At 69.9% G+C, this 57,671-nt stretch carries 45 protein-coding genes, 1 tRNA gene and 1 pseudogene (1 of these 47 running past the window's edge); 21 read left to right on the forward strand and 26 right to left on the reverse strand.

What is annotated here, in order from left to right:
• Nucleotides 1–129 precede the first annotated feature (129 nt).
• From F4X11_18645 to F4X11_18660, 4 genes are all read left to right on the forward strand, one after another.
• The gene (locus F4X11_18645; protein MYN67023.1) at nt 130–741 is read left to right on the forward strand and encodes a hypothetical protein; all 612 of its coding nucleotides are present in this window, start codon (nt 130–132) and stop codon (nt 739–741) included.
• 50 nt (nt 742–791) lie between these two features.
• A complete protein-coding gene (locus tag F4X11_18650; protein MYN67024.1) occupies nt 792–1,526 on the forward strand; it encodes an ABC transporter ATP-binding protein in 735 nt (244 codons plus the stop codon).
• A 20-nt stretch (nt 1,527–1,546) separates the two neighbouring features.
• On the forward strand, nt 1,547–2,773 hold the full coding sequence (locus F4X11_18655) for an FtsX-like permease family protein (GenBank protein ID MYN67025.1): 1,227 nt from the start codon (nt 1,547–1,549) through the stop codon (nt 2,771–2,773).
• Between the two features lie 107 nt (nt 2,774–2,880).
• The gene (locus F4X11_18660) at nt 2,881–3,276 is read left to right on the forward strand and encodes a DoxX family protein (GenBank protein ID MYN67026.1); all 396 of its coding nucleotides are present in this window, start codon (nt 2,881–2,883) and stop codon (nt 3,274–3,276) included.
• Here F4X11_18660 and folK read toward each other — a convergent pair whose 3' ends face one another.
• From folK to F4X11_18690, 6 genes are all read right to left on the reverse strand, one after another.
• Nucleotides 3,277–3,747, reverse strand: coding sequence for a 2-amino-4-hydroxy-6-hydroxymethyldihydropteridine diphosphokinase (gene folK / locus F4X11_18665; GenBank protein ID MYN67027.1), 471 nt, complete (start codon nt 3,745–3,747; stop codon nt 3,277–3,279).
• A 32-nt stretch (nt 3,748–3,779) separates the two neighbouring features.
• The gene (locus F4X11_18670) at nt 3,780–4,112 is read right to left on the reverse strand and encodes a TraR/DksA family transcriptional regulator (protein MYN67028.1); all 333 of its coding nucleotides are present in this window, start codon (nt 4,110–4,112) and stop codon (nt 3,780–3,782) included.
• Between the two features lie 84 nt (nt 4,113–4,196).
• On the reverse strand, nt 4,197–6,758 hold the full coding sequence (locus tag F4X11_18675; protein ID MYN67029.1) for an FtsX-like permease family protein: 2,562 nt from the start codon (nt 6,756–6,758) through the stop codon (nt 4,197–4,199).
• A 14-nt stretch (nt 6,759–6,772) separates the two neighbouring features.
• Nucleotides 6,773–7,480, reverse strand: coding sequence for an ABC transporter ATP-binding protein (locus tag F4X11_18680; protein MYN67030.1), 708 nt, complete (start codon nt 7,478–7,480; stop codon nt 6,773–6,775).
• A 5-nt stretch (nt 7,481–7,485) separates the two neighbouring features.
• Nucleotides 7,486–8,064, reverse strand: a complete 579-nt coding sequence (locus F4X11_18685; GenBank protein ID MYN67031.1) for an arylesterase — start codon at nt 8,062–8,064, stop codon at nt 7,486–7,488.
• A gap of 224 nt (nt 8,065–8,288) precedes the next feature.
• Nucleotides 8,289–8,681 carry a DUF2784 domain-containing protein gene (locus tag F4X11_18690; GenBank protein ID MYN67032.1) on the reverse strand — a complete coding sequence of 131 codons (393 nt, stop codon included), beginning with the start codon at nt 8,679–8,681 and terminating at the stop codon, nt 8,289–8,291.
• Nucleotides 8,682–8,967: 286 nt separating this feature from the next.
• Between F4X11_18690 and F4X11_18695 the strand changes: the two genes are divergently transcribed.
• The 5 genes from F4X11_18695 to F4X11_18715 all read left to right on the forward strand — a co-directional run bounded on the left by F4X11_18695 (nt 8,968) and on the right by F4X11_18715 (nt 14,615).
• Nucleotides 8,968–9,945 carry a P1 family peptidase gene (locus F4X11_18695; GenBank protein ID MYN67033.1) on the forward strand — a complete coding sequence of 326 codons (978 nt, stop codon included), beginning with the start codon at nt 8,968–8,970 and terminating at the stop codon, nt 9,943–9,945.
• Nucleotides 9,942–11,624, forward strand: a complete 1,683-nt coding sequence (locus F4X11_18700) for a carbon starvation protein A (GenBank protein MYN67034.1) — start codon at nt 9,942–9,944, stop codon at nt 11,622–11,624. The genes F4X11_18695 and F4X11_18700 overlap by 4 nt, the downstream gene beginning before the upstream one ends.
• Before the next feature lie 75 nt (nt 11,625–11,699).
• On the forward strand, nt 11,700–11,927 hold the full coding sequence (locus F4X11_18705) for a DNA helicase (protein ID MYN67035.1): 228 nt from the start codon (nt 11,700–11,702) through the stop codon (nt 11,925–11,927).
• Between the two features lie 4 nt (nt 11,928–11,931).
• Nucleotides 11,932–12,924 carry an AAA family ATPase gene (locus tag F4X11_18710; GenBank protein ID MYN67036.1) on the forward strand — a complete coding sequence of 331 codons (993 nt, stop codon included), beginning with the start codon at nt 11,932–11,934 and terminating at the stop codon, nt 12,922–12,924.
• Between the two features lie 2 nt (nt 12,925–12,926).
• On the forward strand, nt 12,927–14,615 hold the full coding sequence (locus F4X11_18715) for a carbon starvation protein A (protein ID MYN67037.1): 1,689 nt from the start codon (nt 12,927–12,929) through the stop codon (nt 14,613–14,615).
• Between the two features lie 21 nt (nt 14,616–14,636).
• On the opposite strand, the pseudogene F4X11_18720 reads toward F4X11_18715, so the two are convergent.
• From F4X11_18720 to F4X11_18730, 3 genes and pseudogenes are all read right to left on the reverse strand, one after another.
• Nucleotides 14,637–15,294: pseudogene (locus F4X11_18720) on the reverse strand (hypothetical protein).
• Nucleotides 15,291–16,592, reverse strand: coding sequence for an AAA family ATPase (locus F4X11_18725; GenBank protein MYN67038.1), 1,302 nt, complete (start codon nt 16,590–16,592; stop codon nt 15,291–15,293). The pseudogene F4X11_18720 and the gene F4X11_18725 overlap by 4 nt, the downstream one beginning before the upstream one ends.
• A 17-nt stretch (nt 16,593–16,609) precedes the next feature.
• Entirely contained in the window at nt 16,610–17,179 is a 570-nt protein-coding gene (locus F4X11_18730) for a Uma2 family endonuclease (GenBank protein MYN67039.1), read from the reverse strand.
• A 177-nt stretch (nt 17,180–17,356) separates the two neighbouring features.
• Between F4X11_18730 and F4X11_18735 the strand changes: the two genes are divergently transcribed.
• From F4X11_18735 to F4X11_18755, 5 genes are all read left to right on the forward strand, one after another.
• Nucleotides 17,357–18,061, forward strand: coding sequence for a hypothetical protein (locus tag F4X11_18735; protein MYN67040.1), 705 nt, complete (start codon nt 17,357–17,359; stop codon nt 18,059–18,061).
• Between the two features lie 349 nt (nt 18,062–18,410).
• On the forward strand, nt 18,411–19,388 hold the full coding sequence (locus F4X11_18740) for a cytochrome c (protein MYN67041.1): 978 nt from the start codon (nt 18,411–18,413) through the stop codon (nt 19,386–19,388).
• 47 nt (nt 19,389–19,435) lie between these two features.
• Nucleotides 19,436–20,098, forward strand: a complete 663-nt coding sequence (locus F4X11_18745) for a hypothetical protein (protein ID MYN67042.1) — start codon at nt 19,436–19,438, stop codon at nt 20,096–20,098.
• A gap of 19 nt (nt 20,099–20,117) precedes the next feature.
• Nucleotides 20,118–20,513, forward strand: coding sequence for a hypothetical protein (locus F4X11_18750; protein ID MYN67043.1), 396 nt, complete (start codon nt 20,118–20,120; stop codon nt 20,511–20,513).
• A 49-nt stretch (nt 20,514–20,562) separates the two neighbouring features.
• Nucleotides 20,563–21,636: a DUF2272 domain-containing protein gene (locus F4X11_18755; protein MYN67044.1), complete on the forward strand. Its 1,074-nt coding sequence runs from the start codon at nt 20,563–20,565 to the stop codon at nt 21,634–21,636.
• A 34-nt stretch (nt 21,637–21,670) separates the two neighbouring features.
• Here F4X11_18755 and F4X11_18760 read toward each other — a convergent pair whose 3' ends face one another.
• From F4X11_18760 to F4X11_18780, 5 genes are all read right to left on the reverse strand, one after another.
• Nucleotides 21,671–22,891 carry a VWA domain-containing protein gene (locus F4X11_18760; GenBank protein ID MYN67045.1) on the reverse strand — a complete coding sequence of 407 codons (1,221 nt, stop codon included), beginning with the start codon at nt 22,889–22,891 and terminating at the stop codon, nt 21,671–21,673.
• Between the two features lie 543 nt (nt 22,892–23,434).
• Nucleotides 23,435–24,523, reverse strand: coding sequence for a VWA domain-containing protein (locus F4X11_18765; GenBank protein ID MYN67046.1), 1,089 nt, complete (start codon nt 24,521–24,523; stop codon nt 23,435–23,437).
• Complete coding sequence (locus tag F4X11_18770; GenBank protein ID MYN67047.1) at nt 24,520–25,785, reverse strand: hypothetical protein; 1,266 nt, start codon at nt 25,783–25,785, stop codon at nt 24,520–24,522. The genes F4X11_18765 and F4X11_18770 overlap by 4 nt, the downstream gene beginning before the upstream one ends.
• A gap of 80 nt (nt 25,786–25,865) precedes the next feature.
• On the reverse strand, nt 25,866–26,777 hold the full coding sequence (locus F4X11_18775; GenBank protein MYN67048.1) for a DUF58 domain-containing protein: 912 nt from the start codon (nt 26,775–26,777) through the stop codon (nt 25,866–25,868).
• Nucleotides 26,774–27,814 carry a MoxR family ATPase gene (locus tag F4X11_18780; protein ID MYN67049.1) on the reverse strand — a complete coding sequence of 347 codons (1,041 nt, stop codon included), beginning with the start codon at nt 27,812–27,814 and terminating at the stop codon, nt 26,774–26,776. The genes F4X11_18775 and F4X11_18780 overlap by 4 nt, the downstream gene beginning before the upstream one ends.
• A 132-nt stretch (nt 27,815–27,946) precedes the next feature.
• Between F4X11_18780 and F4X11_18785 the strand changes: the two genes are divergently transcribed.
• Nucleotides 27,947–28,022: transfer RNA gene (locus F4X11_18785), tRNA-Glu, on the forward strand.
• Nucleotides 28,023–28,747: 725 nt separating this feature from the next.
• On the opposite strand, the gene F4X11_18790 is transcribed toward F4X11_18785, so the two are convergent.
• Together F4X11_18790 and F4X11_18795 are read right to left on the reverse strand one after the other, a co-directional pair.
• Nucleotides 28,748–29,752, reverse strand: coding sequence for a hypothetical protein (locus F4X11_18790; GenBank protein ID MYN67050.1), 1,005 nt, complete (start codon nt 29,750–29,752; stop codon nt 28,748–28,750).
• Between the two features lie 112 nt (nt 29,753–29,864).
• Nucleotides 29,865–30,755: an acyl-CoA desaturase gene (locus tag F4X11_18795; protein MYN67051.1), complete on the reverse strand. Its 891-nt coding sequence runs from the start codon at nt 30,753–30,755 to the stop codon at nt 29,865–29,867.
• 180 nt (nt 30,756–30,935) lie between these two features.
• Between F4X11_18795 and F4X11_18800 the strand changes: the two genes are divergently transcribed.
• The 4 genes from F4X11_18800 to F4X11_18815 all read left to right on the forward strand — a co-directional run bounded on the left by F4X11_18800 (nt 30,936) and on the right by F4X11_18815 (nt 37,688).
• Nucleotides 30,936–31,139 carry a hypothetical protein gene (locus tag F4X11_18800; GenBank protein MYN67052.1) on the forward strand — a complete coding sequence of 68 codons (204 nt, stop codon included), beginning with the start codon at nt 30,936–30,938 and terminating at the stop codon, nt 31,137–31,139.
• Nucleotides 31,140–31,378: 239 nt separating this feature from the next.
• Nucleotides 31,379–33,034: a TolC family protein gene (locus tag F4X11_18805; protein ID MYN67053.1), complete on the forward strand. Its 1,656-nt coding sequence runs from the start codon at nt 31,379–31,381 to the stop codon at nt 33,032–33,034.
• Entirely contained in the window at nt 33,031–34,563 is a 1,533-nt protein-coding gene (locus F4X11_18810) for an efflux RND transporter periplasmic adaptor subunit (protein ID MYN67054.1), read from the forward strand. The genes F4X11_18805 and F4X11_18810 overlap by 4 nt, the downstream gene beginning before the upstream one ends.
• Before the next feature lie 20 nt (nt 34,564–34,583).
• Complete coding sequence (locus F4X11_18815; GenBank protein ID MYN67055.1) at nt 34,584–37,688, forward strand: efflux RND transporter permease subunit; 3,105 nt, start codon at nt 34,584–34,586, stop codon at nt 37,686–37,688.
• 182 nt (nt 37,689–37,870) lie between these two features.
• Here the strand turns inward: F4X11_18815 and F4X11_18820 are convergent, their stop codons facing one another.
• The 5 genes from F4X11_18820 to F4X11_18840 form a co-directional block, all read right to left on the reverse strand.
• Nucleotides 37,871–39,712 (reverse strand): ParA family protein, encoded by a 1,842-nt coding sequence (locus F4X11_18820; GenBank protein MYN67056.1) that lies wholly within the window; start codon nt 39,710–39,712, stop codon nt 37,871–37,873.
• A gap of 19 nt (nt 39,713–39,731) precedes the next feature.
• Nucleotides 39,732–40,316 (reverse strand): helix-turn-helix domain-containing protein, encoded by a 585-nt coding sequence (locus F4X11_18825; GenBank protein ID MYN67057.1) that lies wholly within the window; start codon nt 40,314–40,316, stop codon nt 39,732–39,734.
• Complete coding sequence (locus tag F4X11_18830; GenBank protein MYN67058.1) at nt 40,309–40,662, reverse strand: hypothetical protein; 354 nt, start codon at nt 40,660–40,662, stop codon at nt 40,309–40,311. Before F4X11_18830 ends, F4X11_18825 begins: the two co-directional genes overlap by 8 nt.
• A 178-nt stretch (nt 40,663–40,840) precedes the next feature.
• On the reverse strand, nt 40,841–44,293 hold the full coding sequence (locus tag F4X11_18835; protein MYN67059.1) for a hypothetical protein: 3,453 nt from the start codon (nt 44,291–44,293) through the stop codon (nt 40,841–40,843).
• A gap of 495 nt (nt 44,294–44,788) precedes the next feature.
• Nucleotides 44,789–44,971 (reverse strand): hypothetical protein, encoded by a 183-nt coding sequence (locus F4X11_18840; protein ID MYN67060.1) that lies wholly within the window; start codon nt 44,969–44,971, stop codon nt 44,789–44,791.
• A 14-nt stretch (nt 44,972–44,985) separates the two neighbouring features.
• Between F4X11_18840 and F4X11_18845 the strand changes: the two genes are divergently transcribed.
• Nucleotides 44,986–45,930 (forward strand): thioredoxin domain-containing protein, encoded by a 945-nt coding sequence (locus tag F4X11_18845; protein MYN67061.1) that lies wholly within the window; start codon nt 44,986–44,988, stop codon nt 45,928–45,930.
• On the opposite strand, the gene F4X11_18850 is transcribed toward F4X11_18845, so the two are convergent.
• From F4X11_18850 to F4X11_18860, 3 genes are all read right to left on the reverse strand, one after another.
• Nucleotides 45,913–47,598 carry a CRTAC1 family protein gene (locus F4X11_18850; protein ID MYN67062.1) on the reverse strand — a complete coding sequence of 562 codons (1,686 nt, stop codon included), beginning with the start codon at nt 47,596–47,598 and terminating at the stop codon, nt 45,913–45,915. The genes F4X11_18845 and F4X11_18850 overlap by 18 nt on opposite strands.
• Before the next feature lie 164 nt (nt 47,599–47,762).
• Nucleotides 47,763–49,526, reverse strand: coding sequence for a tetratricopeptide repeat protein (locus F4X11_18855; protein MYN67063.1), 1,764 nt, complete (start codon nt 49,524–49,526; stop codon nt 47,763–47,765).
• Nucleotides 49,527–49,862: 336 nt separating this feature from the next.
• Nucleotides 49,863–53,066 carry a TonB-dependent receptor gene (locus F4X11_18860; GenBank protein ID MYN67064.1) on the reverse strand — a complete coding sequence of 1,068 codons (3,204 nt, stop codon included), beginning with the start codon at nt 53,064–53,066 and terminating at the stop codon, nt 49,863–49,865.
• A 159-nt stretch (nt 53,067–53,225) separates the two neighbouring features.
• On the opposite strand from F4X11_18860, the gene F4X11_18865 reads away from it, so the two are divergent.
• Nucleotides 53,226–54,545 (forward strand): VWA domain-containing protein, encoded by a 1,320-nt coding sequence (locus F4X11_18865; protein MYN67065.1) that lies wholly within the window; start codon nt 53,226–53,228, stop codon nt 54,543–54,545.
• 19 nt (nt 54,546–54,564) lie between these two features.
• Here the strand turns inward: F4X11_18865 and F4X11_18870 are convergent, their stop codons facing one another.
• Nucleotides 54,565–56,928 (reverse strand): carbohydrate binding family 9 domain-containing protein, encoded by a 2,364-nt coding sequence (locus F4X11_18870; protein ID MYN67066.1) that lies wholly within the window; start codon nt 56,926–56,928, stop codon nt 54,565–54,567.
• Nucleotides 56,925–57,671: the end of a CRTAC1 family protein gene (locus tag F4X11_18875; protein ID MYN67067.1), read on the reverse strand. Its footprint extends 1,020 nt past the window's final position; only the last 747 of its 1,767 coding nucleotides appear in the window; the start codon falls outside the window, past its right edge — the gene reads right to left on this strand; the stop codon is at nt 56,925–56,927. The genes F4X11_18870 and F4X11_18875 overlap by 4 nt, the downstream gene beginning before the upstream one ends.

The following is a 57,671-nucleotide window of genomic DNA, read 5'->3' on the forward strand; positions in this document are numbered from 1 at the left end:
CCCAGATCTACCCCCGTAACCGCCTCGGCTCCGTCAGATGTGTTTAAGAGATACGGAGGAGAAGGGCCCGGCGGCTTCGGCGGGGGCGGCGGGCCGGATCCGGAGAGACGGCAGCGCATGATGGAGCGGATGCAGCAGATGTCTCCCGAAGAGCGCCAGGAGTTCTTTGCCCGCATGCGGGAACGGCGCGCCGCGGGCGGCGGCGGTCCCGGCGGCCCCGGCGGGCCGAGAGCCTCCCGGCGCCGGGCGAACGCGCAACAAGGGTCGAACGTCCCGGCCGTCGAGCGGGGGGCGAGCACGATCGACGCGCTGTTCGCCCCCATCGAGGTGGAAGAGACCGACGGACGGGTCTGGGTGCTGAACGGCGGCCGCCTGTCCAGCCTGAACGTCCGTCTCGGCGTGACCGACGGCACGGCGAGCGAGCTGCTGGCCGTGGATGGCGCATCCGCGCCGAGCGGATCCGTGCCGGCGAATCGCGACGTGGAGTCGCTCCGCGCGCGCCTGGCGACGGTTGCCGACGCAGCGGCGCGCGCCGCGCTCGAGCAGCGGCTGGCGGCCCTGGAAGCCGCAGCCCCGGTGTTGCCGGCAACCACCGTTCAGGCTGCCCCGGGAACGATCGGCGCGGGCGTCCGCCTCGTGACGAACGTCAGCACGCCGGACGCGGGAAGCGGCCCCGCGGCCGGCGGCAGCGGATCTCCGCTGATCCCCCAGTTCCCCTTCGGAAGGCGCGGCCGGCGGTGACTCCCTCGAAACCGGTCATCGCGGTCGAGGACATCACCAAGGTCTACGCCATGGGCGACGTCGAGGTGCGTGCGCTCCGGGGCGTGAGTCTCTCCATCCAGGCCGGCGAGTTCGTCGCGGTCACCGGTCCGTCCGGGTCCGGCAAGTCGACGTTCATGCACATCCTCGGCTGCCTCGACCGGCCGACCCGCGGCCACTACCTGCTCGACGGCCGGGATGTCTCCCGGCTCTCGCGCGACGAACTGGCCGAGGTGCGCAACGGGAAGATCGGCTTCGTGTTCCAGGGCTTCAACCTGCTGGCGCGGACCACCGCCCTCGACAACGTCGAGCTCCCCCTGCTCTACGGCTCCCGCATGAACGGGCCGGCGCGTCACGCGCGGGCTCGCGAGATGCTGCACGCGGTCGGGCTCGACGACCGGATGGATCACTTCCCGAACCAGCTCTCGGGCGGCCAGCAGCAGCGGGTGGCGATTGCCCGCGCCCTGGTCAACCAGCCCGCCATCCTCCTGGCGGACGAGCCGACCGGCAACCTGGACTCGCGCACCAGCGTCGAGGTGATGGACATCTTCCAGCGTCTGAATCAGGAGAGCGGCATCACGGTGCTGCTGATCACGCACGAAGCGGACATCGCCGAGTACGGCAACCGGATCATCCGCTTCCACGACGGCAGGGTCCTCTCCGACCGGCCGAACGCGTCGCGGCGCGTTGCGAGCGACGAATTCGCGGCCCTGCCGCCCGACAACGCCGATGCGGCGTCGGCGGCATCCGTTCCGCAGACGGCATAGCGGGAAACGAGGTCAGAACGATGTCCGTGCTGATGGTGCTCCGCGTCGCGCTCAAGGCGCTCGGCCGCAACAAGATGCGCACCAGCCTGACCATGCTGGGGATGATCATCGGAGTTGCCGCCGTCATCACGATGGTTGCCCTCGGCAGAGGCGCACAGCAGGAGATCGAGACCCAGATCCGGTCCGCCGGCACGAACATGATCATGGTCCGCGCCGGGAACTACCGCCGCGGCGGGATCAGCATGGGCATGGGCCAGTCGCCGCGGTTGAAGGCGGACGACGTCGACGCGATCCGCGAGCGGGTGCCGGAGGCGCAGTACCTGGCCGCCGGCGTCCGGACGCGGGATCAGGTCGTCGCGGCCGGCCAGAACTGGAACACGACCATCCAGGGCACGGACATCGAGTTCCCGCAGATCCGCTTCTGGAACATCCAGCTCGGCACCTTCTTCACCACGACCCACGTCCAGAGCGCGGCGAAGGTCGCGGTGCTGGGATCCGTCGTCCGCGACAACCTGTTCGGCGAGGGCGTGGACCCGGTCGGCGCCCGCATGCGCATCCGCAACCAGTCGTTCCAAGTGCTCGGGGTCATGGCCTCCAAGGGCTCGGGACAGTTCGGCGAGGACCAGGACGACGCCATCTTCGTTCCCTACACCACCGTCAACAAGAAGCTGCGGGGGCGGGACGGGACCAACATCTCCGAGATCACCATCTCGGCCGCGTCGGCCGACCGCATCAACGCCGTGGCCGACGAGATCACGGCGGTGCTGCGCGAGGAGCATGGCCTGGGGCCGGGCGAGGACAACGACTTCATGGTCCGCACGCAGGAGGACATGACGAGCATGCGGACGCAGACGACCCAGACGATGACCGGCCTGCTGGCCAGCATCGCCGGCGTCTCGCTGATCGTCGGCGGCATCGGCATCATGAACATCATGCTGGTGTCGGTGACCGAGCGGACCCGGGAGATCGGCCTGCGCATGGCGGTCGGCGCCAAGGGACGCGACGTCCTGCTGCAGTTCCTGGTCGAAGCGATCGTCCTGAGCCTGGTCGGCGGCCTGGTCGGGGTCGGGCTCGGGTTCAGCCTGTCGGAGGGCTTGACCCAGTTCCTCGCCTGGCCGACCTCGGTCCCGGCGGATGCGGTGGTCGTCGCCGTCGGCTTCGCCGCCGCGACCGGCATCTTCTTCGGCTTCTACCCCGCCCGCAAGGCGGCGCAGCTCGACCCGATCGAATCGCTCCGTTTCGAATAGCGACGGCCGCCGAGCGCCGACGGTCGTACCCTCACGGTACAATCGGTGCGCATGCTACCGTTCGGCGAAATGGCGTCGACGCTCGTCTATCGAAAGGAAGTGCCCCGATGACGCGTTTCCTCGATCCCTACGCGGAGTGCATCCACGACACGCTCCGCATCGTCGCCGGCTACCTCTTCATGCTGCACGGCCTGCAGAAGCTGTTCGGCGTGCTCGGAGGCCAGCAGATGGAGCTGGTCTCGCTGCTCGGCCTCGCCGCGCTCATCGAGGCCGTCGGCGGCGCGCTCATCGCCCTGGGCCTGTTCACCCGGCCGGCGGCGTTCATCGCCAGCGGGGAGATGGCCGCGGCCTACTTCATGGGCCACGTGGCGCGCGAGGGACAGTTCCTGTTCCCGGTCGCCAACCAGGGGGAGCCGGCCGTGCTCTATTGCTTCCTGTTCCTCTACCTCGCGTCGGTCGGACCCGGCGCCTGGAGCCTCGACGCGCGCTTCAGGAAGGCGTGATCAGCCTGCGTCCCAGGCTCCCGGCGGGCCGAGATCGTCCAGCAACTCGCGAACGGTCCGCCGCGTCACCGGGTCCCTGAGGTCGGACGCGATCGCGGCCAGCGGCTCCAGCACGAACCGCCGCTGCCGGAACCGCGGGTGCGGGACGTGCAAGTCGGACCGGCGGACGACGAGCTCGCCCATCAGGATGATGTCGAGGTCGAGAGTCCGCGGCGCCCCGGGGAAGGGTCGTTGCCGCCCGCGCGCGCTCTCGATACGCAGGAGGCCGGCCAGCAGCGCCGCCGGCGCCAGGGCGCAGGCGCCGACCGCCGCGGCGTTGAGGAACGAGGCCTGGGGCGGAACGCCCACCGGCGCGGTCTCGACGAACGGCGACACGCGCATGCCCGCGAGCAGGTTCCCCAGCGCGGCGACGGCGAACGCAAGATGACCGGCCCGGTCGCCCTGGTTGCTGCCGAGGGCGACGGCGGTAATGCGATGAGCGGCCGGGGTGTAGCTCCCCGCCCCTACTGCTGCTTCGCCTTGCAAGTGATGCAAACCCGCGTCCAGGGAATCGCGTTGAGGCGGGCGGGCGCAATCGGTTCGCCGCAGTCGCGGCAGACGCCGTAGATTCCCTGATCGATGCGCAGCAACGCCTCTTCTATCGCCTTCAGGATCTTGGCGTCGGTCTGCTTCAGCTTGAGCTGGATGTGGACCTCGTTGTTGCCGCTGGCCTGGTCGGCCATGTCACCCTGGCGGGTGTTATTGTCCATCGGCGTCGAGAACGACTTGGCGCCGCGCTCGGCGATGATCTCCTTACGCTTCCTTATCAACGCGTCCTTGTAGACGGCCTCTTCCATGACCCGGCTCCTCCTGTTTCGGCGGCTGGCCGGCAGCGTAATCAGGGAGTCTAGCACGCTTCGTTCGGCGCTCGCCGGGCCCGGCTACTCGGTCCGCAGGGTCAGCAGCGGCTTGCGGCGCAGCACGTCCACGCTGGATGCGACGCCGACCACCAGAACGACGACGGCAGTCACCAGCATGCCGCCGATGTTGATCGCCGGGGCCGGCGTCCACGGCACGTCGAGCACCTGTCGGGTGAGCGCCCAGGTCAGGGCGAGCGCGCCGATCGAGCCGACCAGGCCGGCCAGCGTCCCCAGCACGCCGTACTCGAACACGTACATCACGGCGATCAGGCGGGTGTTCGCGCCGAGCGTCTTGAACACCGCGGCGTCGAAGAGCCGCTGGAACTTCGTCATCGCCACCGAGCCGACCAGGATCAGGCCGCCGGCCAGCAGAGCGATGGCTCCGACCACGCTGACGGCCAGCGTGACGTAGTCGAGCACCCGGCGGAACGTCCGGATGATCTCCAGGCCGTCGATGACCGAGACGTTCGGGTAGCTGTCCACGAGGTTCCGCTGAAGCGCACCGCGCGCAACGGGCCCCGCCGGCCCCCGCAAGAAGCTGATGTAGCTGTGCGGGGCGCCGTCGAACGTGCCGGGGCTGAACAGGAACATGAAGCCGCCGCTGCGCGAGTCGTCCCAGTCGACGGCGCGCACGCTCGTCACGCGCGCCTCGATCGCGCGGCCCAGCACGTCGAACCGGACCGTGTCGCCGAGCCGCATGCCCCGCTCCACCAAGCTGTCCTCGATGGAGACCTCCGCCGGACCCGCGGCTGCGGCATCCCAGAACGCGCCGGCGACGATCCTCTCGTTCTCTTCCAGCCGCTCGCGGTAGGTCACGGTGTACTCGCGCCCGAATCCCGCGCGCCGTACCGCGCGGCGCCCCTCGATGGACGTGTCGGGGCCGGTCACGGCCGTCACCCGGGCGCGCAGCACCGGCAACAGGACCGGCCCTCCGCCCTCCCCCTCGCCGCCGACGCCGGCGTCCCGGAGAATGCGCGCCACCCCGTCCGCCTGGTCCTGCTGCACGTCGATGAGAAACATGTCGGGCATGTCGTCCCGCAGCTCGAGCGAGAACGACGCCAACAGGTTCGCCTGCACCGCGTGCACGCCGATGATGAAGAAGCTGCCCAGCCCCACCGCGAGAAGCACCACGCGTGTCTGGTTGCCCGGACGGCGCAGGTTAAGCGCGGCATGCCGCAGGGGGAACCAGCGCGCCGCCTCGAGTGGGCGCGTCATGCGGACCAGGGCCCGGCCGAGCAGATGCAGTGCTCCGGCGACGCCGATGAACCCGCCGGCCACGTACGCGCCGACCTCCAGGGAAGCGGCCTGCCAGGCCGCGACCCCGACCAGCCCCAGGCCCACGAACACCGTGGCGGCCAGGCGCAGCGGGTCGCGGGGCGCCGCCGACGGCGCCTCCCCCTGCCGCAGCAGCAGCAGCGGCTTGGCGTGCCGGGTGTCGAGCAGCGGCACCAGGGCGAAGAGCAGCGAGACGAGCAGTCCCACCGCCAGCCCCTGCAGCATCGCCGAGAACGTCAGGTCGGTCGAGACGATATCGAAGCCCGTCGTCGCCGCCGCCTGCGCCGCCAGGGAATCGGGCACGGACGCCAGCACCCCCCAGGCGACGCCGATACCGAGCAGCGCCCCGCCGAGTCCCAGCAGGGCGACCTGCACGACGTAGACGGCCAGCACGCCGGCCGCCGTGGCGCCCAGGCACTTCAGGATGGCCGCGCTGCGCAGCCGTTGCTGCACGAAGACCCGCGTCACGCTCCAGACGCCGATCCCGCCCAGGATGACGATGACGAAGCCGATCAGGCTGAGGTAGTTCTCGGCGCGCGAGAAGTTCCGCTCTATGCGGTTCTCGGTTCGCCGGTACGAGCCGATGCGGACGAACGCTTCCTGCAGGTCCTCGCGCAGTCCGCGTACCAGCGGCTCGATGGACGCTTCCTCCTGCACGCGCAGCAGGAGCTGCCGTTCGACGCGGCTCCCGAACTCGATCAGGCCGGTCTCGGCCAGCGCATCGTGCGCCACGAGCACGCGCGGCCCGAGGCTGAAACCGCCGAGCTGACGGCCCGGCTCGGTCACGATGGCGTCCCGAATCGTGAACGCCTCGTCGCCGATCAGGATCTCGTCGCCGACCGCGACGCCGAGCTGCGGCAACAGCTCCCGTCCCACGAGCGCGCCGCGGTCCCGAAGCAGGGCCGGCGAGTACGCGGTGCCGCTCTGCAGCGTGAAGCGGCCGTAGAAGGGGAAGGCCGTCTCGACGCCGCGCACCTCCACGATCTTCGTCCGCGTACCGGCCCCGGCCGGCAGTCGCGCCATCGTCACGGTGTCGACCGTCTCGGTGAGCTCGGTCCCCGCGACCTCCGCCGCGCGCGCCTCGATGCGGCCCATCACCTCGTCGGACCACGGCTGGTCCGTGCGGACATAGATGTCCCCGGCGGTCAGGCTCCGCGCCTCGGTGGCCAGCGCGGTGCGAACGTTCTGCACCAGCGAGCGGAGGGCAACGATGCCGCCGACCCCGATGGCGACGCAGCAGAAGAAGAAGATCAACCGGCGCCAGGACGCCCGCAGCTCCCTGTACGCCATGCGCAGGACAAAGCTCATGGTCGGCAACCCGATCAGCCGGCGGCCGCGCCGGCCGGCTCCAGTACGGCTTCCGGGGGGGCGACGCGCTCCGTCCGGCCATCGCGCATCGCCAGCGTGACGTCCGTGCAGCCGGCCAGCTCCCGGTCGTGGGTCACGAGCATGAGCGTCGTGCCGCGCGTCCGGTTGATGTCGACCAGCAGGTCGATGACGTGGCGCCCGTTCGTGCTGTCCAGATTGCCGGTCGGCTCGTCGGCCAGCAGCAGCGGCGGGTCGTTGGCCAGCGCCCGCGCGATGGCGACCCGCTGTTGCTCGCCCCCGGACAGTTGCGACGGGTAGTGATGCCCGCGCTCGGTGAGGCCGACATCGGCCAGCAGCCGGCGCCCCTTCCCGGACGGATTCGCGACGCCGGCGATCTCCAGCGGCACCATCACGTTCTCGAGCGCGGTAAGCGAGGGGATCAGGTGGAAGAACTGGAACACGAAGCCGATCCGCGCGCCGCGGAGCCGCGCGAGCTGATCCTCGTCGAGGGCCGTAATCTCGGTGCCGCCGATCAGGACCTTGCCGGTCGACGGGGTATCCAGCCCCGCGATCAGACCGAGCAACGTCGACTTGCCGCTGCCCGAGGGACCGACGATGGACAGCGACTGCCCCGCCGGCACGGACAGATCCAGCGGATGGAGGATGGTCAGCGCGCGGTCGCCGCTCTGCACCGTCTTCGAGACGCCGCGCAACTCGATCATCGGACTCAAGGGTCGACCTCCTGCTCTGCCGCCACCCGCCGCAGCAGCGGCTCGAGCGCGGGCCAGAGATGCTCGGCGACGCGGGCCGCGCCGGCCTCGTTCGGGTGAATTCCGTCCGCCTGGTTCAGGTCCGGCACGCCGGCCACCCCCTCGAGCAGGAACGGTACGAACGTCACGTCGCGGCTCTCCGCCAACGTCCGGAACACGTCACGAAAGTTGGACGTGTATACGGCGCCGAAGTTCGGCGGCGCCTCCATGCCGGCCAGCACGACCCCGATGCCCCGGTCCAGGGCGCGGTCGATGATTCGCTCCAGGTTGTCCCGCATCTGATCGACGGGCAGCCCCCGCAAAGCGTCGTTGCCCCCCAGCGCCACCACCAGGATCCGCACATCGCCGTCGAGCGCCCAGTCGAGCCGGCGGAGACCGCCCGCCGTCGTGTCTCCCGAGACGCCCATCGCGGCGATCTCGATCGGCCAGCCGGCGCCGTCGACGCGCTCCTGCAACCGCGCCGGATAGGCGTCCTCGGCGCCCAGGCCGAGCCCCGCGGTAAGAGAGTCTCCCAGAATGACCACCCTGGCCCGCAGCGTGAAGTCGTCTCCCCCGGGCAGAGACGCCGCCGCGCCCGCTGCCGCCAACGGTTCGGTCGCGGAAATCCCCTCGCCGGTGGAGATCGGGTCGACATCGGCCGGCGCGCCGCCGCAAGCGGTCGACATCCCCCCGGCCACGCAAAGCGCGACGGCCATGCGAAGACCGCGCGTCACGCCGCTGCCAGAATAGCTCCCCACGACATCACTCCATCCCATCAATTCTACAGCCCGGACTTCGGTGGCCGCGGCCCGCCGAACCGCAGCGTGCGAAGCCACCATCCGTAGGCGGCCACGTTGATTCCGCAAGCGGCGATGCCCAGCACAACCTGCGCCTGGCGGGTAAGTCCGGCCGGGTAGAGCACCGGCAGGAGGTAGCGCGCGATGAAGTCGCCGTCGTAGCCCGACGCTCCCGCCTCCCAGCGCAGCCACTGCTCCAACGGCGTCAGCGGACAGATCGCACCCGTCAACTCGATGCCGACGCCCCACGCGACGGCCGGCAGGTGCAGCCAGGCGAGCCACGGCCAGCGCGGCACCGCGAAGCCGCCGAGCACGACGAACCCGACGAACGCCAGATGCACGCCGACCAGCAGATCGGCCGCGAGTCCGTAGAGCACCCCATCCAGTATGTCCCGAACGCCTTGCACGTCCGTTGGTCACGAACGACGATCGCCCGAACCCCAAGACGTCCACGGGGTTCATTTCATTCCGTGCGATGAAGCGACGCTCCGCATGGTCGAGACCTGCCGCAGCACCCTTTGCCCTTTCCGGACGTGTAGATGCGGCCCGGCGATTTCGGGTACGATTTGACCCCCGATGACGATTGCAGCAGCTCGCGCCGGCGCCGTCATCTGCGTAGCTGTTGCCGCCGCCGGGGCCGGCGCCAGCCTGGAAAACGCCACCATGACGACTCGTGGGCTGACCGCCGTCGCCGGCATCGAGGTCGGCCATCACACGCTCGCCGCACGGCCGACAGGCTGCACGGTCGTTCTCACCCGCGGGGGCGCCACGGCGGCGGTCGACGTGCGGGGAGCCTCGCCCGGAACGCGGGAAACGGCGCTCCTCGATCCGGTCAACTCCATTCAGCAGGTGCACGCCATCGTGCTGTCGGGCGGCAGTGCCTTCGGTCTGGCCGCCGCCGACGGGGTGATGCGCTATCTCGACGAGCAGGGCATCGGTTACCGGACGCGGACGGCGCGCGTGCCGATCGTCCCGGCCGCGATTCTCTACGATCTCGGCGTCGGCGACCCCGCGATCCGCCCCGACGCCGAGTGCGGCTACCGGGCGGCGCGGGCCGCCCGCAGCGACGGCATCCACGAAGGCAGCGTCGGGGCCGGGGCCGGCGCCACGGTGGGCAAGCTGGCCGGTCCGGACCGCGCCATGAAGGGCGGCATCGGGACGGCGCTGATCGAGCTCCCGGACGGCCTGCAGGTCGCCGCGCTGATGGCGGTGAACGCCGTCGGGGACGTGTACGACCCGGCGACGGGCGCCCTGGTCGCCGGCGTGCGGAGCACTGACGGCCTGGGCCTGGCCGGCGCCCGCGCCCTCCTGCGCCAGCCCGCGCCCGAGCCACCGGGCGGCGAGAACACGACGATCGGCGTCGTCGCCACCAACGCCCGGCTCGACAAGGCGCAGCTCGGCGTCGTCGCGCGCATGGCGCACGACGGTCTCGCGCGGGCCGTCCGGCCGGCGCACACCCCGGTGGACGGAGACGCCATCTTCGCCCTGTCGACCGGCAGCCTGGAGAGCCCCGGCAGCCTGCTGCGGATCGGCGCCCTGGCCGCCGACGTCACGGGGGAGGCCATCGTCCGTGGCGTGCGGACCGCCGGCGGGCTGCCGGGCTACCCGGCCGTCCGCGATCTCAAGGAGGGAACACCATGAACGCCGTCGTGCTTGCGGTAGTCGGTTTGATCGCGGTCTTCTCCGGGTACCGGTTCTACTCGAAGTTCATGGCCGAGAAGATCTACCGGCTCGATCCCGACTTCAAGACCCCGGCGCACGCCATGCGCGACGACATCGACTACGTGCCGACGAACCGCGTGGTCCTGTGGGGCCACCACTTCACCGCCGTCGCCGGCGCCGCACCGATCATCGGCCCGAGCATCGCCGTCGTCTGGGGCTGGCTGCCGGCGTTCCTGTGGGTGGTCATCGGCACGATGTTCTTCGCCGGCGTGCACGATTTCGGCGCCATCTGGGCCAGCGTCCGGAACAAGGCGCTGTCGGTCGGCTCGCTGACCGGCGAGGTGGTGAGCCACCGCGCGCGCAACCTGTTCATGATCGTCGTCTTCTTCCTGTTGCTGATGGTCAACGCGGTCTTCGCGGTCGCGATCGCCAGCGAGTTCATCAACACCCCGGCGAGCGTCATTCCCGCCTGGACCGCCGTCATCGTGGCGGTCGGCATCGGCATCCTGCTCTACAAGGTGGGCGTCGGGATCACCTGGCCGACGGTGGTCGGGACGATCATCCTCTACGCGGTCATCTACCTGGGCGAGCTGTTCCCGGTCGCGCTGCCCGAGACGGCCGGCATCGCACCGGCGGCGCAGTGGATCCTGATCCTGTTCGCCTACGCGGCGGTGGCGTCGATGCTGCCGGTCTGGCTGCTGTTGCAGCCGCGCGACTACATCAACGGCATCCAGCTCTTCGTCGGTCTGGGCATCCTGTACGGCGCGGTCTTCATCGCCGCCCCGACGATAGTCGCGCCGCCGATCAACCCCAACGTCCCGCCGGGGACACCGCCAATCATGCCGCTGCTGTTCGTCACCATCGCCTGCGGCGCGATCTCCGGCTTCCACGGCCTCGTCAGCTCCGGCACCACGTCGAAGCAGCTCAACACGGAGACCGACGCGCGCTTCGTCGGCTATCTGGGATCGCTCGGCGAAGGCACGCTGGCGATCGTCGCAATCATCGCGGTCACGGCCGGCTTCTCGATGACCGAGTGGCAGTCCTCCTACGCCGACGCGGAGAGCTTCGGCGCGGTGGGCGGGATCAGCGCCTTCGTCACCGGCGGCGCGCGGATCGCCTCCGAAGGGCTTGGCATACCGCTCAACTTCGCCCGGACGCTGCTCGCCGTCATGGCGGTGCTGTTCGCCGGCACGACCATGGACGCCGGGGTCCGCCTGCAGCGCTACATCGTGCAGGAATGGGGGACGATCTACAACATCCCGGCGCTCCAGAACGGCTACGTCGCGACCGCCGGCGCGGTGGGCGCCTGTCTGGTGCTGGCGTTCGGCGCGGGCGGCGCCGACGGCACCGGCGGCATGATCATCTGGCCGCTGTTCGGCACGACGAACCAGTTGCTGGCCGGACTGACACTGCTCGTCATCAGCGTCATGCTGGTCAAGCTCGGCAGACCGGCGCGCTACACGCTGATTCCGATGGTCTTCGTCACCACGATGGCTCTGCTCGCCGCGCTCTACCAGCTCAGCAGCCTCTACACGGAAGGCAGGTTCGTGCTGGTCGCCATCGACATCGTGATCATCATCACCGCCATCTTCGTCATGCTGGAGGCGGCGTCCGCGCTGATGCGCGAGCGGCGCGCCGCCGCGGCGGGGGTGGGCTAGCCTTCCGTTGTCGGTGCCGTCATGAACCCTTCGCGATTCGATGCCGTACGGGAACGGCTCGCGCAGGCCCGTACCCTGCTGGGCGAGTTCTACACGGCGCCCTACCGGGGCGCGGTGGCCCGCGCGCGCCGCGACGAGGACGACCTGTTCATGCTGTTCGTCTTCGCGGAGCTGATGGGCGTGCCGAACCCGGCCGCGTACTACACGCTGGAGCTCCAGCCGCTCCTGCTCGAGCGCTTCCACGAGTGGCACACCCGGATGGGTTTGGAGCACTCGCCCCTTGACCACTTCCGCTGCTGCTGACGGCCTGCTCGGGCGCGGCATCGTCTTCGTCGGCGGCAAGGGAGGCGTCGGCAAGACCACGACGGCGGCCGCGCTGGCGCTCGCCGCGGCGGAACGCGGCCGGACGTGCCTGGTCGTGTCCACCGACCCCGCACACTCGCTGGGCGATATCTTCGGACGCGCGATCGGCGATGCGGAGACCGCGCTGGCGCCCAACCTGACGGGGCTGGAGATCGATCCCGACCGGGCCGCCACGGCGCACATCGCGAGCGTCAAGGAGCGGATGAAGGCGCTCGTCCATCCGCGGCTGTACGACGAGATCGACCGGCAACTCGACCTGGCCGCCTACACGCCGGGCACCACGGAAGCCGCGCTGATCGAGCGGGTTGCCGAGCTGATGGCGCAGGCGGGATCGCGCTTCGACCTGGTGATCTTCGACACCGCGCCGAGCGGCCACACGGTGCGGCTGCTCTCCCTGCCGGAAGTGATGAGCGCCTGGATGGACGGCCTGCTCCGCCACCGCGAGCGCTCGTCCCGGCTCGGCGCCATGCTCGGACATCTCGAAGGCAAGCCGGGGCGGGGCGACGATCTCTCGCTGATCGACGAACACGCGGATCATGCGCGCGACAGTCGCGAGGCCCGCATCAACGACATCCTGCAGGCGCGCCGCCGCAAGTTCATCGTCGCCCGCGAACGTCTGCTCGACGTGGCCGGCACCGCGTTCCTGCTGGTGGTCAACCCGGATCGCCTGTCGATCCTGGAGAGCCGGCGCGTCGTCGACACGCTGGCCCGATTCGACCTCCCCGTGTCGTCGGTCGTCGTCAACCGCGTCCTGCCGGACACGGCCGACGCCGCCGGTGCGTTCATCGACGCCCGCCGGGCGCAGGAGCGCGCTTATCTGCGAGAGATCGAGGAGGTCTTCCCCGCACTGCCACGCACGATCGTCCCGCTCCGGCCGGACGACGTGCAGGGGTTCGACGCCCTGCGCGCCATCGGCGCCCGGCTCGTCGCCCACTGACCATGTCACCACTGCTCGCCGCCCTCATCTGCATCGCGGCCTACGCGGCCGCCTACCGCTTGTACGCGCGCTTCCTCGCCGAGCGGGTATTCGTGATCGACCCGGCCCGGCCGACCCCGGCGGTCCGCTACCGCGACGAGATCGACTACGTCCCGGCCAACCGCTACGTGCTGTTCGGCCACCAGTACGCGTCCATCACCGGCCTGTCGCCGATGCTCGGCCCCGCGATCGCGGTCATCTGGGGCTGGCTGCCGGCGATGCTGTGGGTCGTCATCGGCGCCATCTTCATCGGCGCCGTGCACGACTTCGGGGCGCTGGTCGTATCCATCCGCGCCCGCGGGATGTCGCTCGGGAAGGTGACCGAGAACCTCGTCGGGCCGCGCGGCAAGACGCTCTTCCACCTCGTCATCTTCTTCCTCATCGCACTGGCGATGGGCGTCTTCGTCCACGTCATCGCGGTGCTCTTCTCACCCGACTTCTATCCACAGGCGGTGCTGCCGAGCGGGGCCCTGGTCTTCGTGGCCGCGGCCATGGGCGTGGCCGTCCACCGCGGCGGGTGGAGCATCCGCAGCCTGACCATCGCCGGACTCGCCATCGCGCTGGGGCTGGCGTTCGTCGGCATCCGGCACCCGGTCGTCGGTCCGTCGCTGGCGCAGTGGAAATGGCTGCTGCTGGCCTACGCCTTCGGGGCGAGCGTCCTGCCCGTGTGGCTGCTGCTGCAACCGCGCGACTACATCAACAGCCTGCTGCTCTATGTCGGCGTGGGCGCGATGTACGTCGGGTTCGTCGCGACGAACCCGTCGTTCGCCGCCCCGGCGGTGGACCTGGCGCCGGCAGGAGCTCCACCGATTGTCCCCTTCGTCTTCGTGGTCATCGCCTGCGGGGCGGCCAGCGGCTTCCACGCGCTGATGTCGTCCGGCTCCACCGCCAAGCAGCTCGCGACAGAAGGGGACGCCCGCTTCATCGGCTACGGCGCGATGATCGGCGAGTCGATGCTCGGGCTGATGGCGGTGCTCGCCTGCACCGCGGGGTTCGTCTCGCGGGAAGCGTGGCTGGAGCGCTACGTGAGCTGGCAGGCCGCGGACAGCCTCGGCAGCAACATCGCCGCCTTCATCAGCGGCACCACGCGCTTCCTGCAGACGCTCGGCATTCCCGAGGCCATCGGCGGCACGCTGGTCGCCGTCATCGTCGTCTCGTTCGCCCTGACCTCGCTCGATTCGGCCACGCGGCTGCTGCGCTACAACGTCTCCGAGATGGGCGACACGCTACGCGTCGAGGCGCTCTCGAACCGCTACGTCGCGTCGGGCATCGCGGTCGTGGCCATCTGGGCCTTCGCCTTCATCCAGGTGGACGGCGAGTTCGCCGGGCTGATTCTGTGGCAGCTCTTCGGCACCACCAACCAGCTCCTCGCCGGCCTCGCCCTGCTGGCCGTCACCCTCTACCTGCTGCGGCGCGGCAAGCCGCTGATCTACACGGCGGCGCCGATGGTGTTCATGCTGCTGTCTACCTTGACGGTCATGAGCGTCAACCTGACCGACTTCTGGACCGCCGGGCAGTGGCTGCTGCTGGCGCCCGCCGCGACCATCTTCACGCTGGCGCTGTGGCTGGTGGTCGAGGCGGCGCTGGCGGTGATCCGCTTCCGGCGGGATCCGGTGCTGGACGGGCTGGAGGTGGTGTTCCGGGAGAAGTGACGCGCTGTCGGGTCGAACGCGTCAAGGCTCACCGTCGCGCAACCTGCCTTGGCGCTGCAACTCCCTGGCCACGAATGGCGCGTGGCGCCTCAGGTGGTCGAGCGAAATGTGGCTCTGCCAGTATTCTTCGGCGAATTTCGAGCGGGCCCTGCAACACTCCAGATCATTCAGGTGCAGACGCTCGATAGTCTCCTCGACCGCCGTCAGAACGTCCGCGGATGGCCCTCTGCCCGGCATGACCTGAAACTCGTACAGGTTCCAGAGCGAACCAACCGTCCTCGATATCGAACGGATCCAGCACGCCTGCGACTGCACCCTTTCGGGCGTTCATCAGTGAGCAGGCCAATCGGTAGTTGCGCCACTCGTAAACCTGATCCCACCGCATGGACTTCGCGACCATATGGTCAACGCTCGGCGCTCCCGTGCCGTCTGGAATGTAGAGGGACAGGTACGAACAGATGCGATTGTAGCTCTCCAGCAGGTCGCCGGGTGCTGCACGCCAATATGGTGGAAACGCTCCCGAGGGGATCTCCTCTCTCGATTGCGCAACCTGCTCGTAACGCCGGCCAGCAGCGCGGGGCGGCATCTCTCCGACGCGTTCGGCGATGGCCCGCAACCCTGGCCGTCTCACATCCGCGTCGAAGTTCGGTGGTTCTTCTGCGGGCCTGACGGGGATCACGGAGTTCCCCCACGGTCCTCCACGAACGCGTTCCAGCGAACCCAGAACTGGTCGACATCCGGAAGGACGCCTCGCAGTTCCTTGTGAACCTCCATCACTTGGTCGAGTGGGGCATTGGTTTGCCTGAGGAGCCTCCGGGCACGCAGGACTGCCCGTTCAGCCTCGATACTGCCCCACTCGGTCGCCAGGTCGAAAGCCTCGCTAGTCAACCACGCGCCGGGGGTACCGCGCGGCGTGTACGGGCGGCGACGGAGCTTTGCCTCCGGCGGGTTGCCGTCGAGATCCAGATCGAACCACGCGTCCTGCTTCGGGTCGAACCACGGTTCGGCGGACGCGAGTACCAACGGCGCATGCGTCGATGCGATCAGCTGCAGGGTCGCGCCATCCAGAAGCTCGGCGCCGACGTCCCGTAACGCTTTGAGAATCGACCGTTGCCACCTCGGATGCAGATGGCTCTCGACCTCGTCGAAGAGCATGGTGACCTGCTGAACCGCGTCCTCACCACGCAAGTCGGCCGCGACCCGATGCTCCGCCCAGGCCCACGTCAATACGTAAGCAAGTGCCACCACACGACGAATGCCGGACGATGCATGCAGGATCGGTACAGCACCCGCGTACGTTGTACGGATGGAAGGAATGTCTCTCGCATCGTCGATAGACAGCCTAATCGGTTTGCCTGGCTCGAGCCGGTCACCTCGCTCCCAATCCGGTGACAGCGCGCTCAGAGCCTGCTCCATGGCTCTTGACTCCGCGTCCCCGCCCTTCATCCAACTCGACCAGTCCTGTATCAGCCCGTTACATGTAGGAACTGAGCGGCCGTTGCCCACTTCTCTCAACCCATCCCATACCTCGGTCTCCGTGAGCACGTACGCCGGCGGTCTCCTGGAGTCCTCAGCCAAACGAAACAGATCGTTGCGAATCACGTCCCACACGGAAAACGAGCCATCGCCATGCACGTACACGACGAGGCCCGGGAACTGCCGGTATAGGCCCACTCTCTTCCAGGTCTCGGCAGCCCGCGAATAGCTCTCGCTGAACGTGACGGCCTCATCACGGAAACGAATACGGGCCTCGATGTTCGCCCTTTCGCCGTGATCTCGTGGTCGAGCCACGAGACCGGAAGTCATGCGGCGGTTGACTTCCGCCGGCCAAGCCCCGGTCAGCGTCCACCACGCGGTATCCAGCAGAAAGCTCTTTCCGAGACCGTTGTCGCCCGTGATGAGGTTCACTCGTGGGGCGAACTCCACCTCCATACGAGGTGCGGGGCCCACGTTCTCGAGCTTGAGGTACTCCAGCATGGGCGTCTTTTCCGGCCTCAGGCGAACGCCTCTCGGACGCGCACGGCGAAGTCGGGGAGCACGGGATCTCCTTCCAGGATGTCCGTGTCGCGGAGCACCTCGGCCGGCTGCCCGTGGCGGTGGACGGTCACTGACCGCGTATCGGGATACGCAACCCACACGGTCCGCGTGCCTGCCTCCAGCCAGTCCCTGATCTTGTCCTGAACCGCGGCCGTCGAATCGCCCGGCGAGACCACTTCTACCGCCAGATCGGGCGCCATCTCGGGGAACCCGGAAGGAGCCTCCTCCGTTCCCAGCCGCTCGCCGGCCACGAAAGCCACGTCCGGCGCTCGCACCGTGTCCGGACTCCGCCGCAGCAGGAAGCCGGTTTCCGCCGCAAAGACCCGACCCAGATCCCGCTCCAGCACATGATTGCCGATGAAGAGCCCGAACTTGTGTGCGACCTGTCCGTGTCGTCCTCCCGCCGGCGCCATGACAACGAGGTCTCCTCTCACGAGCTCCGTTCGCCGGCCCTGGGCCGAGAGGCGCACGGAGATTGCCGGCAAGTCGTCAGCCGTGACCTGGGTCCTTGCGGCGCTCACAACCATGATTCGATTCCTGCATCATTCTACGCTGCCGGTCGGTCTCCTTCCGGGTCGGTCGATGCACGTGCCGGAGGCCGCTCAGGCCTTGAGGGCCTGCCCAGACCACCAGGGCCGCATCAGGTTCGATGTATCGTCTTCTGCGGCCGCATGACCCTCGGCGAAACTTCCGGCCAAGGAAACGTGAGGACCCGCGCCTCCATCGGCGAGCTGCGGGAGCGGTCCCTGCACCGCGCGCTCAAGGAGCGCTACGCAGCCGAGGGCGGCAGCACCGAGACGGCCGTCGACGGTTACGTCGCCGACGTGGTGCTCGGCAACCGGATCATCGAGATACAGACCGGCGACTTCTTCCCGCTCAAGCGGAAGCTGCCCCCGCTGCTCGCGAATCACGAGGTCACGCTGGTGTATCCGGTCGCGAAGGACCGCTACATCATCAAGCGGCGGGACGACCCACACGTGCCGGCGAAGCGGCGCCTGTCGCCCCGGCACGGCTCTCCGTTCGCCGTCTTCGGCGTCCTCCCGAGCATCGCTTCCCTGCTCGAGCATCCCAACCTGACGCTGGACGTCGTGATGGTGATCGAGGAGGAGATCCGCGTGCCGAACGCCGGCCGGCGACGGTGGGGACGGGAGTGGGTGCGCGCGGACCACCGCCTCCTGGAGGTGGTGGAGACGCACACCATCCGGCGCATGGCCGACCTCTTCGCCATGGTCGATCCCGGACTGCCCGACCGGTTCACCACGCGGCACCTGGCCGAGACGATGCAGGCGCCGCGCCGCCTCGCCCAGCAGGCGGCGTTCTGCTTTCGCGAAGCCGGGGTCACCGCGATCTGCGGCAAGGAGGAACGCGCGCTCCTCTATCGGCGTTGCGCGCCGGCCCGGCGCCGATAGTCGGCACGGCTGGGGTCACCGCAAACGCTGCCGATAGCCGGCGCCGCCGCGGTGGCCGCGCACGCGGGGCGGGGATCGATAGCGCGGAATGCGGTGCGGATGGAACCGCGGCGCGGGTGTACCAAGTCCGCGCCGCGCCCCACGGGGACGAGCCCGTCCCCTTCGGCGGAAGACAACGCAGGATGTATCGGCCGCGGTCGCTCCGATCTTTACCCCGGCGTCCGCAATCACCGCCGTGCACGCCGGCCGCGTAGTCCGATCGACCGGCCGGCTCTCGGTGCGTGTCCGCGCGCTGCAGCCGCCGCCTTGCGAGGCAAACCGAGAACGGTTACGGTAGTCTTCATCGACCATGGGAAGCTCGAGAGGATTCCTCATGCGCCTGATTCGACCGGGCCGTACGGCAGCTCGCCGCGTGCGAGCCGCCGCGTCGTGCGCAGGCGCGCTCGCCGCGGCGTTCGCGCTTGCCGGACACACCGTTCAGTCCCAGACTCTGGCGGACGGCGTGTACACGGCCGGGCAGGCGGCACGCGGGCAGCAGGTCTATCAGGCTCAGTGCGCCGTCTGCCACGGCGACGCGCTCGAAGGCAGCGTCGGCCCGCCGCTGGCCGGAGACGGCTTCCTCTCGATCTGGGGCGCGCGACCGCTGGTGGAGCTCGTAGACAAGATCCACTACACCATGCCGCTCGAGGCGCCGGCGCCGCTGTCGCGGCAGGAGTCCATCGACCTGACGGCCTACGTCCTCCGGGCCGGCGATTTCCCCACCGGAGAAGCCGAGCTGACCGACGGCATGCTGGCCGGCATCGTGCTCCCCGCGCCGCCGGCCGCCGCAGGGTCCGCGGCCGGCGGCGACCTAGCCCTCGTCCCGGTGGCCAACCTCGCCCAGTTGATGCGGGCCGTCACCTTTCCCAACTCGAACGCGATTTTTAACGTGCAGCTCAAGGATCCCGGAGACCAGGTGCTGCCGGCGCCGGGGGCCCGGCCCTTCGACTACGTCGAGTGGGGATCGACGGTCTATCCCGGATGGCAGGCGATCGATCTGGCCGCGCTGGCGCTCGTCGAATCCACGCCGCTCTTCCTGGCGCCGGGGCGTCGCTGCGAGAACGGCAGGCCCGTGCCCGTGGATCGGGCCGACTGGAAGCAGTACACCGAAGAGCTCGTGGAAGCAGGGCGGGCCGCCTACCGGGCGTCGCAGTCCCGGAGCGTCGATGCCGTGATCGAGGTCGCCGACCAGCTCAACAACGCCTGCGACAACTGCCACACGATCTATCGTGACGCGGGCGCCGAAGGGAGCGGGCAGGGAGCGGACCGCTGCCCGGAGATTCCCTGACGACGCCGCCGTCGCGGCGGCCGCGGACGGCCGGGAGGAAACGAGCCATGCGCCTGATTCCCGTCGTTGCAACAGCGTCGATCCTGTCGATTGCGGCGCCGGCGTTCGCGCAACAATGGACCGAGTACGCGAGCCGGGAAGATCGCTTCACGTGCAATTTTCCGGGTGAGCCGACCGTCACGGAGACGACCTGGACCTCGGAGTTCGGGGCGGAGCTGCCGGCCCGGGTCTATGCCGCCGAGGTCGGACCGAGCCGGTACACGGTGACGGTGGCCGACTACAACCACGTCGAGAGGATACTCACGGAAAGGGCCGGCAACTGCCCGCCGGGCGCGGAGCGCTGCAGCGGCGGCGGACTGACCGGCGAGGGGTACTGGAGGCACGACCTGCTGGGCGCGATGCTCTATGCGACCTGGACCTTCCTGCAGCGGGACACCGAGCCGACGCACCTGGGCTACAACAACGTCGATCGCGTCGAAGGCTACCAGTTGCACCTGACCAACCCCGACCAGTCGCGCACCTTCGTGTCGATCTACATGCACCAGAACAAGCTCTACGTACTAGAGGGCACCGTCCCGCGCGGCTACCCCGATCCGGCGCTCTTTCAGCAGTCCCTGGGGTGGCTCGACGAGGACGGGAACGGGCTTCGCTACCAGTCCACCTACTCCAACGGATTCCCGGCGCCGCCCCGCGTCCCGGCAGTGTTCTAGGAGCGTGAGGAGGATGAGCATGCGGTTCAAGCTGGCTGTCGCGGTCGTCTGTGCGGCTTCCTTCGCGTTGCCGGCCTGGGGACACCATTCCCACGGCAACTACTCCGATGCGTTCACGGACATCGAGGGGGTGGTCACGGAGCTCCACCTGCTGGTCCCGCACTCGTGGCTCTACCTGGAGGTCGAGGGCCCCGACGGTGAGCCGCAGATCTGGGCTCTCGAGGCCACCAGCCGCAACGGGCTCCTGCGGATCGGCATCACGCGCGACTACATCGGCCCGGGCGACATGGTGAAGGCGCGCTGCCACCCGGTCAGGGACGGCTCCAACGGATGCCTGCTCGGGTTCCTGAAGGCCAGGGACGGATCCGTCAAGGACTGGGACGGCGGCGAGGCGCCTGCTCCCGCCGACTTCTAGCAGGAGCTTGCGCCGTAGAACGTAACCACTCCCTGCGTCAGCGTGCACGATGGCGAATAGACACGTAAACGGCTCGGGTGCGGGTGTGCGTACGCGGGCGGGCGCCTTCGCGCTGGCGCTGGCGACCTGTGTGGGCGCCGCATCCGTCGCGTTCGCGCAGCAGACGCCGTTCGACCGCCTGCCCGCCGCCCTCCTCGACGCCACGCCGCCGTCCGGCCGCGTGCGCGGCGCCCCGGGCAGGATGACGATTCACCGCACGCCCTGCCCCAACCTGCCGCTGGCCGAGGTCCGGCGCCGAATCGTCGACCTTGCCGTCCAGGAATGGGGGTTCTTCGGGTTTCCCGTCGTGGACCGGACGAACGTCGACGCCGCGGACCGCGCAGCCCAGCGCGCCCGGCGGCGCCGGCGGCGCCCGAATCGCACCGAGTCCGCGCGGATAGCCCCGTCCATCGCCGGCTATTGGGCGGTGACGCCGCACGGGGGCTGGATCCTGAACGAGCAGAACACGGCCTGGAAGGGACGGCGCGGGGTCGCCTCCAGATGGCGCTATCCCTGGTCCGCCGCCTTCGTGTCGTGGGTCATGTGCGAGGCCGGCCTCGGCGATGCCAGCCGCTTCGAGCGCGCGGTGGCGCATCACGTCTACATCGACCAGGCCATTCGAGCGAACGCGGCCGACGGGTCACCGGCCGCCTTCGCCGCGCACGACATCGGGAAGGCGACCATCGTGCCGGGCGACCTGCTGTGCAGCGCGCGGCGGCCGGCCTACCGCTCGATTGCCGAACGGCGCCGGCAGATGGGCAACGGCGCGCGGACCCATTGCGACGTCGTCGTCGCGCTCGACCCGTCCCGCGATCGCATCCTGGCCGTCGGGGGCAACGTGCGCGGCACGGTGGCGCTGAAGCTGTTGCCTGCGGCGCGCGGGCCGGACGACCGCCTGCGTCCCGTCGGCGGGGGCCGTCCGATGTTCGCGCACCTGAAGCTGCGCGCCGCGTCGATCGAGGCGAACGCGTTCGACCACACGCCGACGATGCGGATCCTCCGTTGCGCGGAGGGGTTCCGGGCGCGAACCGTGCTCGCCGCCGCACACCTGGTGCCCGCCGAGCCCCGCACCGCTCGATGCTGAGCGCGCCGGCCGTCTACTGCCGCCAATGGTCACGTTACGGCAGCAACGCCGCGCCGAGTGCCGCCGCGGCGACCAGTTGCCACCAGAGTTGCGTCCGCTCCTTCAGCAGCAGCGTGCCCGCGCCCAGCACGACGGCGGCGGCGAGCAGGAAGTACCAGTAGAGATCGGTGAACGACTCCTGCCGCTGGACCACGCCGCGGGCTGAGCGCTGCACGTCGGAGAGGATGCGCAGGGCCACGACGTGATCCGGCTCGGAACCCAGCTCGAAGTACCGGCCGCCGCCCGCCTGCGCGATGGCGCGCAGCGAGCGCCGGTCGAGCACCGAGTGAATGGGCGGCTCCGGCTCCTGGTAGCGCCCGACGGGAAGCTGCGGGATGAAGCCGCCGCCGGTGGTGCCCACACCGATGACGTAGACGCGGATGTTGCGGTCCTGGGCCAGCTTCAGCGAGCGAGCCACCGCCCCGCTCCACGCCTGCCCGTCCGAGAGCACAACGAACGCCCGCGCGCCGAGCCGGGGGCCGTACAGCTCCTCGTCCTTCTCGATCATCCGGACGCCCCACGCGAGCCCGTCCTCGATATTGGTATTCCAGCTCGTGTCGTCGCGCAGCCGGAACGGCGGCTCGTCGGCCAGGTGATCGAGGAAAAAGAAGAGCGCGTTCGGATCGCTGGTCAGCCGCACCTGCGGCGCCGCGCGGTGGGCGAACAGCGCCAGCGCCACCCGCTCGCGGCGCCAGCCGAGCACCGCGGCTAAGGACCGGACCCACCCCACCGAGCGCTGCCAGCGGGCGGGCTCGACGGCGGCCACCCGCATCGACGTCGAGCCGTCCTGCAGGACCACGAAGTCGACGCCCGCCGTCTCGGTCACCGACACCAGGGCCTGCGGCCGGGCCAGCGCCACGATCGCCAACGCCGCCGCTACGTTGACCGCGAGCCAGAACCCCAGGCCCCCGGCAAACCGGTGGCGCTGCGGCACGGGCGCCGTCCGCGACGCCTGCAGCCTGCGCACGTCACGGCGCCGCCGCGCAAGCTGCCAGAGCCATACCGGCAGCAGAATCGCCGGCACGGCCAGCAACCACAGCAGCAGCGGCTCCTCGAAGCGAATCGGCGGCATGCTCCTATCCGCGCCTCCGGATGCGGTCCCCCGCGCCGAGGGTCGGCGACTCGTCCATCTCCGGGTCCACGTCGCGCTGCACCGGCACGTAGATCTCGATCTCTTCCAGCTCGCCGTCCTCCGGCGCTTCCCCTTCGCGGCCATGCTGGCTGCGCGGCGTCGCCGGGATCTCCGCTCCCGAGGCGATGTCCGCGCGGAGTCTGAGCAGGTACTCGTAGTTGTAGGCCGCGTCCAGGTGGCCCGGGCTCTCCTGCAACACGCCCAGGTAGACGTCGATCGCGCCGTCCAGCGCGCGCAGCACCTGCTCGCGGTCGGCCTCCGGATCCAGCGCGGCGCGGGCCGCCGCGTTGGCCAGCACGAACTGCAGCCGCAAGTTCCCGGCCGCGTCCGGCGGCGCGTCGGCGTAGTCGGCCAGCAAGCCGGCGTAGTCGCCCCGCCAGTAGCGCAGCGCCGCGCGGCGCGTCTCCACGTCGGCCCGCGTGCCGCCGAACAGCCACGGCGCCGTTCCCGCGACGTCCAGGGAGCGCTCCAGCTCGGTGTAAGCGGTCTCCGCGCTGTCGAAAGAGAACGTCGCGATCTGCTGCTCGGCCCGCGCCACGCGGCGATCGAGGCGGCCGGCCGCCGCCACCGCGGCCGCGATCCCGCCCAGGATCAGCGCCGTGACCAGGTACTGGAATGCCGCCTTCATCAGGGGAACCTCCGGAAGTGCCGGACACCGAGGGTCAGGGTCGCCGCGGTCAGCCAGAGCAGGACCGCGGCCAGCGCGAACGGACCGAAGCGCGGCTCGTGGGCGGTGTAGCGCCGGACGCGGATGCGCCCCTCGGCCAGCTCGTCGATCTCGTGGATGGCGGCGAGAATGGCGTCCTCGTTCTCCGCCGGAAAGAACTTCCCGCCGGTCCGCTCCACGGCCAGCTTCCACTGCTGGTCGGAGATGACCTCGCCGAGCGCCTGGTCGTAGGCGGTGCGGATGAAGTAGACCGGAATCTGGTTGTCGGCGGCTTCCTGCATGATCGCGTCCAGCGTCAGGTCCTCGAACCGCGCGTGGGTGTCCTGCCCGTCGCTGAAGATCACCATCAGGTTGCCGGCCGCGCCGAGGAAGTCGAACGTCCGGAAGAGCTGCACGCCGCGGCTGATGGCGTTCATCACCAGGGTGCCGTGGTCCGGAAAGCGGCGGTACTCCTCCGGGGTGCCGATCAGGCTGATGCTGAGCAGGATGTTCTCGTAGTCGGTGGTGAACGGGGTGACGATGTACGCCTCGTTGCCGAACTGCACCAGCGACGTCAGGTCGTGGTACGGCCCCTCCATGCGGCGCCGGACGAAGTACTCCGCGGCGGCGACGTTGGCGAGGAAGGTGTTCCCCGCCGCCAGCCGCTGGGTCGCGAAAGCGGTGTTCATGCTGAGTGACGCGTCGATCAGTATCGCGATGCGGTGGCCCGGATACGATTCCTCCTCCTGCACGAGCGCGGTGTGCGGGTCGGCCAGGGCCACGGCGAACAGCGCGAAGCCGGCCAGGAAGATGGCGAACGTGACATGCCGGACCGACGCCAGGTGCGCCCGCGACGCGAGCCGACGCGCCGGCAGGGCGGGCAGGACGATGTTCGCCGCACCCGGGGTCCGCGGCCGCGCATGGCGCCAGAGCAGCATGGCGAGGGCGACGACGGCGAGCCCGCCGGCCACGACGACGGCCGCGTCACGCCGGAGCAGTGAAAGCCCCGCGCCGTCGAGCAACCGGAGCTCGGCCAGCATCTCGCCCAGCCGCGCGAGCATCGCGCTCAAGGTCTCCATCGGTTCGCGGCCCACTGCTTCCAGTTGCGGTACAGGCGACTCGCGCGGCGCACCGGCTCGAACAGCTCGACCTGCAGCGACTGCAACACCTCGATTCCCGCCTCCAGGTGGGCCGCCAGGTCACTCGCCGCCACAGCGGGAGTCGGATTACCGGCCGGCACCTCGGACACGGAGCCGTACCGCGCCCCCGCGAAGCCGGCCAGGCCGACGCGCAACGTCTCGATGGCGGGTGCGCCCTCCGCGGACTCGACACGCACGCGCGGCAGCTCGCCGTCGATGTCCCGCGCGGTGAGCGCCGAGGAGACGAAGACCGTCTCCCGACCGAACAGCCCCCGCCGCACCGGCAGCCGGCCTTCCGGATCGACCGCCTTCCCGGCGACCGCCGCGCCGCCGACCGCCGTGCCGGCGGCCCGCTGCGCCACGGGCCGTCCCAGCGCCAGCGCCGCGGCAATGCGAAGCGCTGCCAGCGCCCGCGCCACCAGGTCGCCGGTCCAGCCTTGCGCCGCCGTCGCGTCCCGCACCGCCCGCAGCTCGCCGAGCGCCGTGCGGGCCACCCGCCAGGCGGGCACGCCGTCCTCGCGCACCGCCGCCACGCCGCGCCACTCGCGCCGCACCCCGACCGCTCCGAGCAGGAGCACCCCGGCGGCCGCCACCCCGATCGCCATGGCTGCGATGCCGATCAGGTTCGCCCGGAACAAGCGCGCCTCGACGTCGCCGAACGTCTCGCCCGGCAGCTCCCGGATATCGACCGCCGTGGCCGGCACGAGCGACAGCACCCGGACCGACTCGGGCGGCAGGACATACGCCAGCTCCCGCCCCTCGGTCGCCGTGCCCCCATCGATCGAGCGCTCGATGCGGTAGCGGAGCTCCAGCGCCGGCAGCTCCACGTCGAGGCCGAAGTAGTCCTCGCCGATGATCCGCAGCGCGTAGCGGTACTGGAAGAAACGGCGCGGCCCGCGCACCACGTCGTCGTAGCGCTCGCCGTCGAGCACCTCGAACGGCGACACGCCGAGCGTCTCCGGCTCGAGCCACGCCAGGTCGGGGACCACGCGCGCCGTCTCCGTATCGACCACGGCGCAGGTCAGCACCATGTCGAAGCGCTCGCCGACGTGGACCGCGTGACTCGCGATGCGCCGCCAGCACTGCATCGCCTCGACCGCCACCATGTCCGGTCCCGGCTGGGCCGCGGCGGGCGCGGGCCAGAGAGCGGCGACCAGCAGCAGGCCTCCGCCCGGAAGTCCGCGATTCCACATCGCGCCACGACGACACGGACGAGCGATCCCGCCATGCACTCCCGATCTCCGACGCCTCTGCAACACGCTGCCTCCCCTCGTCAGCGCTTCCGCAGGCGGCGGTCGGCCAGGAAGTCGACCACCTGGTGATGGAACCGCTCGGCGTCGGCGCCCAGCCGCAGCACCTCAAGGCCGAGGCCCACCGCCTGCGCTTCCACCCCATCCTGCCACGCCGCCACCCGCTCTGCGAGCCGGCGCACGTCCTCCGCCGACAGCAGCCGCGACTCGCCCGTCTCGACGTCGCAGCCCTCGACCCAGCCCGCCGACAGCTCCGGCAGCTCGAAGGCATGGCGGCTGTCGATCAGCACCACGAACACGTCGTGGGTCGCGTTCAGCGCCAGCAGCTCCTCGAGCAACGGCTCCGTGTCCTCGAAGAGAAAGTCCGACACCACCGGCACCATCGACGGCTTGCGCAGCAGGCCGAGAAAGCTGTCGTCGATCCGCCGCGGCTCGTGTGCCGAGCGCTCCAGCACCAGGTCCTGATACGCCTCCAGGCAGTGGATCGCGTGGTTCCGGCCGACCTGCGGCCGCACCAGCAGCCGCCGCGACCGCGCATCGAACGTGATGAGGCCCACCCGGTCCTGGAAGAACGCGCCGGCCAGGGCCAGCGTGCCCACGGTCCGGGCGATGACGGAGGCGATCGGCGCGCCCGCGGCCCCACAGCGGGTCGACAGCGACGTGTCGGCCACGATGACGAGGCGCGCCGTGCTCTGCTGCTCGAACTCGCGGGTCACCAGCGGGCTGAAGTTGGTCAGGGTCGACTGCGGCCAGTCGATCGACGTCAGCCGGTCGCCGGGCTGCCAGTCGCGCAGTCCCGCGAACTCGAACCCCGCGCCCTGGAAGACGCTGGGATGCGCGCCCGCCATGTACTCGCGCATGCGCCGCACGATGACCAGCTCGATGTCCTGAACCTCGGTCCAGCTCACGAGCTCGTCGCCGGTGCGGACGCTCACGGGATCGGCACCTGCTCGATGATCTCGCCGATGACGGCGTCGACCGAGACCCCCTGACCGGCCGCGTGCGGCGCCAGCCAGACGCGGTGGCCGAGCACGTAGCCGGCCAGGTCCTGCACGTCCTCCGGGTACACCTCCGCCCGTCCCCGCGCGAGCAGCGCCCACACCTTCACCAGCCGCCCCCAGCAGATCGTCGCGCGCGGCGATCCGCCCAGATCGACGTAGCGCTCCACCAGCTCCGACGGCGAGCGCCGCCGCCAGTCCGTCTCCTCGTCGTAGGGCCGCGAGGCCGCCACCAGCCGCTGGATGTAGCGGGCGATGGCGTCGTGCAGAAAGACCCGCTCGGTGATGCTCGACCGCAGCTCGACCACCCGCTCCTTCGACATCAACCCGTCGAGCGATACCTTCTTGAAGTCGAAACCGACCAGCCGCTCCTCCTCCTCCGGCGGCAGGTAGCCGATGTTCACCATGATGGCGAAGCGGTCGGTCGCCGCCTCCGACAGGGGGAAGGTCCCCTGCCCCAGCTCGATCGGGTTCATCGTGGCGATGGCGAAACTGAAGGACGGCAGGCGGTAGGTGTCCTTGCCGACGGTCACCGTGCGGTCCTGCAGACCCTCCAGAAACGCGCTCTGCGACTTCAGCGGGATGCGGTTGATCTCGTCGAGCAGGATCACCTCGGCCGAGGCCAGCGGACCGAACTCGGTGATGAACTGCCCGGTCGCCGGATTGATCATCTGGAAGCCGATCACCTCGGTCGGCTGCAGGTCCGCGCGGCCCTGCAGGCGCGCGAACTTCGCGCCGCTGATGGCGGCCAGGATCACGCCGAAGAACGTCTTGCCCACTCCCGGCACGCCGCGCAACAGCAGGTTGCCGGCGTTGACCTGCCGGTTCTCATCGGCATCGTACGTGGTCGGGATCTCCGACAGCAGGACGGTGTTGGCCAGCACCTTCTCGCGCTCGTAGCCGACGAGCGCCTTGGCGCCCTCGGCGACGATCGCAGCGTGGAAATCGATGGCCTCCTGCAGATCCGCGTGCATCTCTGCGTGTGATCCTAGCAGTCGTGAACGCCGGGCAGACGCGCTTTCAGCGCGGGACGGAGTCGTGTCCGCTCACGACACAGGTACCTGTCCCGCCCCGCCGTGTATAATTCTCTGTTCTGCTTCCCGGACGTCCCCATCGTCCAGAGGCCTAGGATCCAGCCCTTTCAAGGCTGAGACACGGGTTCGAATCCCGTTGGGGACGCCACCCTGCCACCAATAAATTCTTTATTCGTAGCAACTTTCGGGACGCCACGAGCAAGAGGTGGAATTGAGCGGGGACCCCTGCGAGACTGACGGGACACGACCAGAGCGGGTCGGACGGGCGCGATTCTCCGCCAATTCTTGCGGTGATAGGATGGAACCATGTTGGACGTGAACATCGTCGAGCTACTGACGCTGGCGACGTCGCTGGTGGCCGCGATCGGCGTGCTGGTGGTAAACGCGAAGCTCGACAAGCTGGCCGGCAAGGTGGCGACCCTTGAGGCCGGCCACCACGCGCACGTCAACGCGCCCGGCCTGCACCACTAGACCGCAACAAGCCGCAGACGGCGCGGGGCGTTCCCAAGCGGCCTGAGGGTGCAGCCGTGGAGGGCGAGCAGCCCGGCATCCCATCTGTGATTGAGCCGGTGGCCGATCGGCTTCCACCGGATCGTCCCGCCTCGGCCGTCAACGCTTCCGCGGCACACGCTGCCCGCGGTCGCCATCGCCAAACCAGCCGGAGGTGTCCGTCTCTCGACACGCGGCCGATGACCGGGCGGCCGGGGCGGAGCGGGGCGAGACGAAGTGTTCCCTGCCGACCCGTCGCCACCGCCGCCGCTGCGCGCGGAAGCGTTCCACGACCGACCTGCGGCTCTCGCCATCCCGAGCCGGCGGGGCGTCAGATGGGCGATCTCCTTGTCGTGGCGCGTGATGGCCACCGTCTCGCCGCTTCTACGGCGCAAGTTCCTGGCGTGGGAACCGGGCGATCCCGTAGCTGCCCCTGATCCCGCCGATCCAGATCTCGTCGTTCGCCTCGATGGCCACGGTGCCGACCTGGAAGAACTCGTTTCCCTTGTAGTCCACCAGTTGCCGGACCTCGAACGTCGTCGGATCGACCTCGGCCACGCGCGCGGCCGACAGCTCACAAGGATCGAGGTCCCCGCACTGGGTCAGGTGACCGGCGACGATGACCTGGCCGGTGGGTCCCCAGCGCACGTTGTCGACGTTGAAGCCAACCGGAATCCGGTCGACGCGCGGCGGACTCTGGCCGCGTGACAGCCGCACCAGCGCCCGATCGCTCCAGCCCCCGATGTAGAACCACTGCCCGTCTTCCGAGGACACGAGACCGTTGGGACCGGGCATCCGGCTGCCGGGCACTTCGACCCAGCCCGTCGTGGGATGCCATTCCCAGAGCTCCCCGCCTGCGCGGTCGAAGTTCGTCGCGCCGAGATAGCCGTCGGGCAGCGCCGTAATGGAGTTGATGCGGGCGGTGCCCTCCGGCGCCGGAATGCATCCGATCCACTTCATCGTGGGAACGGCGCCGCCGACATCCAGCGCAAAGACCTCGATGGCCTCGCGCGCGCCGTGACCGACGACGTAGAGGGTATGCACATCGCCGCCGCCCTCCCGCAGGGTCAGTCCGTGCGGCTGGAACACGTCGTTCGGACCGGGGCAGGCGCTGTAGGTATCGCGGTCGTGCTCCGGCGGCAACGCTCCCGCGGGAAAGATCTCCTGGGCGCTGTGATCACCAAGGTTCACCGCGTAGACGGGACCTTCCGAAGCGGAGTATCGCCCCGATGCGATTACCCAGGGGGCGTCCGGAACCCGGTAGAGGTCTTCCGGATTGGTCGTGCCGCAGACGAAATTCACATCTCCGGCGGGTTCGCAGGTCTGGGCGTCGAGCGGGTCGCCGACAAAAGCCAACACCGACGCGAGGAATACGAGCACTCGCAACACGGCACACCTCCATCCTTTCGTGACGCCCCGAAGTATACCAACGCGCGCCGGCTCGCCGGCCGGCGACCACCCGACGTCGCCGGCGGGATGGGCCGTTCCGAGCCCGATCCGGTCAGCGTGCGCCTTCGCGGATCACGTCCGCCGACGGCCCCCGCACGTCCCAGACCACACCGAGCCACGACAGCAGCACGACGCCGTAGTGGGTGAAGTCGACCTCCCACCAGTAGAACCCCTGGCGCTCGGAGGCCGGGTAGCGGTGGTGGTTGTTGTGCCAGCCCTCGCCGGCCGTCACCAGAGCGAGCCAGAAGCTGTTGCGGCTGGCGTCGTTCGTCTCGTAGCGGCGGCTGCCGAGGCAATGGCCGATCGAGTTGACGGCGAAGGTGACGTGGTAGAGCAGCGTGGTGCTGCAGAACAGCGCCACCACGACGAGCTGCCCGCCGCTCACGCCCAGCCCCGGGTAGGCGGCGCCGAGCCAGTGACCGAGTCCGAAGAGCGCGACGCCCAGAATCACCGGTGCGACGTAGTGGTGCTCGTCGAGCCAGCGCAGCTCCGGGAACTTCGCGAAGTCGCGGATCCACTCGACCCGCGTCCGATCGTTGCCGGCGGCCATGATCCAGCCGGCATGCGCCCACAGGATCCCCTTGACGCCGGGCGGATGGACGTCCTGCGCCGTGTCCGAGTGCCGGTGGTGCCAGCGGTGGTGCCCACCCCACCAGAGCGGCCCGCGCTGCGCGGCCGAGGCGCCGAGCCACGCCAGCACGAACTGGAACGCGCGGCTCGTCTTGAACGCCCGGTGGCAGAAGTAGCGGTGGTAGCCGGCGGTCAGCCCGAACATCCTTGCGAACAGCGTCACCAGGCCGATGGCGACGGCTGTGCCGGAGACGCCGGTCCAGAGCACCAGCAGGCAGGCGAGCTGGATGGCGAGGAACGGCACGTTCCTGAGCCACTGGATCCGCTCGGGATCGAACGCTTCGGCGGCGACAGGTCCGACAGTCCGGGTCACGCTTGCATCCGACACGTGGGCACTCTCCCTTCGCGCGCTTGCGGAGCGCACAAGCGCCGGATTTTATCGCATCCATCGCCCCGCCGTTCCCGTTCGGCCCCATCCGGGGGAGCATCCGAACAACCGGGACCGAGTACAATCAACGAGTCGACGCTGTACCCGTCAGGCAGGATCGCAAACATGGCCGTCATGCTGTCCGAGACATACGAAGCCTTCAAGGAGGCGGGCGCCTCCGACGCGCGGGCGCGCGCCGCCGCCGAGGAAATCGCCGCGTTCGAGTCTCGGCTCATTCGCGTGGAGACGAAGCTGAACATGGTACTCAGCGGTACCGTGGCACTGATTGTGGGCATGATCACCCTTGTAATCCGCTCCTTCATCAGTTGAGTCGAAGGACGCGATGTGCGACGATGGTGCCATGCTGCGGACCGGACGCCGACAGGTAGTCGCCGCCGCCGGCTGCGTCCTGCTGGCGACCATCGTCTTGTGCCCGCTGATGGCGACCGCGGCGGCCGTGCCCGCGGCATCCAGTTGTCACGATCGGCCTCAGGATCACCACGGCGACACCTCTGCCGCGTTCACCTGCTGCGCCACCGTCGTCGTGAAGCCATCCGTGCAGGCGGCCCATGAAGGCGACGCGGCTCTGCCGCCCGCTCTCGAGGGCGAGCGGCACGCCGCACCGTACACGGCGGGGTGGCTCGCCGACCATCCGCGGCCCCAAGCCGTCTCGCCGCCGCTGTTCCTGCGGCACGCCTCTCTGCTGCTCTGATCGTCCGTCTCCGTCACGCCCGCCGTCTTTCCGCCCGAGCGCGCCGGTTCGGCGCACGTCCGCGTGCCGCCGCGACCGGGTTCCCGCACACCGGAACGGTCGTGGGGACCACGCCCGGCGGACAACCGATGCCGCCTCGAACACGAGGAAAACCGGGGACGATCACATGCACGCATCTCTACCGCGGCGCCGCACCGCCCGACTCGCGGCCGCCCTGATCGCCGCAAGCCTGCTCTCGGCCCTCGCCGCCGCCCAGCCGGCAGCCCCGGAGGACACGCTCGACTTCTACGCCGTCGCGCCGGATCTGCGCCACTACGTGGCCGGGGCGGTGGAGCGCAACCCGACGGTCCTCGAGGCGCAGGCGCGCTACGAGGCCGCCCGGCAGCAAGTGCCGCAGGTTACCGCCCTGCCCGACCCCGTGATCAACTTCACCCAGGCCCTGCGCAGCGTGGAAACCCGCGTCGGCCCGCAGCTCAACAGCGTCACGCTGACCCAGGCCTTTCCGTGGTTCGGCACCCTGGAGCTGCGGGGCCGGGTCGCCGTGCTGGAGGCGACGGCCCTGCTTCACCACTACGAAGCGAAACGCCGGGACGTGGTCGCGCGGGTCAAGGAGGCCTACTACGACCTGGGCTACGTCGACGCCGCGCTCGGTCTCGCCGGCGAGGAGCAGTCGTTGCTCGAGCACTACGAGACGCTGGCCAGCGCCCGCTACGCCACCGGCCAGGGCCTGCAGCAGGCCGTGATCCGGCTGCAGGCGGAGATCAGCCTCGTAGTCGACCGGCGATACGCCCTCGAGCGGCAGCGCGCTGCGCTCACGACGCACCTCAACACGCTGCTCGACCGCCCCGCCGAGGAGCCGGTTCCCATAGTGCCTCCCCCGACCCGACCCGCTGTCGAGGTCGACCGGGAGCAGCTCTACCGCCTGGGGGAGCGGCACCGCCGCGAGCTGCGGGCGGCGAGCGCGCGCATCGAGGGCAGCGAGCAGGCCATCGAGCTGGCGGAGATGCATGCCCGGCCGGGCTTCACCGCCAGCGTGGGCGTGACCAACGTCGGCCGCCGCGACGATCGCGCCGGTCTGCCGCTGCCGCCGGACAACGGCAGGAACGCCGTCACCCTCTCCGTGGGGGCATCGCTGCCGCTCTGGAGCGCCCGCTACCGGGCCGGCGTCGAGCAGGCGAACGACGAGTTGCGGGCGTACACCCGGCAGCGGGCGGCGGCGCGCAACGCCATGGAGATGGAGGTCCAGGAGGCGGTCGTCCGGCTGGAGACCCTGGACCGGCAGATCGACCTGCTCGACACCGTGCTGATCCCGCAGACCGAGGAGGCGCTGCGCGCCACCGAGACCGCGTACGAGACGGGGCAGCTCGGCGTCCTCGAGCTGCTCGACAGCGAGCGCACGCTGATCGACGTGCGCACGATGCGCGCGCGCTACCTGTCGGACCTCCTCATCGCGCTCACCGCCCTCGAACGCGCGATCGGCACGCGGGTGCCGCTCACCGGGAGAACGCCATGAAGAACGCAATCGCGGTCGGCGTCGTCAGCTTCGGACTGGGCATCGCGGCCACGATGCTGGCGACGGTCGGCCCCGCTGGCCGGCAATGGTCCACCCGCGTCTTCTCCTCTCTCCATGAAGCTCCGGCGCCCTCACGCGCGGCGCCCGCCGAGGCGCCGATGGAAGGCGACGAACGGGAAATTCTGTACTGGCGCGCGCCGATGGACCCGACCTTCACGTCGGACCGGCCGGGCAGGTCGCCGATGGGCATGGACCTGGTGCCCGTGTATTCGAGCGACGCCGGGAGCCTGCCGCCGGGCACGGTACGGATCGACCCCGGCTTCGTGCAGAGCATAGGCGTCCGCACCGAGCCGATCACCCGGCGCAACGTCGCGCAGACGATCCGCACGGTCGGCACCCTCGCCCACAACGACCGGCAGATCGCCTGGGTCAACACGAAGTACGACGGCTGGATCGAGAACGTGGCGGTGAACTACCTCGGCGAGACGGTCGAGGAGGGACAGGTGCTCTTCGACATCTACAGCCCGCAGCTCGTCACCACCCAGATGGAGTACCTGCAGGCGGTCGACTACGCCGCGCGGCTGGAGACGTCCGCGTACCCCGCGATCGCTGAGCGGGCGCGCTCCCTCGTCGCCTCGACCCGCGCGCGGCTCAACTACTGGGACATCGCCGACGCGCAGATCGCCACGCTGGAGCGCGAGCGGACCCCGCGCCGCACGCTGTCGGTCCTCTCGCCGGTCACCGGCGTCGTCGTCGAGAAGCTGGACCAGGCCCTCGACGGGATGCACGTGCGGGCCGGCATGAACCTCTACAAGATGGCCGACCTGACCACCATCTGGGTCGACGTCGAGGTCTTCGAACACCAGGTCGAGGCGATGCGCGTCGGGCAGCGGGCGCGCGTCGAGCTGCCCTACCTGCCCGGAAGGCCCTACACGGGATTCGTCCGCTACCTGTATCCGCACTTCGATGAACAGACGCGCACGATGACCGTCTCCATCGAGCTGGAGAACCCCGACCTGACGCTGCGCGCCGGCATGTACGCCAACGTGACCTTCGACGTGCCGGTGGCGCGCGACGCCCTGACCGTGCCGGAGGAGGCGGTGATCCGCGGCGGCACCCGCGATCTGGTGGTCCTCGAGCGGTCACCCGGAACGTTCCAGGTCGTCCCCGTCACCCTCGGCCGCTACGGCGCCGGGGTGTGGGAGGTGCTGGAAGGCGTCGAGGACGGGGACACCATCGTCGTGTCGGCGCAGTTCCTCATCGACTCCGAGAGCAACCTGACGGCGGCCATCCGCACCCTCGACTCGGGCATGGATGTGCCGGGCATGCCGGTGATGCCGGCCGGCGGCCGGGCCGCGTCGGACATGCCCACGGAGCACCGGCACGGCGAGGAGCACCTGGCGACGCCCATCGGCGAGCAGGCGACGCCGGACATGCCCGCGGAGCACCTTCTTGGCGCGGAGCAAGTGTCGTCGCCTCCCAGCAGAGCGGGCGACATGCCCACGATGCCGGCCGGCCACCGGCACTGACGTCGAGCGGGAGAAGAACGATGCTCGCCAGGGTCATCGAGTGGTCGATCGGCAACCGCTTCTTCGTGGTCCTCGCCGCGGTGTGCATCGCGTTCGGCGGGATCTACGCCTTGCGGGCGATGCCGCTCGACGCGCTCCCGGATCTGTCCGACGTGCAGGTGATCATCTTCACCGACTACCCGGGACAGGCCCCGCAGGTGGTCGAGGACCAGGTCACCTACCCCATCACGACGCAGATGCTGGCGGTCCCCTCCGCCACCGTGGTCCGCGGCTACTCGTTCTTCGGCTTCTCGTTCGTCTACGTGATCTTCGAGGACGGCACCGACCTCTACTGGGCGCGCAGCAGAGTGCTCGAATACCTCAACTACGTCGGCGGCCGCCTGCCCGCCGGCGTCACGCCGACCCTCGGCCCCGACGCCACCGGCGTCGGCTGGGCCTACCTGTACGCGCTCCGTTCCGACGAGGTCGACCTGGCCGAGCTGCGCTCGCTCCAGGACTGGTTCCTCAAGTACGAGCTGACCGCGGTGCCCGGCGTGTCCGAGGTCGCCAGCATCGGCGGCTTCGTCAAGCAGTACCAGATCACCGTCGACCCGAACCGCCTGCGCGCCTACGACATCCCGCTCTCGCGCATCCGCAGCGCCGTCCAGCGGAGCAACAACGACGTCGGCGGGCGGGTGCTGGAGATGTCCGAGGCCGAGTTCATGGTGCGCGGCGAGGGTTACATCCAGGGGGTCGACGACGTGAAGCGGGTGGCGCTGGGGGTGGACGACTCCGGGACGCCGATCTCGGTGCAGGACGTCGCCACGGTGCAGATAGGACCGGACATCCGCCGCGGTCTGGCCGAACTGAACGGCGACGGCGAGGTGGTCGGCGGCATCGTCGTCGTCCGCTACGGCGCGAATGTGCACGACGTGGTCGAGCGGGTGAAGACACGCCTGGCGGAGCTGCAGTCCGGCCTTCCCGAGGGGGTCGAGATCGTCCCGGTCTACGACCGGACGGCCCTGATCGAACGCTCCATCGACACCCTGCAGGAAAAGCTGCTGGAAGAGATGGCGATCGTCGCCCTGGTTTGCGCCGTCTTCCTGCTGCACGTGCGCTCGGCGCTGGTCGCGGTGCTGACCCTGCCGCTGGCAGTGCTGATGGCCCTCATCGTGATGTACCTGCAGGGCATCAACGCCAACATCATGTCGCTGGGCGGCATCGCGATCGCCATCGGCGCGATGGTGGACGCCGCGATCGTGATGGTCGAGAACGCGCACCGGCACCTGGAGCGCGACGGCGGCCGCCTGCCGCACTGGCAGATCGTCACCCGCGCCGCCACCGAGGTCGGCCCCACCCTGTTCTTCGCGCTGCTGGTCATCACCATCTCCTTCGCCCCCATCTTCACCCTGGAGGCGCAGGAGGGCCGGCTCTTCAAGCCGCTGGCGTTCACCAAGACCTACGCGATGGCCGCCGCCGCCCTGCTCTCCATCACGCTGGTCCCCGTGCTGGTCGGCTACTGGATTCGCGGCCGCGTCGTCTCCGCGCATGCCAACCCGATCGCGTGGCTGCTGATGGCGCTGTACCGGCCCGCGCTGCGGCTGGTGCTGGCGGGGCGCTGGGTGGTGGTCGTCGTGACGCTGGCGGCGGTCGGCGCGACCGCAGTCCCCTTCTCGCGGCTCGGCTCCGAGTTCATGCCGCCGCTGTGGGAGGGCGACCTGCTCTACATGCCGACGACCCTGCCGGGGGTGTCGATCACCAAGGCGCGCGAGATCCTGCAGCAGACCGACCGCATCCTGCGGACCTTCCCGGAAGTGGAGCACGTCTTCGGCAAGGTCGGCCGCGCCGACACCGCGACCGACCCGGCGCCGCTGAGCATGCTGGAGACCACCATCAAGCTCAAGCCGGAAGAAGCCTGGCGGCCCGGCATGACCCCCGAGCGGCTGACCGACGAGATGAACCGCGCGATCCGGTTCCCCGGCGTCACCAACGCCTGGACCATGCCGATCAAGACCCGCATCGACATGCTGTCGACCGGCATCAAGACCCCGGTGGGCATCAAGATTTCCGGACCCGACCTCGCCGTGCTGGAGGAGGTCGGCCGCAACGTCGAGGCCGTGGTCCGCGAGGTGCCGGGAACCCGTTCGGCCTACGCCGAGCGCGTGATGGGCGGCAACTACCTGAACTTCTCGGTCCGGCGCGACGAGATCGCGCGCTACGGGCTGACCGTCGGCGACGTGCAGGACGTCATCCAGTCGGCCATCGGCGGCATGAACATCACCACGACGGTGGAGGGCCTCGAGCGCTATCCCGTCAACCTCCGCTACAGCCGCGACCTGCGCGACAACCCCGCGGCGCTGCGGGACATCCTCGTGCAGACCCCGACCCGGCAGCAGATCCCCCTCGGCCACCTGACCACCATGTCGTTCGTCAAGGGACCGCCGGCCATCAAGAGCGAGCAGGCGCGTCCCAACGCCTGGGTCTACGTGGACATCGAGGACGTCGACGTCGGGACCTACGTCGAGCGCGCCCGGCAGGCGGTGGCCGCGCAGGTGGCGATCCCCACCGGCTACAGCCTCGGCTGGAGCGGCCAGTACGAGTACATGGTGCGCGCGCAGGAGCGGATGCAGCTCGTGGTGCCGATCACGCTGCTCCTGATCTTCCTGACCATCTACGCCAGCACCCGCTCGGTCGCGCGGACACTCATCGTGCTCTCCGCCGTGCCGCTGTCGCTGATCGGCACGTTCTGGCTGCTGTACGTGCTCGGCTACAACCTGAGCATCGCCGTCTGGGTGGGCATCATCGCGCTGGCGGGTCTGAGCGCGGAGACCGGGGTGGTGATGCTGCTGTACCTGGACCGCGCCTGCGACGCCGCGCGCGCTGACGGTCGACTGACGACGCTCGCCGAGCTCCGCGAAGCAGTTTTCGAAGGTGCGGCGCGCCGCGTCCGGCCGGTGGTGATGTTGAGCGCCACTACCGCGTTCGGGCTACTGCCCATCATGTGGAGCACCGGCACCGGAGCCGACGTGATGAAGCGGATCGCGGCGCCGATGGTCGGAGGCGTGGTCACGACGGCCGTCGTCGTCCTGCTGGTGTTTCCCGCGGTCTACTGCATCTGGCGAGGCTGGGGCCTGCGGCGCACCTAACCAGGCACGCCGCGCTCGCCGGCGCGATGCTCTCGGATCTCGCACAGTCCCTTGAGAACTTCCGCAGCGATGTTGCGTTCACCCATTCTTGATCTCCTCGACTACCTGCCGCCACGAGGCCAACTCCGCCGACGAGCACGACGACTTGCGCGACCTACGGCGAAACACCGCCCTCAACGCGATCAGCTAGCGGGCGCTTCCGTCATGAAGTACGGCTTGCGGGAAGCATCGCCGTTGATCAGGGCCTCGATCTCGTCGAGGTCTTCCAGGAACTCGCGGGCGGGCACCCTCCGGTAACGCCAGCAACTGAATGTCGGCCCTCTCGATTCACCAACTGCTTCACGGGCCCGCCGTACCAGTTCAAGCGCCTTCGACCTGTCGCCGGCCACCCAGTTGGCAATCGCGAGGCACTGCAGATAGTTGGGATGCTCGTCGGACGGCGAATCGTCCTCCCGATCGAGTTCGACTACCTTTGTGAACGGCTCGCTGGCGATCTCTTCGGTCGCACCCCACACCGCCATCCCGTAATTGAACGCATCCTGTACATCCATATCTGCGACGCCGCGTTCCCGGTCGCGGAGCAGTTTTGCCGCCGTCTTGCACTTCCCGAGCCCGATATGGCGCAGAGCAAGGACAGAACGCGCCCTATCACGTTGCTGCTCCCCGAGCTCCCGATCCTCGAGAATCGGCTCCAGGATGGACACCGCGACACCGATTTCATCCGGCGTCTCTTCAAGCGTGCTCGCGATCCAGATCCTGTCGTCGAGACTCAGGGCCACGACGGCAACAGACTCCGCAACGGCTCGCAACCCGCCCGGAGCCACCAGGGATATGGCCTCCCGAACGAGCGGAGGCGGCACGTCATCGGAATGCAGAACGCGCAGTGCATCCTCGCCCGCCCCCGCGGCATCTCCGCGGTCGGCCCTGAAGTACGCCCGCTTCAGATACGCCTGCGGCGGCTCATGGCCGGCGGCGATCGCGCGGTCGAAAAGCGATCCCACGGTTTCCGATCGGCGCCGGTACTCCTCCAGGAAGGCTCCCAGAGCGAACAGCACCTCCCCATCGCGTGCATGTACTCTCTCGATCTCCCCCAGCTTCCTGTCCATGACGTCAGGACGCTCGTACGCGACGCCACGCTGGCGCCAGCTTCTGCTCGCGCGCCCGACGTAGTCCAGTGCCCCATCGCGATCCGCCAGGTTGCGGCTGACGATCTCGCTGACGAGATCGCAGTACTCCTTTGCGAGGCGACTCCTCGGCCGGTCCTTCGTGAACACGACTTGGTTCAGCAGCGAAAGGCTGTCGTAGCGGTGCACGACCAGCGGACCGCGCCGGAAGTCCAGCTGCTCCCTGAACGCATCGATCTTCGCCTCGAGAATTCTGTCCTCGTCGTCCAGATCAGGAACGTTGGACATCACGAAATGCAGGTCGATAGGTGACGTGCGCGACTCGCGAGACTCGGCCCGGATGTCATGCACGACCTTCGACAGCCCGCGCAGGTTCTGATCGTTCGGGAAGAACAGGATCGCCACCGCATCGGGAAGCTGGCGGGTACAAATGCCGCCGGTATCCGTATGGCCGGTACGGGAATCGATGAGCACGTAGTCGGGTCTTACGACCTGTTTCCACTGTTCCTTGAGATCTTCGAACAACAAGTAGCCGTCATGCTGCTCGTACAGCGCCCCCCAGTCGATCCGGCTGAAATCCGCGGCGTACGTCGCCCGTTGCGCGCCGGACGGCATGATCCACAGTTGGCCGGCGCCGGCGCCGAAGCCGGGTGCTTCGCTGATGTATCGCTCAACGTTCGGAGCCCGCTTGGAGACCAGGTACTCACCGACGAAGTCGATGACCCCCGGAACGTCGTCCGCCGGACGCAGAACGCCGAACGTGTCGAGGCCGGGCGCTTCGAGGTCAAAATCGACGGCGAGTACGCGGCGCCCCCTGCGAACCAGTTCAACCGCCGTGTTGACGAGCGCCATTGTGCGCCCGACCCCACCCTTGAACGAATAGAAGGTCGTGACGTACACGGGATTCACACTGTGCAGGTCAGGCTACGAGCCGGAAAGGGGTCCGCCTGCGACGCCGCGCCGCGGACGCGTCGAGCATCCGGAAACGAGATGCGCCGACGGTCTCGGACGTCTCCGACGCTCCTGCATCTTCCATGTGTTGCAGCGCCTGTACGTTGCCGGGCGACGCCAGCAGGCGAAGATAGCGATCGTTGGCCCGGTTCTGAATCAGCAACCCGTTCTCCCAGCGGTTCAACGTCGCTTCGCCGAGCCCGGTCACCTTCGCGAACGCGACGCGCGACATGCCATGCAGAGCACGGATGCCGCGGACCTCCTTGGGCGCCAGAACGCCCAGATGCTGGCATATGGCCTCGTGCTGCAGCGTCTCGGCCTCGTGATCGAGGAACTCGAAACCGCACGATCGGCAGACGCGAACCGGGATCCTGGCCGTCACCTCGACAGCGGATGCGCCCACGCCGTGGATGAACGTGTGGTCGCGCCACACGGTGCCCGCCGGCCCGTCGCACTCGAAGCACGCCTGATCCTGCGGCGTCTCCCTGCCCGGCTTCGAATCGATGGCGGACAGCGCGGCGACGGACTCGTCAACCGGTGTTCTTTCATGCATGGTCGGAATAGTGAAAGCTGCGCCCGAGTACCCGGCCGGACCGCAGTTCCAGCTTCACGTAGACGAGCGGCGCGCCCGATCCGAGGTCAATCTTCATGACGTAGCCAGTGGCGCCCGGCGGCTTCCGCAATTCGACGACATCGACGGCGTTGCCATCCTCAAGTCGGGAGGCGATGAGCTCCCAGGCCCCGGCCTCGGTGAACGGCACGTCGAGTCCCCCTGCCGGATCCAGCACCTGCTGCGGCTGCCATCGCGCCGGGCGCGCGGCGCTGAATTCGGTCCGCCGGGCCCGGGGTCGCCGCGCGAGCAGAGCAAGCTGATGCCGAGTCGCTTCGTCGATGCTCACCGACGCTCCCCGACCGGCCCCAGCAGGACACAACCATCAAGGAAAACAATCATATGAGACACAACCCCTTGAATCAAGAATGCGGATCCATCATTTGTGCCCGTCGGACGAGCCCAGCAGACTGGCTGGACCACATCCGGCCGATGACGCCTGGGTGTCGCGGTCGTACCAACCCGCCTCAAGGTGTCACACGTTCCAACCCCCGCAGGAACGCGTCGGGGGCGACGAACCGGGTGTGGAACTTGCTCCAGTCGTCCTTGTAGCGCTGGTAGACCGGGTCGTCCTCGAGGGTGGCCGAGGCATCCGGGTCGTACTCGGGGGTGTCGTGCGTCGGCAGCGGCCCGACAGTTTTGGAGTGCGCCGTGTTGAAGTCGCCGTCCTTGACCCAGCCGTCGGTGATCAGGACGAAGTCGCGGCGCCAGCCCGCGGGCGGGTCCGGCGGGGCCGCGAAGCGAAGCCGGAGCTCGTCGCCGGCGTTCATGATCACGTAGCGGTCCTCGACCTCGGCCAGCAGCTCGCGGACGTCGCCGAAGCGGGTGTGGTAGCCGACCAGGTCGCGCCACCGGGGCCGCAGGCTGGCCAGCTCGTAGCGCGGCAGTTCCAGACGGCGCGGACCGACGTACTCGGTCACGTTGTAGCCGCGGTAGTCGAGATCCGCGACGGCGGGCGTGAGGCGCCGCGTCGCCAGCGGAGCGTCGTCGCGCAGCGGCGCCCAGGCGATCCGGTCCCAGTAGATCTCCAGGTTCGTGCGCAGCCGCAGCCGTTGCGGATACCGCCCGTCGAACAGCCGCTCCACCGGAATGACCATCGTCTTGAGCTTGCCGGCCGGGAAGCCCAGGTCCTGGTGCATGACGGTCCAGTGCCCCTTGCCGTCGAGCGCCTCCACCGCCACGCCGCGCGGCGCCGGCAGGCTGCTCTGTCCGAGGGCGACGTTGATGCTGCTGTCGGTCGGGTAGATCCAACCGTAGGCCAGCAGCCGCAGCGCGGCGTGCGCCTCGGCGTCCGGGCCGAGCTCGACTTCGAGGAAGTGATCGCGGGTGATTCCCTGGTGGGTCCCCCGCTCGAACGTGGCGACGTAGCGTCCGTCGCGCTTGCCGACCAGGTCCCCGACGTCCTTGCCGGCATCGTCCCAGGCGCCGGCGATGGGTTGCGACGGGCCGGTGACGATGGGATCCAGCGGGGCCGCGTCGCGGGCGAAGCGCTCGTCGACGAAGACCTCCGTGTCCGCCGGGTGGTCGACGACCAGCAGGGACGCGTGGTCGACGAAGTGGGTCTCCCAGAGCTCGGCGGTGATGCGCAGGTCGTACTCCCCGTCGCGCGGGGCGAGCTGATCGCCGCGGATCAGCACGCGATCCTCGGTCTGCGTGACGCCGGCGGTGTCCTGCGCGTTGATGCGCATCCCGAGCGGCGACCGCCAGAGCACGTCGGTGACGAAACGCAGGCCCGTACCGTCGTCGGCGAAGAGCCACGGGCAGGAGCCCTTGAGCCGCTGCTCGGCGACGAACTCGCCGCGCGCCGGCAGGTTGAAATCGGCCTGCACGACGCCGTTGGGCCACGCCACGCGCGCCACGTCGATCCGCGGCTGCTCGCCCAGGCCGAAGTGGACCGGCCCCCCGGTCAGCACCTGCTTCTGCACGAGCAGTCCGGCGCGCGCCTCGATCTCGCCGCCGACCCCGAACGAGTTGATCCGCTGATCGCCCGCCGCAATGTGGGCCCGCGGGCGAATCCGTTGCCAGCCGTAGCCGGCGCTGCCCCGCCCCGCCAGCCGTACCGGCGCGCCGTCCTCCACCCCCACCAGGTCGAGCCAGCCGTCGGCGTCCAGATCGGCGACGCCGAAGATCTCGGCCGTGACCGGCGCGTCGAGGTCGTCGTCCTGCAGCACCGCACGCTCGTCGGCCAGCCAGATCCGTGAGCCCGCCGGTCCCGAGCCGAGCAGGTCGAGCGCGCCGTTGTTGTCCAGGTCGGCCAACAGCAGCCGCCGGGATCCGGGAGCGGCGTCGGCCGGCACGGCGGACCACTCGGCGACGGGCTCGCGATCCCACGTCCCGTCGTTCCAGCTCGTGCGGCTGACCTGACCCGCCGCATCCAGGGTGACCACGTCGAGGACGCCGTCCGCGTTCAGGTCGCCCAGGGCCAGGGCGACGACCGGCCGCGACGCCTCCCACGCCGGCCACCCGCCGAACCGACCGGCCTGCAGGTTCTCCAGCGGATGCACGCCGCCCGCCGCGTCCAGCAGGACCGCGTCCGGGTCGCCGTCGACGTCGAGATCGCCCCAGCCGAAACCGCGCAGGCCGGCCACGGCGGGGAACGGCCGCACCGCCTCGAACGTGCCGTCGGCGTTGTTGCGCAGCACCCACGGCGCCGCGTCCAGGGGGCCGTGAACGATGTCGAGATCGCCGTCCATCTCGATGTCGGCCGCCCAGGCGCCGTAGCCCGCGAGGCTCCCCATGTCGATGTCGTTCGCCGGCACGGGGGTGTTCTGTTCGAACTCACCGTCCTCGTTGCGGGTCAGAAGACCGAAGCCACTTGCGCCCACAACGGCGAGATCCATGCGGTAGTCGCCGTTCCAGTCGAGAGGAAGAAGCGCCTCGGCAGCCGGCCCGGTCGCGGGCCCGCCGCCCGGAAAGGGGAGCTCCGGTCCCGCGTCGGCCCCGCCCACCCGGCGCACGGTCTCGCCGTCGGTGGCAACGATTGCCGGCGTCCCGTCCTCGCCGCCGTGGACTATGGCCAGCGCGGCCGCCTCGACAGTTCCCTGCGCTACCGGCTGGATTCGCTCCGCCACGTAGGCGAGCGTCCGATCCGGCGCCGCCGCGGTCGACGGGGGCGACGGCATCGCCAGAAAGCGCATCAGCGGCGCCGCGATCTGCTCTGCGCTGACGCTGACCACCGCCAGGTCCTCACGGAAAGCGGGCGTGCGGACCAGCACGTTGCGGAGCAACTGGGCCATGGTCGCGGCCCGTCCCAGGTCGCCGCCGGCGGCGGCCTCGGACAGTCCCTGCAACTGCTCCATGGCCAGCTCGGGCCACGCCGCGCTGCGTTGCGTCAGGCGCTCTATCGTGTCGTCCAGGACGTCGCCGTCCTCCGTCCGGGCCGCCCACCGCGCCCGCTCCAGCAGCACGGCCAGGTTGTCGGGCCGGCGCGCCAGGACCTCTTCCAGCCACCGCCGCGCCTCGGGCAGGTCGGGTTCTGCCCCGCCCCGCTCCAGCTCCTGGGCCAGGGCGAAGCGGGCTTGCTCGTGATCGGCGTCGAGCGCCGCCGCGCGCCGATACTGGGCGACCGCCTCCTCGGACCGCCCGCTGAAGCTGGCGAGCTGACCCTGCAGAAACGCCACCGCGGCACTGTCCGGCGCCAGGGCGTACGCCGTCTCCAGCGCCGTCGTCGCCCCTCCGTCGTCTCCCACGCCGACCCGGGCCACGGCCAGGTTCGCGTGAATGGCCGGCTCGCGCGGGGCCAGCTCGCTCGCGCGGACGAACTGGTCGCGCGCGTCGCTCAGCAAACCGACCTCCAGCGATGCCAGCCCCCGGTAGAAGACGCGCACCGTCTCCCGATACTCGGCCGAGCCGGCCGATGGAAGCCCCGCCGGCGCGCAGGCGAACCAGGAGCCCGCGCTCACGGCCACGACGATCGGCAACAGGAGCCTGCGGCGCAGAAGTCCCGCGCCGACGGAACGCCCAACGCGACAACGGGCAACATGGCCACCCCAAGGTCGCGTCACCGCCGCCAGCGCCAGTCGCCGCCACCGGGCAGCCGCCGGTCCGCGCGAGCCGGGGGTCGAGCCGAAAGAACCTGATATTTGCACGTTCACCACCGTTGATCCTTGATATTCTTGCCAACCGTAGCATGGTCGGCAAACTCCCCGGCGCCGTGGCAGTGGCCGTCGGACTGGCCATCGGAATCGCCGGTGGCGCGGTCTCCGCGCAGCCGGGTCGGACCTCCCCGCTGGTCCTCTCCGGTGCGCGGCCCGACCCGCAGGCCGGCACGCTGACCATCGCCGGCGCGGGCTTCGGTCAGCTTCCCTTCGTCACCCTCGACCTGGTGCCGCTCGCGGTGCGCTCGGCCACCGATACCGAGATCGTCGCCGCCGCGCCGGTCTCGCTCATGCCCCCGGGCGACTACGTCCTGACCGTCAGCCGCGGCGCGGGGGCCGGAGAGCACGCGTCGCTCGACGTCGCCCTGCATGGCGGTGCGGCGGCCGGCGGGTCGACGCCCGCCACCCGCTCCGGCGCGGGCGCGGGACCGGGCCCGGCGGCGAGGACCAACGGCACGGACGGGCCCCGGCTGGCCGCCGGACCGGATGCGGTGGCCGCACGGGTGGGCGATCGCGTGATCACGGTAGCCGAGGTGGATCGCGCGTGGCGCCGCCAGGATCCCGGGGGCTTCGCCGCGCTGGCGCGCGAGATCCACGACACGCGCTGGCGCTTCACCGACACGCTGGTGGCCGAGGCGCTCATCGCGCACGAGGCGGACGCGCAGGGACTGACGCCCGAAGCGCTGCTCGAACGGGAGATCCCGCCGCGAATCGTCGAGATGCCCGAATCGGCGGTGCGATCCCTCTACGCCGACGTGGGCACCGCCGCGCGCGGCGCCAGCTACGAGCAGATGGAGCCGGCGCTGCGCGCCTGGCTCGAACGGGTGACGGCGCGCGAGCTGGCCCGGATGAACTACCTGGAGGAGCTGACCGCCGTCTCCATCAACGCCGAGCTGGCCCTGGACGCGCCCCGGGTGGCCGTGGAGCGCACGGCGCAGGACGCGCGGCTCGGTCCGCAGGACGCGCCGGTCGAGCTGGTCGTGTTCGGCGACTTCCAGAACGCCGACTACGGTCGGTTCACCGCGGCGTTCGGACGCGTCCGGGAGACGTACGGCGAGCGGGTCCGGATCGTGTTCAAGCACCTGCCCCCGCCCGACCGCCCCGCCGCGATCCAGGCGGCGCAGGCCGCGCAGTGCGCCAATCTGCAGGAGCGATTCTGGCCGTTCCACGACGCATTGCTGTCACGGCCGGCGGTGCTCGACGCGTTCCGTCTCCGGCAGGCGGCGGGCGAGGCGGGCCTCGACGTGGATCGGTTCGACGCCTGCGTCGCGGGCGGGGCAACGCACCGGACGATCCTGGACGCACTCGAAGAGGCCATCCGCTACGGCCTGCACGCCAGCCCCAGCTTTCTCGTCAACGGCCGGCTCGCACCGGAGCCCCCGCCGTTCCTGCCTCCGTTCGAGTTCTTCACGCGGCTCATCGAGGAAGAGTTGCTGCAAGTGTCACGGCGCGGACGCTGATCGCCGGAGGCCGGCCGCCTCGTCGATGACGATCCGCGTGTTGGGAGAGATGTCCGCGAACCGCTGCGTCGCTCCCGAGGGCCACGCCACCTCCAGCGTCTCCACCACAGGGTCTGGCCCGAGCCCGAAGGTCAGGGGCAGCTCGCTCTGCGAGGCATAGCTCGACCCGCTGCGCGCCATTCGTGACTGTCTGCCCGACGCGCTCGCCACCTGCACCACCGCCCCGATCCCGCGCCGGTTCGAACGCGTGCCGACCAGTCGGACCCGCAGCCAGTTGTTCCGGTTGCCGCCGTCGTTGCGGAGCAACCGCGCGGGCCCGTTCAACGCGGTGAGCACGAGGTCGAGATCCCCGTCGCCGTCGAAGTCGGCGTAGGCGGCCCCCCGCCCCATGGCCGGCCGGACGAACGCCTCGCCCGCTCCGCGGCTGGCGTCCTGAAACGTGCCGTCGCCCCGGTTTCGGAGCAGCAGCGGCGGCTGGCTGAGCCGCGCTCGCGAATCCAGCATCCCCTGCGACTCGTCGGTGCCGCCGTTCGCGGCGAAGATGTCGAGGCGGCCGTCGAGGTCGACGTCCAGGAAGAAGACCGCCCAGGTGACCGAACGGTAGCTGGCGCGGCCCACCGCCGTGCGGGGCGCGGCGTCCACGTAGAAGCCGTCGCCCGCGTCGCGATAGAGGCCGAGCATCTCGTGGAGGAAATTGCCGACGAGGATGTCCGGGCGGCCCGACCGATCGTAGTCGGCCGCGTCCACTCCCATGTTCGCGCGCGCCCGTCCCCGCTCGCTCAGGGACACGCCGGCGCGCAGGCCCACGTCGACGAATCGTCCCGCTCCGTCGTTGTGGTACAGCTTTGCGGGCACGCGGTCGCTGCCGACGAACACGTCGGGCCAGCCGTCGGCGTCGTAGTCGAGCACCGCGACCCCCATCGCCTTGTCGGTCGGGTCGTCGAGGCCGGCCTGCGCGGTGACGTCCTCGAAGCGACCCTGCCCGGCGTTGCGGTACAGGGTGGGCGCGACCGGACGGTACGCGTCGGGACCGCAGTACCCCGGTGGATTGCCGCACCCCGTGTCCGTCTCGGGCGACCAGTCCACGTAGTTGCCGACGAAGAGGTCGACCAGGCCGTCGCGGTCGTAGTCGAGCCACGCGGCGCTGACCGCGAACCCGCCGTCGCCGATGCCCGAGCCGGCGGTCACGTCGCGGAACGTGCCGTTCCCCGCGTTGCGGTAAAGCCGCCCCCCGTCCACCGTCGTCAGGAAGAGGTCGTCGCGGCCGTCGTTGTCGTAGTCGGCGACCGCGGCTCCGAGGCCGTAGACTTCGGCGCCGTCCAGGCCGCTCCCCGCGAAGACGTCGCCGAAAGTGCCGTCCCCGTTGTTGCGGAACAGGCCATGACGGGTCTCGCCGGCCGATCCCCACCGCCTGCCGTTGACGAACAGCAGGTCCGACCGGCCGTCGCCGTCCAGGTCGAGCACGGCGACCCCGCCGCCGAACAGCTCCGGGTACCAGTGATCGCCCGCGGCCCCGTTGTCGTGCGTGAAGTCGATGCCGGCCTGCGCCGTCACGTCGGTGAACACGACCGCGGCAGGCACCGCGTTCTGCGCTGCCGAACCCGCCCGGCCCGCGGCGCCCGGCAGTCCCGAGGCGCCGGGTTGCCCGGTCGATCGGCCTCCGCTCAGCACCAGCACCGCGCAGGCGATTCCGATCAGGAACCGGTGGCGGTTCGAAGACCGGCCAAACGCCCGAATCGCGCAGCGCGAGAAGGAAACCCGGCGGGGCGTCCGCGACCGGGAAGCGGCGTAGCGGGGGACGATGCCTCGTCGGCCGCACACGGCGGAGTCACTCACGGCACTTCCCCGTCGGGCCACGGCGTGCGGCACGCCTCGCCCCGCTCGTAGCGCCGCAGGTTCTCCTGCAACCGACCGGAAACGCCGGCGAGTCCGGCGCGCAGGGCTCCGGTGACGAGATCGCGCTGCAGCGCCGCCGCGCGGTCGAAGGCGCCGACCTCGGCCAGCGCCATCGCCATCGTCTCCCCCAGGTCGAGACTCCTCCCCCGCGAGGCGAGACCGTCCGCCATGGCCAGCGCGCGCGCCCCGTCGCGGACGCGCTCGTCCGGGGCCGCGGCCAGCACGCGCGCGAGTGCGTGGGCCACCCCGGCATCGTCCGGGTACGCTTCCAGCGCCTGCTCGAGCCGCGCGCGGGCGGCAGACCAGCGGTGGAGCACGACAAGGGTCATGGCGTGCCCGAAGGCCGCCTCGACGAGATCCGGGCTCATCCGCGACGCCTGCTGATACTGCGCCAGGGCGCCCTCCGGATCGCCGGACCGGCGCAGGCTGTAGGCCAGGCGCAGGCGGGCCTCGGCGTACGACGCCCGCCCCCGCAGCGCCGCGGCGAACCGTTCGGCCGCTTCCCGGTACCTGCCCTCGTCCTGCAGCAGCACCCCCAGGCTGTACTGTGCCTGCGCCAGCTCGGGCGCATCCGCCGCAGCCCGCTCCAGCTCCGTGCGCGCCGTCCCCGTGTCGCCCCGCAGATAGAGCGCCGTGCCGAGTCGGTGCCGAAGCTCCGCGTCTGCAGGATCGAGCTCCAGGCCGCGGCGGAACGCGGCGACGGCCCCGTCCCAGTCCTCGCGGTTCAGCGCCTCGATACCGCGCGTCTCGTACGCCTGAGAGCTCTCCAGCAGTCCGTCCAGGGCGGCCATCAGCGGGTCGGCGGGCCGGATGTCGGCCGCCTCCCGCTGCCGCAGGTGCTCCTGCGCCCGCTCCGCTTCGCCGAGCCGCAGATAGGCCTGCCCGAGCGGATAGTGGGCCGCCGTCGCCGAGGGTTCGAGGGCGAGGATCTCCTCCAGGCCCCGGGCCGCCGGCTCGAACTCCTCCCGCATCAGCGCGACGCGGGCCAACCCGAACCGCGCGGAGAGCGAATCGGGATAGAGGCGCAGGGCGCGCGCGAACAGCGGCTCGGCGGCCTCCGCGTCTCCCTGCGCCAGGCGCACGTCGCCCAGCCAGACCAGAACGGCCATGTCGTCCGTCTGCAGTCGCCGCGCCGCCTCGAAGCGATCGGCCGCCTCGTCGAGCGCGCCGGCGTCCCGGTGCAGATGCGCCAGGTAGTAGGGCCAGCGGACATCGGCCGGGGCCAGCGTCTGCGCGTTCCGGAACGCCGGAACGGCGGCGCCGGGCAGCTCCGCCGCCATGAGCACCATGCCGAGCGCGCCGTAGGTCTCCGCCGCGCCCGCGGCCGGGGCCCGCCCCGCGGCCTGCAGGCTGTCGATCGGCTGCCAGCGGGACTCTATCTGCTCGCGGACCGAGTCGCTGACCTGCGCGAGGTCGGGGAGGACGACGGCTTCCAGCGGACGCTCGACCGCCGTGCTCCCCTCCTGCCCGCGCGCGCCGGACGCCGGCGAGTCCGTCCCGCCGCACGCCCAGCCCAGGAACGCCGGCGCGAGCAGCAGCAACACCGCCTGACGCCGGCCGCGCGCGGCCGGCATCAGGAACAGAACAGGTTGCAGCCGTCCCGGCGTTCGCGACGCGTCGACGGCGTGGAGTCCTCGACCTTGCGGTCGATCACCATCATGACCAGGCCTATCCCGACGCCGGCGGCGATGAGCCCCCATACCTTGCGCGCCCCGCCGCGGTCGCCGTCTCCCGCCGGTGCCTGCATCGCCGCGGCCCGCATCTCCCGCGGCCGCGCAAGCGAGCCGGCAGCCGCCGCCTCGCGGTCCGCCGTCGGCGCCTGTCGCGCCGTCACCTCCGAAGCCGCCTTCAGGGCCGAATCCAGCAGACTTCCCGCGAACGCCGCAGGCGCGTGCGCCATCACCAGTACCAGCGTCAACGCCAGCGCCGTCATCCGCTTCCAGCTCGTGCTCGCAGTCATCGTCGTCCTCCTCTCGGCAGCATGCGAACGGCCAGGGGGCTCGCGCCGGCGAAACCCCTGGCGTGACCGCAAGCCTCTAGAACCGCAGGTTCGCGTACACCTGCAGCACCCGCGCGTCGAGCACCGTGATCGGCCGGCCGAACGCGATGCCGATCGTGTTCTCGATCGACTGGACCGAGTTGGAGTTCATCGCGTTGTAGAGGTCGATGCTGGTGTCCAGACGCACGTCGCCCAGATCGAACGTCCGCAGGAACCGGAGATCGAGCTGCGTGAAGCGCTTGGTGAAGTACTGGTTCGGCGCGGTGATCGCCAGCGTCCGGTTGGGGCTGCCCGCGAAACCGACCCGCGTGCTCGTCGGATCGCAGGTGCCGTTGCCGTCCGCCCAGCAGTGGATGTCGGCGTTGGTGAAGTCGCCGATGGCGTTGATCGGCGTGCCCGGCGTGTTCTTGTAGATCCAGCTCAGCGTGAAGTCGGACGGGAGCGGGATGTCGCCGTGCATCCGGAAGTCGGCCAGGTTGCCCCAACTGTGGGTGTGGGTGCAGTTCGGGCCGCCCGGCGGGAGGTTGTTGAACAGGTCGCGCGGCTGGTTCGGCTCGTCCACGGTGAAGCAGTTGCCGATCGTCTGCGTCCCGAGGTCGAGGCCCCCGGTCACGCGGATGCCGTTCGGCAGGCGCCCGTCGACGGAGAAGACGAAGCCGTTCCAGACCCGGGTCTGGGCGCCGTAATTGTCGGCTATGGTCACGAGCCGCTTGCTCTGCCCGAACAAGTCGGGCCTGATGTCGTAGTAGCCGCAGAGCGGCTGGCCCGGCGAGAGACCACTCACCACGTCGTACAGCCGGCCGCTCGCCGGGGTCGAGATGCAGTACTCGTCGAAGTCCGCGGGGCCGGTCAGCAGGTTGTCCGACACCCAGAAGCCGCCCGACCAGTTGCGGTTGTAACCGCCGCTGACCGACAGCCCGGTCAGCAGCTCGCGCTGAATCTCGGCCAGGAAGTCCCAGGTATAGGGTCGGTTGTCGTACAGGACGTCAGGATCGAACATCGTGGCGGGACAGGCTTCCGGGCTCGCTTCCGAGCACCCCTCCAGGTTGCCGAAGATGTAGTCCTCCGGCTCCAGATCCGGAAACTGGCCGTAGTTGGCGTTGCTGATGTCGCCGCACTCGCCGTTCGCGCCGAAGTTCGCCGTGTCGCAGTCCGCGATCCAGTTCTGATTCGCATCGATCCACAGCCGGTTCGCCGTCGAGACCGACGAGTTGAACGGGTGGAACTCGCGGGTCAGACGGCTCCGCGTCAGCTCGTTGAAGCGGCCCATCGACACCTTTACCGCCGTCCGGCCATCGCCCGTCAGGTCATAGCTGACGCCGCCGCGCGGGTTGATGTCGGTCCAGTCCGGGACGCCGCGCAGCTCCGGCACCGTCCGCGCGCCGACGGAGGGTCCGGCCCCCAACTGTGCGGCCGGGAACCCCATGCTGACATAGTCGGTTCGTATCCCTCCCGTCAGCGTCAGGTTCCCGACGGTCCACGAGTCCTGGACGTAGAGGCCCAGCTCGGCGTTCATCCGCTCCTGCTGGAAGTACGGCTGCGTGTAGTAGATGAGGGCTATCGGATTGCCGGCCAGCAGCGCCCACGCCAGCGTGTCCTGGTGGGCGGTGGTCCGCTCCTCGTCGTTGAACGCCTGCTCCAGCGTCACGCCGACCCGGAAGTTGTGCGAGCCGGTGACGTACGACATCCGGAAGTACTCCATGCTCCGCCCGGTCCGCGCGCGGGGGGCGATGTTCAGGATCGGGGCGCCCCAGCGGTAGCCGGTGGCGAGGTCGCGGATGTGCCGATCCTCACCGTCGACGACGCCGGTGGCGGGGAAGTTGATCCAGTTCGCCGTCTGCCAGCCGCCGCCCGCCTCGAGCAGGAGGCGCGTCGTGACGGGCGAGGTCCACGAGCCCTGGACGACGCCGTTGGGCCACATGTCCCAGCCGTTCTCGTTCTCGATGGCGTACTGGCCCGTGTACCCGGTCGTGCAGCGGCAGTCCTTCTGGATGTCGAGGAAGCTGGCGAACCGGTGCCGCTCGGCGGCCTGCCAGGTGAGGCGGACGGCGTGCGTCCGGTTCCAGTCGAAGTCGTAGGCCGGCCGGCCGGAGTCGCGCTCGTGGAAGATGGTCCGGGTGTTGTAGAAGCCGGGCGCGCCGGGGCCGCCCCGCAGGCCGAACGGATCCTCGATCTCGTTGGGGCCGCCCACCCGCATGTCGGGGAACTGCGCCCCCGCCATGCCGAACCCGTTGTGCCCCTGCAGCGCGTTGAAGAAGCCGCCGGGCGGCTGGATGCGGCGGCCCCAGCGCGCGATGGAGGCGTAGTACCACGCCTTGTCCGTCACGATCGGACCGCCCATCGTGCCGGCGGCGCGCCAGATGTTCACCATCTGCGGCGGCTCGATGCCGAACTCCTCCAGCTCGGGGGTCAGGTTCTCCGCCTGCATCCCGCCGCCGGAGTACTTCGTGTTGAGCGAGGCGGTGAAGGTGTTGCTCCCCTCCCGCGGGATGGCGTTGATGGTGGTGCTGCCCGAGCCGTTCTCGGCGCCCATGCCGGCGATCTCGACCTGCATCTCCCCGATGGTGTCGGAGTTGGTGATGTAGCCGGAGCCGGAGGCGGTGCCGATGTAGTACTGATTGCGGAAGCCGTTGAACGACGCGCGGGTGCCCGGCTTGCCGTGGTAGAAGCGGTAGGCCCCCTGCGCCGACCAGGTGTCGCGGGTGCCGCCGACGTCCGCCCGGTCCTCGGTGAACCCGGGCGTCACCTGGGCTATGGTCTGCAGGCCGTAATTGCCCACCGGCAGGACTTCCAGCTCCTCGGTGTCGAGCACCGCCTGCTGGCGCACGGTCTGCACGTCGACCACCGGCGCCTCGCCCGTGACCGTAATCGTCTCCTCGACCGACCCGACGGCCATCTGGGCGTCGATCGTCGCCGTGAACCCGGCGCCGATCGTGATCCCGTCGCGGACGACCGTCGAGAAGCCGGGCAGGGTGAACGTGACGGTGTAGCTTCCGAGAGGAAGCTGCACCACGCTGTACAGCCCGGCGCCGTCGGTGAACGCCACCTGCGGCGCACCCAGCGCGGCGGACGTCACCTCCACGGTGACGCCCGGCAGCACGCCACCGGTGTTGTCGGTCACCTGCCCGGCGATGGCGCCGAGCTGCTGGGCCGATGCACCGGCCGTACACAAGAGAGCCGCGCAGAGCGCGGCGGAAGTGACAGCGCCGAAACGAACCCGTTGCCTGAACGCGTGCGACATGAGACACCTCGCGATCGAACGGAACGAATCGCCGTGGTTCTGCGTCTGACCGTTCAGGCCCTTGGCCTGCCCGGCCGACGTAAACCCTTCTTGCCGCGATTGTAGTGCCGACGATCCTGCCGCGCAAGCAGCGTGCTAACCCGCGCTATACTGCGAAACATGTCGTTCCAGCTTCCCCGGAAGGCCTCGCTTCTGGTCGCGGCGGTGCTCGCGGCCGGCGCCCTCGACTCCGCCTCGGCGCAGCCGCCGCCGGTGTTCCGGTCGGGCGTCACGCTGGTCACCACCGACGTCATCGTGCGGGACGGCGACGGCCAGTTCCTGCCCGACCTGACCCTCGACGACTTCACGATCTACGAGGACGGCCAGCCCCAGCGGATCGCCTCCCTGGTGCTAGTGCACGGCGGACGGGTGTTCAACCAGTTGCTGCCCCCGCCGCCGGTGCCGGAAGGGATTATCCTGCCCGGACGGACCGCCCCGGCAGCGAGCGCGACGCCGGGACGGATCTTCGTCATCTTCATCGACGACCTGCACATCCGGCCACCGGACACGCCGCTGATCCACCGCGTGATGGACCTGCTGCCCGAGACGCTGATCCACGAGGGGGACGAGTTCGGGATCATCTCGAGCGGCAAGTCCGCCATCCGCGTGCAGATGACGAGCGACCGCAACCGGCTGCGGGCGATCGACCGGGCCGTGGGCGAGGCGTTCGATCCGCGGCAACTGATCGAACGGGCCACACAGCTCTCGTCGCTCGGCGAGTCGCGCTGGCGCGCCCACGTCGCCTTCAAGACCGCGATCGAGACGGTGCGCGGGCTCGAGCAAATCCGGCACCGGCGCAAGGCCTTCCTGTACGTGAGCGCCGGCTACAACTTCAATCCGTTCGACGACAGCCGCGTCAACGCGCGCATCGAGTCGATGCAGCAGGTGGGGTTCTTCGAGGGCGTCGATCTGCCGGCGTTCGACGAGCCGGCCCTCGATCAGTTCGCGACCACGGACGCGTTCGGCGAGGTATTCAGCGACTCCGAGCTGCACAACGAGCTGCTGCTGCTGATCGACGAGGCGAACCGCGCCAACGTCTCGTTCTACACCATCGATGTCCGCGGTCTGACCACCATCCCTGATCTCGACTTCGATCTGCGGACCACCGAGTGGAACGAGTACATCCGCAAGCAGCACTCGTCGCTGCGGACGCTGGCGGAGCTGACCGGCGGGATCGCGGTGGTCAACCGCAACACGTTCCGCGAGGCGTTCACCGAGATCGACGCCGAGACGAGCGACTACTACGTGCTCGGCTTCTACTCGTCCAACCCGGACGAGACGCGCCGGTCGCGCGAGCTGCGAGTCGAGGTGGCGCGCGAAGGGGCGGAGGTCCGTTCGCGGACCCACTACCTGCTGCCGTTCCCCGATGCCCGGCCCGCGGCGCCACCGGGAGCGGCGCCCGTCTCCCCGACAGAGGCGCCAGGGTCCGCACGGCGATAGCGGACGGGTCGGAGGCCGGTCAGTACCGGAAGAGGTACGAGATCTTCATGAAGATCGCGCGGTTGGTCCGCCGGTACCGCTGCGTGAGGAAGCGCACCGGGTCCAGCCGGTCCTCCTGCTGGTAGTGGCCGTCGTAGCCCACGTAGAACACCGTTCCGGAGTTGACGCGGTAGGTCAGCAGCAGGTTTCCGTCCAGTGTCCGGTCGAACGAGTTGTGCTCGAGGATGTTGCGCAGCAGCAGCCGCTCGGTGAACTGATAGGTTGTCAGCGCGCGCAGCACCTGGATGTCGAAGACCAGCGTGCTCGTCCGGGGATCCTCCAGGCGGCTCAGCTCGACGTTCAACTGCGATTGCAGGCGCGACACGGGCCGGAATATGGCGGTCAGGCTGCCGAGGCGGCCGCGGCCGAGAAACGGCATCCCGCCGTAGCGTATGGACTCTCCCCAGGAGACATTGCCGACCAGCGCGATCCGCCGGCTGGCGTTGATGTCGAAGTCGACGCCCTGGTTCCACTTCCAGAAGTCGATCCCGCCGTACCGCTCCAGCGCCCGCTCGGCGCTCAGACCCAGGCGCACGTTGCGCGCGAAGGTGAAATCGAGCCCGGGGCCGACGGTTTCATCCATCAGCACGTTGTCGAACGAGTAGTTCCGCCCGTAGCGCACCCGCGGCCCCCAGTTGACCAGCCAGTGCTCCGGCCACCAGCGGTAGGCCAGGTTGGTGAACATGCGCTTGTCGTCGACCCGCCGGACGAACCCGGTGTCGATGCGAAAGTCGGGACTGGTGCCGCCGTAGAAGGCGGAGAAGTTCACGTTCCGCCCCACGTGATTGAAGAAGGTCCCCATCGTCTGCCCGACGCGCTCGACCCCCTCCTCGTCACGGTGCCACGACTGCGACAGGAAGACGTTCCAGCGGTTGGTGGCGCCGAGCCGCATGTTGGAGTCGAACGCTGCCATCCGGCTGTAGCCGTCCATGAAGTCGCGGTTCGTGAACGTCGCGCCGACGAACGACTCCGGGTACAGGTCGAAGCGGGCGCGGCCGACGGCGACGTTGGCGGTCCTGCCGAACGCCGGGTCCGACGGGTCGTCGCGCTTGCCCGGCGCCTCGTCGTCGGCGAAAAGGACGCCGAGGGAGCTGCGGCCCACCTTGCCGCTCACCTTGCCCCCGTAACGCGGGTCGACGATGGTGCGGGTATGGATCGGCGTGATCGGCGCGAAGACGTTGAAGATCTCCTGCCCCTCCAGGAAGAACGGCCGCAGCTCGGGATAGAAGAGCGGGAAGCGCTGGTTGACGTCGATCTGCGGCAGGTCCGATTCGATCTGCGAGAAGTCGGGGTTGACGGTGAAGTCGGCGGTCAGATCCGAGGAGATGCCGTACTTCACGTTGAGCCCGGCCTCGGCGACGTCGTCGTCGACGAACGCGCCGGCGGCATCGAGCGCGCCGAGGCGGAACGCGGTGACCGTCGGCAGGATCTCCAGGTTGCGGCTGGTCGACAGGTCGGCCAGCCCCTCGATCACCCCCATCTGAGCGAGAAACTGCGCGATGTCCCGCGAAACCGGCGACCAGACGACGGTCTCGTCCTTCCCCTGAATCGCGCGCGAGACCTGGAACCCCCAGCGGTGCGTCTCCCCCTCGCCGACCGCCGGGTAGCGCAGGCTCTTGAAGGGGATCGCCAGCTCCGCGGTCCAGCCGTCCGCCGACGGCACGCCGGCCGAGACGAACAGGGCGTCCCACGAGATGTCCCCTTCCGGAATGCCGCTGGGGGGCGTGTCCGACGGCCCTCTTCCCTGCGACCCGAGGGCCCGCCGCTGCGTCCGGTTGCGCAGGCCGGTCGAGTTCAGGATGGCGTCCCCCTGCACCCCGAAGCCGTTGACGGTGAACTGATAGGCGCGCTGCCGGTCACGGAACGGGTCGAAGAAGAGGGAGACCGTGTCGTCCTCGGCGATCTGATCCCGATCCGAGCGGTTCGCCCGCATCAGATCGGGGCTGGCGTATCCCGCGCGGATGCCGACGTAGAGGTTCTCGCCGTCGTAGGCGATGTACACGTCGGTCGGCTCGCTGGCGACGGCCCCTTCGACCGGCGCCGTCTGCACGAAGTCCGACAGGTGCGCGGCCCGGCGCCAGACGTCGTCGGTGAGTTGCCCGTCGATGATCGGGGGCTCCTCCACCCGGACCGCGGAAACGACCGGTTGCCCGGCGGCGTGCGCCGCGGCCCCGACCAGCAGCGCCAGCGCCAGGAGCCCGCGGTGAAACGCCGCGTGGTACCGAGAGGCATATTCGACCGGGGAGCAACGCCGTCCACGCGGGTTGCATCGCCGCTTGAATGCAGCGGGGCTTTCGCCACGGGCTCTCAGGGCGGTTCCGCCGGCCGTTCGCGATGCGATCATCGTTCGATCGGCGTCGCCGCGACGATCCCGGCGCCTTCCTCGATCGTGATCCGCTGGTTGGCTTCCAGCGGTCCGGTCTCGTCGACGCGCCCGCCCGGCCACGCCACCCGCACGGCCTCGACCTGCGTTGCGGCGCCCAACCCGAGGGACACCGGCAGCTCGCTCTGCGAGGCGTAGCTCGACCCGGTCCGCACCCGGCGCCAGCGCGTTCGGCCCCCGGTGGTCACCTCGACGCGCGCGCCCACGCCGTCGCGGTTCGCAGCCGTCCCGACGAGCCGCACCCGCAGCACGTTTCCAGCCGCCGTGTCGTTGCGCAGCAGCCGCGGCGCCCCGCCGTTGGCGGTGATCACCACGTCGAGATCGCCGTCGCCGTCCGCGTCCGCGTAGGCCGCCCCGCGCCCGACGAGCGGCGCGTCGAACCCCTCGCCGGCTCCCGTCACTTCCTCGAAGCGGCCGCCGCCGAGGTTGCGGAACAGTTGCGGGCGCTGCGCGTGACTCACCCGCGTCTGGACCCGGCCGACGTCGTCCGCCACATGGCCGTTCGCGGCGAGGATGTCCAGGCGGCCGTCGAGGTCGACGTCGAAGAAGAAGCAACCGAACGTCAGCGTCAGCAGCGTCGCCCGGCCGAGCGGCGAACGGGGCGCGTCGTCGATGAACAGCCCGTTGCCCTCGTTGTGGTACAGGGCCAGCATCTCGTTCGAGAAGTTGCCGATCACCAGGCCGGGCAGCCCCGAGTCGTCGTA

The organism is Acidobacteriota bacterium (assembly GCA_009861545.1).
Lineage (GTDB): Bacteria > Acidobacteriota > Vicinamibacteria > Vicinamibacterales > UBA8438 > WTFV01.

Bases quoted from the DNA above. Each gene is read 5' to 3' on its own strand.
- F4X11_18855 (MYN67063.1), bottom strand. From the start codon at position 49,526: ATGGGGGCTCATCGCCGCCGGCGTCGGGATAGGCCTGGTCATGATGGT.
- F4X11_18725 (MYN67038.1), bottom strand. From the start codon at position 16,592: ATGCTGGAGTACCTCAAGCTCGAGAACGTGGGCCCCGCACCTCGTATG.
- F4X11_18780 (MYN67049.1), bottom strand. From the start codon at position 27,814: ATGCACGCGGATCTGCAGGAGGCCATCGATTTCCACGCTGCGATCGTC.
- F4X11_18645 (MYN67023.1), top strand. From the start codon at position 130: ATGCAGCAGATGTCTCCCGAAGAGCGCCAGGAGTTCTTTGCCCGCATG.
- F4X11_18810 (MYN67054.1), top strand. From the start codon at position 33,031: ATGAAGAACGCAATCGCGGTCGGCGTCGTCAGCTTCGGACTGGGCATC.
- F4X11_18740 (MYN67041.1), top strand. From the start codon at position 18,411: ATGGGAAGCTCGAGAGGATTCCTCATGCGCCTGATTCGACCGGGCCGT.
- F4X11_18870 (MYN67066.1), bottom strand. From the start codon at position 56,928: ATGATCGCATCGCGAACGGCCGGCGGAACCGCCCTGAGAGCCCGTGGC.
- F4X11_18675 (MYN67029.1), bottom strand. From the start codon at position 6,758: ATGAGCTTTGTCCTGCGCATGGCGTACAGGGAGCTGCGGGCGTCCTGG.
- F4X11_18650 (MYN67024.1), top strand. From the start codon at position 792: ATGGGCGACGTCGAGGTGCGTGCGCTCCGGGGCGTGAGTCTCTCCATC.
- F4X11_18805 (MYN67053.1), top strand. From the start codon at position 31,379: ATGAAGGCGACGCGGCTCTGCCGCCCGCTCTCGAGGGCGAGCGGCACG.
- F4X11_18660 (MYN67026.1), top strand. From the start codon at position 2,881: ATGACGCGTTTCCTCGATCCCTACGCGGAGTGCATCCACGACACGCTC.
- F4X11_18700 (MYN67034.1), top strand. From the start codon at position 9,942: ATGAACGCCGTCGTGCTTGCGGTAGTCGGTTTGATCGCGGTCTTCTCC.
- F4X11_18860 (MYN67064.1), bottom strand. From the start codon at position 53,066: ATGTCGCACGCGTTCAGGCAACGGGTTCGTTTCGGCGCTGTCACTTCC.
- F4X11_18695 (MYN67033.1), top strand. From the start codon at position 8,968: ATGACGACTCGTGGGCTGACCGCCGTCGCCGGCATCGAGGTCGGCCAT.
- F4X11_18680 (MYN67030.1), bottom strand. From the start codon at position 7,480: ATGATCGAGTTGCGCGGCGTCTCGAAGACGGTGCAGAGCGGCGACCGC.
- F4X11_18730 (MYN67039.1), bottom strand. From the start codon at position 17,179: ATGGTTGTGAGCGCCGCAAGGACCCAGGTCACGGCTGACGACTTGCCG.
- F4X11_18750 (MYN67043.1), top strand. From the start codon at position 20,118: ATGCGGTTCAAGCTGGCTGTCGCGGTCGTCTGTGCGGCTTCCTTCGCG.
- F4X11_18770 (MYN67047.1), bottom strand. From the start codon at position 25,785: ATGTGGAATCGCGGACTTCCGGGCGGAGGCCTGCTGCTGGTCGCCGCT.
- F4X11_18815 (MYN67055.1), top strand. From the start codon at position 34,584: ATGCTCGCCAGGGTCATCGAGTGGTCGATCGGCAACCGCTTCTTCGTG.
- F4X11_18865 (MYN67065.1), top strand. From the start codon at position 53,226: ATGTCGTTCCAGCTTCCCCGGAAGGCCTCGCTTCTGGTCGCGGCGGTG.
- F4X11_18670 (MYN67028.1), bottom strand. From the start codon at position 4,112: ATGGAAGAGGCCGTCTACAAGGACGCGTTGATAAGGAAGCGTAAGGAG.
- F4X11_18745 (MYN67042.1), top strand. From the start codon at position 19,436: ATGCGCCTGATTCCCGTCGTTGCAACAGCGTCGATCCTGTCGATTGCG.
- F4X11_18825 (MYN67057.1), bottom strand. From the start codon at position 40,316: ATGCATGAAAGAACACCGGTTGACGAGTCCGTCGCCGCGCTGTCCGCC.
- F4X11_18760 (MYN67045.1), bottom strand. From the start codon at position 22,891: ATGGCCGCGAAGGGGAAGCGCCGGAGGACGGCGAGCTGGAAGAGATCG.
- F4X11_18800 (MYN67052.1), top strand. From the start codon at position 30,936: ATGGCCGTCATGCTGTCCGAGACATACGAAGCCTTCAAGGAGGCGGGC.
- F4X11_18715 (MYN67037.1), top strand. From the start codon at position 12,927: ATGTCACCACTGCTCGCCGCCCTCATCTGCATCGCGGCCTACGCGGCC.
- F4X11_18755 (MYN67044.1), top strand. From the start codon at position 20,563: ATGGCGAATAGACACGTAAACGGCTCGGGTGCGGGTGTGCGTACGCGG.
- F4X11_18655 (MYN67025.1), top strand. From the start codon at position 1,547: ATGTCCGTGCTGATGGTGCTCCGCGTCGCGCTCAAGGCGCTCGGCCGC.